A 56239-nucleotide genomic window follows, 5' to 3' on the forward strand; every position below is an offset into this window, starting at 1 on the left:
GCCTGCAGTTGCTGGTGCTGCTGCGCTGCCTCCTCGGCCACCGTGCCAGCGCGCTGCAGTGCCAACTGCAAGCCATCACGCTGCTGGCTGAGCCGCTCCAGCGCGTCCGCTGGCAACAGCGCATGCGCAAAGGCCTGCGCATCGGCAAAGGGGCTGGCCTGCAAGCCCTGCTCCCACGCAGACTGGGCCTGCTCCTGGGCCCACTGCCGCTCGGCCAATTGCTGGCCCGCTTGCTGGGCCTGGCCTTGCAGGCTGGCGAGTTCTTGGCGGGTGTCCTCCAGCAGCGCGGCGCAATCGGCCAAGGTGGCGGGCAGCGCCATGGTCGCAGCACTGGTTTGTGCGGGTGCCGGTGCCGGCAGTTGCGCCAGGCGCTGCTGCCATTGCAGCGCCTCTTGCGCGCACTGCTGGGCCTGCTGCTGCTGCAGTGCCAGTTGCTGGGAGGTGGTTTGCAGCTGCGCGCTGTGCTGCTGCCACTGCTGCCATTCCTGCTGGCGGGTCTGCAGCCAGGCATCGTGGCCATCGGCGGGCGGCATCGCCAGGCCCAGTGGAGCCAGGCTGGCTTGCAAGGCGGCCTCGGCCGCGTCTGCCTGGGCCTGCAGCGCTTGCACGGTCTGCGCCAGGCGTTGCTGCAGGCTGCTGTTGTCTTGCTGGGCCTGTTGCAGGCGCGCTTGCGCATGCTGGGCGTCCTGCAGGGTCTGGGCTGCTGCATGCGCGGCATCTTTGGCAGCTTGCAGCGCTTGCTCAGCGGCCTCGGCTGCCGCCAGGGCCTGTTGCAACTGCGCCGCTTGCGCGGCGCTGGCTTGCTGGGCCTCGGCCAATGTGTGCGGCTGCTGCCAGGCAGATGCGGCGACGGGTTGGGCCATGGCTGCGCAGAGTGTCTGCCAGCGCTGTTGCCAGGCGTCCAGCCGCTGCTCGGCGGCTGTTAACTGGGCCTGCAGGCTGGTCTGCTGGCTCAGGGCCGCCGCATGCGCGGCGCCCAGCTGTTCGCCCTGCTGCTGCAGCGCCTCCAGCTCGGCCTGGGCCGCTTGCAGCGCGGCGGCGGTGGCGGTCACATCCAGCGCGGCATAGGCGGCAATGGCAGGGTGCTCCTGCGAACCACAAAGGGGGCAGGCCTCGCCGGGCTGCAGCGCGTGGCGGTGCGCTTCCAGGCTTTGGATGCGCTCTTCCTGGGCCAGCAGTTTTTGCTTGTCGCCCACCCGTTCTTTCTGGGCCTTGTACTGGCTGCGCAGTGCGGCCAGCGTGGCCTGCTGCTGGGCCAGCGGTGCCGAGCAGGCCTGCAAGGCATCGCCCAGTTGCTGCGCATCGCGCGCCAGCGGTTGGCGTTGCTCGGCATGCTGCAGCAATTGCTGCCAGGCTTGCTCGTGCTGCTGCGCCGTCTGCCAGTGGGCGCGCAACTGGCCCAGACTGCCGCCGTGCGGGGCCAGGCGGGTGTGCTGCGCATGCTGCAGCTCGCGCGCCGCAGCATTGGCCTGCTGCTGCGCGGCTTGGGCCTGCTGCAGTGCGGTGGCCTGTAATGCCATGTGCTGCTGCAGCGACTGGCCTTGTTCGCTGGCTTGCTGCAGTGCTGCTTGTTCTTGCGCCCACTGGCGCCGCTGCTGCTGGCGCTGCGCCAGTTGCTCGCGCCAGCCGCTCAGCTGGTCGCCCAGCGCGGCATGGGCCGGGTGCTGCTGCAGCCAGTGCTGCAGATCGCTGTGCTGGGTCTGCAACTGCTGCAGCGCCTGCTCGGCTTGCTGCTGGGCCTGCTGCGCCAGCGCGCTGGCATGCTGCTGCAGCTGCCATTGCTGGCGCTGGGCATCTGCCAGGCGGCCCTGCAACTGGGTCTGCTGGGCCTGGCTTGCTGCAGCGGCCGCTTGCGCCTGCTGCCAGCCCGCATGCAGCGGGGCAATCGCCTGTGCGGGTGCATGGGCCTGCAGGCGCTGCAGATCGGGGGCGGCAGCCTGCAGCGCTTGCTGGGCCTGCTGCAGGCGCTCTTGCGCCAGCTGCTGCGCCTGCGCGGCTTGCGCAGTTTGCTGCTGCCAGTGCTGGAGGGTTTGCAGCGCGGCATGGCGCGTCTGCAAGGCAGCCAGTGTGGTTTGCAGTTGCTGGGCCTCGGTCTGCAGATGATCACGCTCGGCCTCGGGCAGCAGCTGCATGCCGCCCGCCTGCGCCTGGTCTCGCTCCAGCGCCTGGCGGGCATCGCGAGCGCGCTCAAACACGGCTTGCGATATCTGGCTGTAGATGTCGGTGCCGGTCAGCTCTTCGAGCAGCTCGGCGCGTTCATTGGCACTGGCTTGCAAAAACGCCGCAAACCCGCCCTGGGCCAGCAGCATCGATTTGGTGAAGCGCTGAAAATCCAGTCCGGTGATCTCGGCCATCTGGCGCAGCTTGTCGCTGCTGTGGGTGCTGAGGATTTCTCCATCGGCCACGCGCGCCAGTTCCACTTTGGGGCCTTGCAGCGCGCCGCTGGCCTTGTCGCGGGCGCGGCGCTGGCTCCAGAAGGCACGGTAGACGGTGCCCTTGACCTCGAACTCCACCTCGGCCATGCAATCTGCCGTGTGGCGCGTCATCAGGTCGTTGCTGCTGGCGCTGAGGGTGGCCAGCCGGGGTGTCTGGTGGTAGAGCGCCAGGCAAATCGCATCGAGCAAGGTCGATTTGCCAGCGCCCGTGGGGCCGGTGATCGCAAACAGGCTGTTGTCGGCAAAGGGCGCGGCTGTGAAATCGATGCGCCACTCGCCTTTGAGCGAGTTCAGGTTCTTGAGCCGCAGGCTGCGTATCTTCATGGCGCCTCCCCGCTGGGGTTGGAGAGTGACTGCAGCACGGCCTGGTAGCGCGCGGTCAGCGCCTGCTGCAGCTCGGCGTCCATGGTCTCCAGCGCCAGGCGGCGCTCAAACACCTGGGCCGGTGTCAGTGCATCCAGCGCCTCGACGGCCGGGCCGCTCCACTGCGCAGCCGCCCGCCCGCGCAGCCGTTTGACCCGCAGCAGCTGCAGCGGCAAGCCTTCGGCAAGTGCCTGCACGCGCAACGGCAGGTCGGCCAGGTAGTCGTCTTCTTCGATGGTGATATCCAGCCAGACCTTTTTGTCGGCCTGAGCCAGCGCACTGGCCTGCTGCAGCGCGGCCGGCAATGCGGCCAGGCTGCTGCGCAGCGCCGCCATGGGCTGGAAGACCGGCACCGGCAAGGCAGTGACCGCCTGCAAGCCCGGCGCTCCCAGGTCAACCAGCAACATCTGTTTGGTCTGGCGCGCCTCGTCAAAGCCCAGCGCGATCGGCGAGCCGCTGTAGCGGATGTGCTCAAGTCCGCCCACCTTTTGCGGCTGGTGGATATGGCCCAGCGCGATGTAGTCCACAGGGGGAAAAGCCTGGGTCGGAAAGGCCTCCAGCGCGCCGACATAGATCTCGCGCACCGATTCGCTGCTGCTGGCACCCACGGTGGTGAGGTGGCCAGTGGCGATGATGGGCAACTGCCGCCCCAGGCTGGCCTGCAGCGCAGCCTGCTGCTGCAGTGCCGCGTCGTACACCTGCTGGTAGGTCGCCTGGATGGCCTGCTGCAAGGCCAGCTGCTTGTCTTGTGCGCTTTGCTCGGCCTGGCTTTGCAGCACATCGCGGGGACGGATAAAGGGCAGCGCGCAGACGATGCAGCCAGGCGAGCCATCGCGCAGCGGCAGGATGCGCACATGCTGCGCAGGCGCGCCGGTCGCGGCAATCACCTGGGTGCCCAGGTGCTGCAGCAGGCCCTGGCTCTCTTCCAGCACCGCAACCGAATCATGGTTGCCACCCAGCACCAGCAGCGCCACACCGGCCTGGTGCAGGCGGGCGATGAGGCGGTTGTAGAGCTCGCGCGCGTAGCTGGGGGGCGCGCCGGTGTCAAAAATATCGCCGGCGATCAGCACCGCATCGGCGGCTTGCGCCGTCACCTGCTCCAGCAGCCAGTCGATCAGCGCGCTGTGCTCTGCCTGGCGGCTTTGGCCCATGAAATGCTGGCCCAGGTGCCAGTCCGAGGTGTGAATGATGCGCATGGTCGGGGGAGGGGGATGGAGAGATCGCGGGAACCCTGTCGATGGTAGTCGCTGGGCGCAGCGGCGGTCAAAGAAAAAGACCTCGACCAGGCTTGGCACCCGGGCGAGGTCTGGCAGCCGATGAGGCGGTGCTTACTGCGGGGCGCCCAGTGCCTTGCGCGCCGCAGCGCGGTTGTAGGCAAAGCCAAACACCACCAGCGCCAGCACCAGGGCCTGGGCCAGCAGGGTCTCCATCGTGGGGAACATGCCCAGCAGCTCAATGCGCGGCGCAGCCAGCGGTGTGGCGCTGACCCAGCCAGCCTCTTGCAGCGAGGACACGCCCTTGCCCACCAGCACGACAGCCAGCACGGCCACCAGGATCGACGTCGCCGAGAAGAAACGGCCCACCGGCATGCGGGCGCTGGTGCGCAGCAGCACAAAGGCAATCACTGCCAGGATCGCCACCGCAGCCAGGCCGCCGCCCAGCAGCGCGCCATGGTGGCCGTCCGAGGCCAGGGCCGAGAAGAACAGCACGGTTTCGAACACCTCGCGGTAGACGGAGACAAAGGCCAGCGCAAACAGGCCCCACATGGAGCCCTGGCCCATGCTGGCCGAGAGCTTCTCGCTCAAATAACTTTGCCAGCGGCCGGCGCTGCTCTTGCTGTGCATCCACAGGCCCACACTCAGCAGCACCAGTGCGGCGACCACCGAGCCCAGGCCCTCGGTCACCTCGCGGCTGGCGCCGCTGATCTCGACCAGATAGGTCGCAGCCGCCCAGGTCAGGCCACCCGCGACCAGCGCCGAGCTCCAGCCCGCATGCACATAGCGCAGTGCATCCTGGCGGCCGGCCTTGCGCAGCAGCGCGACCATGCCGATGACGATCAGCAAGGCCTCCAGCCCTTCGCGCAGCAAGATGGTGAGTGCGCCGACAAAGGTGGCGGTGGCGTCCGAGGCGCCCGCATTCAGCTCGGCCTCGACCTGACCGAACATGGTCTGCAGCTGCTGGGCGGCGGCCTCGGCCTCTGGCAGCGTGCCGCTGGCCACCGTGGCGCGGTACTGCACCATGGCCGATTCGACCTGGGTCATCAAGGCCTTGTTGCGCGCAGCAATCGTCGGCTCCAGCGGCTCAAAGCCATCGAGGTAGGCAGACAGGGCCAGCTTCATCGCCTGGTTGCGGTCGCCCGCCTGGAGCGCGGCCAGGCTTTGCGCCAGGCGCTGGCGTGACAGGGCCACGCCACTGGCCTTGCCTTCGCTGATGGCCTCGGGGTGGGCGCGCAGATAGGCCAGCACGGCGCGGGCCTGCTCGATCGGCATAGCCGGGGTCAGGCTTTGCGCGGTGGTGGTGCTGAGCGCGGCCAGGTCGCCAAAGCGTGCACGCAAGCCGGCATCGCTCTGCCACAGCGCCTTGCCGGTAGCGCGCAGCTCGTCGTTGTACGACAGGCCGCCGACAAAATAGGCCAGCGCCCAGCGGTCGTCTTCGGGCAGCGCGCCGAAGGACACCATCGAGGTGCCCTCCACCCCTTGCGAGGTCACTTGGTACAAGGCCATCAGGCTGCGCGCATTGGCGCGCTGCGCATCGCTAAAGGCAATGGGCTGCGGATCCAGCCCTTGCGCGGCTGGGCCATCGCCACCGCCGGTAGCGCCATGGCAGCTGGCACAGATTTGTTGAAAGAGTTGAGAGCCTTTTGTTATATCGGGGGCCTTGGCAGGCGCGACCGGCATCGGGTAGGCCGCCACCAGCAACTGGGCTGCCTGGTGAGCCAGCTGGGCGACTTCATCGGCTGTGGCCTTGGCCTGCACCGCTGCGCGCAGTTGGGTCACCAAGCTCACCACCTTGGCCTTGTCGGCATGGGCGGGCAGGGCCTGGGCCTGCTGCAAGGCGTTGGCGCTGAAGTCCAGCATTTCGGCGTACTCGCCTTCGCTGGCGATCTGGCCATTTTCGACGGCGCCGCCGTAGTCTACGGCGACATAGTCCAGCAGCTGCCAGAGCTGGCGCGCGTCTGTGGCTTGCGTGGCTGCAGCAGTGTTGGAAGCGGTGGTGGAGGGTGCCGCAGCGGGCGTTTGGGCCAGGGCAGGGCCGCTGAGCAAACCGGCCAAACCGGCCACGAGGGCCAGTGTCCAGCTGAATGTGGAGCGCATGGAGTGTTATGAATAAGAATTATTCGCGCCATTTTAAGCTTGTTTACATTCTGTACTGGCCCAGTCGACCAGCGTGAGAGAAGCGCCAACTCACATCATTGAGCCCATTTTTCGACCCTGATGGGGCGGCGTAGAAAACGCAATTGGTAACCATTTCTGCATGCCAGATCGCTACACTGCGGCCACGCGCTTGTGCTCATAGGGAGGGCAAGGCGTTGCACGCCGCAAGCCCTGTGCCGTGCCGCAACGAGGAGAAAAAATGGAAAAACTAACAGGATTCGCCGTAGCCGCCGTGGTCGCATGTGCCGGTTTGATGGGTTGCAGCAAGAAGGAAGAGACGCCCAGCAGCCCACCGGCCGCCGCCGCGCCGGCCCCTGCGCCCGCAGCAGCACCGGCCCCCGCGCCAGCGCCCGCCGCTGCCGCACAAAAAGTGCAGCCCGGCAAGTGGCAGGCGGTCACCGAGATGAGCGGCCCCATGGGCCAGCAGGCACTGGCCGGCATGGAGCAGGCCTTCAAGACCATGACACCCGAGCAGAAGAAGGCCGCCAACCTGGATAACGCCAAGGTCGAAGGCGGCAAGCTCATCCAAGAGATGTGCATCACCCCCGAGATGGCCGGCAAGACCTTGCAGTCGCTGGCCGATTCGCAGCTCAAGAACATGCCTGGCTGCAGCCCGGCTGACGTCAAGACCGATGGCAACAAGGAATCGATGCGCTTCAGCTGCGGCGAAGGCAAGATGAGCATGGTCCTCGAAGCGGTCTACGTCTCGCCCACCGAGAACACCGTCACCAGCACCATGGACATGGCCGGCCAGGGCATGACCACCACGGTGAGCAGCAAGCGCGTGGGCGACTGCTGATAGAGAGGCTCGCGCGCCGCTGCTTGGGTGGTGGCCTGGGGCTTTTAAATGTGAGAACGCAGCCTGGGTGGCTGCGTTTTTTATGGGCGCCTATGGATGGGCCCCCGAGCGTCGGGCTTCAAACCTCGGGTTGGGGCTGGTTGGACCTTGCTGTTTTCTCTGGTTGCAACACATCCCCATCCATGTACGCAAGGCTATTGCTCCACCGGTATCACCTGGGCCAAATCGACTCCCAAAGACTGTGCTTTCTCCAACAGCGCTTGCCGCTGAGTCTCCGGAATGGTCTTGCTGCGAGACAGAATCCACATGTAGTCCAGGCTGCTGCCAATGACCAAGGCGGTGTGGTACTGCTCATCGAGGCTGACCACGTTGTAGCCGCCGTAGAAGGGGCCGAAGAACGAGACCTTCAACGCAGCCTTATCGGCTTGTCCGAGGAAGCGTGCCTTGCCTTGCGCTTCACGCCACTGTTGCTTGGCGGGGTCATAGCCGCGGTTCACGACGGTCACGCTGCCATCGGCATTCAAGTTGTAGCTGGCCGTCACCTGGGTCAGGCCTTTTTCAAAACGGTGGTCAATGCGCGCCAGCTCATACCAGGTGCCCATGTACTTGCTGGCGTCAAAGCCGCTGACCGGTTGCACCCCTTGGGGGACAGAGACGGCGCAACCGGGCAGGGCGACTGCAGCACCGGTGATCGCGAGCGCCATGGCGGTGGCGCGCAAGAGAGCGCTGGTGGAGATAGGCATCGGAGGTTTCCTTTTGATTTTGGGCAGGGCCTCAAGTGGAAAAGGCGGATGAACAGGCTTGGGTGCAGACTGGCGCATCATTGGGCTACTGGCGATAAGCACACATGCCGTGCCGCTGTCGTCCCAACCCCCGCATCAGCCCTTGGTAATCCGCCGCACGCTGGCAAAGTACCAACGGTCGGGCAGGCAGCGCAGCAGGCGCATCCAGCGGGTAAAGCGGGGGGGGAAGTTCATCTCGAACTGTCCGCGCGCCCAGCCCTGCAAGATATGCTGCGCTGCTTCTGCGGGGCTGATCAGTGCCGGCATGCGGAAGCTGTTCTGGGCGGTCAGGGGCGTCTCGACAAAGCCGGGGTTGATGATGGATACGCCCAGTCCTTGGGGGTGCAGGTCCAGGTAGAGGTTTTCTGCCAGGTTGTTGAGCGCGGCCTTGGTGGGGCCGTAGGCGAGCGACATGGGCAGCCCCCGGTAGCCGGCGACGCTGCCGACCAGCGCGATATGGCCCTGGCCCGCTTGCAGCAGCATCGGCAGGATGGCGTCCAGCACATGCAGCACGCCGACATAGTTGACCGCCAGGTGTTTCTGCATCTCGGGCAGGTTGAATTCGGTCGCGCGCAGCGGCCGGTAGTGGCCGGCGCAGTACAGCACCAGGTCGGGCGCAGCACCCAGGGCGCTATGCACCGCTTGTGCGGCAGCCGCCACGGTGCCGGGCTCGCTCACATCCAGTGCCAGCGCCAGGCAGCCGGGGCGGCTGCCTGCAAAGTCCTGCAGCGCAGCAAGGTCCCGGGCCGATACGATGACGCGCGCGCCCTGGGCCTGTAGCGCTTCAGCCGTGGCCCGGCCAATGCCCGACGATGCGCCAATGATCCAGACGGACCGGCCCTGCCAGTCGCGCATCGGCGGATTGAGCTTGGCTTGCAGCAGCGGCATCACTGCGACCCCTTGCTGAAGGAGATGGTCAGATCGCCCAGGTGGATGCCGAACTTGCTCATCGCCGTGCGGTTGAGCATGGTGCGCCCGTCCATCAGGTACATCCAGTCGTCCATCCGCACATTCCAGACCCGGCCGTTCACCGGCAAGGCCAGCACATAGTTCCAGTGCAGGGCGTTGCCGGCGGCCTGGCCTGTGGCGGGGCCGACGACATCCCCCGCCTGGCCGCTATAGCGGCCCTCACCCAGGTACTGGATGTGCCAGGTGCGCTCCTGCGTGGTGCCGTCGCTGTAGACAAAATGCTCTTCCAGCACGCCGTCATTGCCCGTCCACTTGCCGGTCATGTGCACGGTAAAGCGCTTGACCACCTTGCCCTGGCGGTCGGTGAACATGCCGTGCGCCGTGAGCGGGCCGTTGAAGTACTCGCGCAGGTCCAAGGCCGGGCGCTCCTGGGCATAGTCCTCGACCGAGGGGCTGGCGCAGGCGCTCAGCAGTGCCAGCGTGCCGAACAGGGCCAGGCCGATTCCGGCGCGGCGCAGCGTGATGAGGCGGTGGGTTCTTGGCGTGGATGTCATCGTTACCTCCAGGAGGGTTGCAGGCGCTCGGCGCGCCAGAGAGCGGCCAGGGCCAACAGCTTGAGCAGGCAGGGCAGGCCGCCATAGGCCCAGGCCAGCGCCTTCAGACCGGCAGGGGCGGTGCTGCCGCTGTGGTAGCCGGCAACGGCGAGCAGCGGCAGGCAGAGCCCGGCGGCGAGGGCCAGGTTGAGTTTGGTGGCACAGGCCCACCAGCCCAGGTAACGCCCGTCGCCCGATCCGCCATGGCCCGATTCGTGGATCACCCCCGTGAGCAGCGCGCCGGGCACTGCCAGGTCGGCGCCCAGCGCCAGGCCGCTGGCGATGCAGATGGCCACAAAAGCCCAGGCATCCCCCGGGCCCAGCAAGGAGGCTGAGAAAAAGGCAATGACGCTGGCCAGCATGCCGGCGCGCCAGCTGGGCGCCAGGCCCCAGCGGGCCACCGCTTTGACCCACAGCGGCAGGCCAAGGGCCGCAGCGGCAAAGTAGCACAGCAAAAACAGCGGCAGCAGCGCGGGCGCCTGGAGCCGGTCCACGACAAAGAAGGGCAAGAGCGTGGCGGGTATGGCCGCCGCAATGCCGTTGAGCATGAACACGGACAGCAGCCTGCGAAAGGCGGCATCGCCCCAGGGAGACGCCTGGGACAGGCCATCGCGCCGTGCGGCCCCTGCGCTGGCATGTGCAGCGTCAGCGCGCGGATCGCGCAGCCAGTACAAGCCGAGCAAGCCCAAGCCGAGCGCTGCCACCAGTACTACGCTGGTCGCATCCATGCCCAGCAGGCTGGGCAAGACGCTGGCCGTGAGCACGCCCAGCAAGGTGGCGCCCTCGCGCCAGGCCGTTACCTGCGTGCGCCAGGCCGCCTGGCCGCCCCAGCGGGTGCCCCAGGTCTGGTGCAGGATGGTGACCGCGCTATAGGCCAAGGTGCTCAGCAGCAGGCAGCCGGCGAGCCAGCCCAGCATCTGGAACGGGTTGCTGCTGGGCGGGTGCCAGAGCGCATAAAACCCCAAGGCCATGGCGAGGCCGCCCAGTGCCGCCGCCAGCCAGGCGGCGTGCCGCCCGCGCTGCAGCAGGCGGTCCGCCAGGCGGCCAAGCGCCGGGTCCAGCAGCGCATCAAAGGCCCGGGTGGCGAGCAGCACAGCCCCCAAACCGGCCAGCGGCGCGCCGGCCACGGCCGCATAGTAGTGGGGCAGGGTCACATACAAGGGCAGCGATACAAAGGCCAGCGGTGCCGCGAGCGCGCCATAGGCCAGCCCCGTGCGCCAGGAAAGCGCTTGCTGCACCGGGGTGGCGTTCATGGCGGACAGCCCTCAGCCCTGGCCCAGCAGCGCAGCGCGCAGCGCCGGTGCGCTGCTTTGCTCCGACAGCCAGATGCCAAAGAACAGGCGCGCGTACAGCGCGTCATCAATGGTGGCAGTCTCGCGCCCGTTGTACAGAAAAACGACCTTGCCTGTTCCGTCGTTCAAACCCAGCAATCGGTCCTGCGCCACCACATCGGGAAAGGCCTGCTTCATCATGCGCAGCCACTGGCGGCCCTGCTCTTCGGAGAAGGGCGCCACCCGGCGCATCTCGGCGATGGAGCGCTCCGCAATGGCCTCGCCCTCGAGCTTGCGGTCATAGACCAGCTCCAGCGCAAAGGACTGGCGCGCATAGTCCAGCGGGTTGAAGCCGGCAGCGGCCCACAGGCGCGCCTCATACACCCGCAGCCCAAAAAACCGCAGCACACCGGTGCCGACCAGGCGCGCGCCTGGCAAGGCCGTGCCCAGTTCAGCAGGAGGGGCAGGGGAGGCAGGCGTGGCTGCGAGGAGGTCGTGGGTCATGGCAGTCATGGAGAGAGCAAGAAGGCGGGCGCCCCAGCCCAGGGCTTGGCGTCGGCGGAGTTCAGGCATGGTCGGGCCTGCGCAATGTGAACTGGACCACATCGGTGTTGCCCATGTCGAACGAGGCCTCGCAGTAGGCGAGGTAGAAGCGCCAGATGCGCACAAAACGTTCATCAAAGCCCTGCGCGCGGATGGTATCGAGCTGCTGCTCAAAGGCCTGGCGCCAGCGCCGCAGCGTCTCGGCATAGTCGCTGCCAAAGTGCAGCTTCTTCTCCACGGTCAAGCCGGCCCGGCGCGCTTCGCGCTCAAAGGCCTGGACGCTGGGCAGCAGGCCGCCGGGGAAGATGTACTGCTGGATGAAATCGGTCGAGCGCAGGTAGCGCGCAAACAGGTCATCGCGCAAGGTGATGGATTGCACGCAGGCATAGCCACCGGGCTTGAGGCACTGGCGCAGCGACTGGAAATAGCTGCGCCAGTACTCCTGGCCGACCGCTTCAAACATCTCGATGGACACGATGGCATCAAAGGGCTGCGACTGGTGCTGGGCAGCCAGATCGCGGTAGTCCTGGTAGCGCAGATCGACCTGGGCTTGCAGGCCCGCTTGCGCAATGCGCTCCAGACCCCATTGGCGCTGTTCGCGCGACAAGGTCACCCCGGTCACCTGGGCACCAAACTCGGTGGCCGCCGTCTGGGCCAGTGCACCCCAGCCGCAACCAATCTCCAGCAGGCGCTGGCCGGGTTGCAGCCCGGTTTCTTGCAAGGCCCGGCGCATCTTGGCCTGCTGGGCCTGCAGCAGATCGGCCTGGGCCAGCGCAGCGCCGCTGCGCCCCTCGAACCAGGCGGCGCTGTAGTTCATGCTTGGGTCGAGAAAGAGGCGGTAAAAGTCATTGCCCAGGTCGTAGTGCGCATGGATATTGCGGGCGCTTCCCGAGCGGGTGTTGCGGTTGAGCAGGTGGCGCAGGCGAAAACCCAGCCGGCCCCACCAGTGGCCGTACACCAGCTGCTCCATGTGGTCGCGATTGGCGATGCAAAGACGCAGCAGCGCGCTCAGGTCGGGGCTGTCCCACTGGCCGTTGATATAGCCTTCGGCCAGGCCGATGTCGCCCGAGCGCTGCACGCGCTCCAGCGCCTCCCAATCCTGGATGGCACAGCGCGCATCGGCCTGCGCTGCGGGCTGTTGGCTGAAGTGCCGCAGTTGCCCATCGGGCAGCTGCAGGTCCAGCTGGCCGCGGGGCAGGTGTTCCAGCAGCTGCAGTACCTGGCGCGCGCTGCGGGGGATGGAGCGTCCGGCTTGGGCGGACGGGCTCGGCAGGGAGGCGGTAGTGGAGTTCATCGTGTGACGAAGCGCTTGGGCTCGGAGGGTTTGCGGTGGAAAGGCAGGCGTTTGAGCCAGAGGCGCAGCGCCTGCCAGTGGATGCGGAATACGACGCCCCAGGTCATCAAGGGCATGCCCCAGAATGCGCGCCGCACAGTGGCACGGGTTAAAGGCTGCAGCCTGCCTGCGACGCCGGTGCGCAGCAGCGCGCCGGCCTCGTCATGCAGGTCGACCTGCACCAGGTTGCGGCTGTCGCTGCGCACAAAGCGGAAGCGGTATGCGCCCTGCACCGTGCAAAACGGCGACACATGGAAGCATTTGGCCGCGAGCTGCTCCGTGCCCCAGGCCAGATCGGGCCCGGCCAGCAAGTAGGCATGGCGCTCGCCAAAGGTGTTGTTGACCTCGGCCAGCACCGCCGCCAGCGAGCCATCTGCCCGGTGCGCATACCAGAAGCTGACGGGCTTGAAGGCATAGCCCAGCACACGCGGGAAGGTGTGCAGCCAGACCTCACCGGCCGCGTCCTCGATACCTTCTTGCTGCAGCAGCTGGTCAAACCAGGCCAGGCAGTCGGCGCTGCCGTCGCCATGGTCGCGGTCATAAAAGCTGATCAGGCCGCGCCGGTTGCGGTGCAGTACGGCATCGGGCTGGTCGCGCAAGCTGCGCAGGGGCAGCAGCAAGAAATACCCGGGGTAGCGGAAGGCATGCACCACCGGGCGCAGGCGCTGGTGCCAGATGTGGCCAAAGCCGATCAGCGAACGGTTGCTCATGCGGCCTCCTCCAGCGCCGGCGCCTGCGCGGGTGGCGCTGCGCCGGCCAGCGACTGGCACAGGCTTTGGGCCGCCGCCAGGCCGGACCGCAGCCCGTCTTCGTGGAAGCCATAGCCGCACCAGGCGCCGCAAAACCAGGTGCGCAGCTGGCCCTGCAGCTGGGGCAGCTGGCGCTGGGCGTCGATGGCTGCCTGGTCAAACACCGGGTGGCTGTACTGGATGCGGGCATGTACCTGGTCTGCCGCAATCGGACGCGCTGGGTTGAGCGACACCACTACCGGCTGCTGCCAGGGCAAGGGCTGGAGCCGGTTGATCAGGTAGTGCAGGCAGACGCCCGCTTGCTCGGCGCTGGACGCGGCGGCACGCTCGTAGTTCCAGGCCGCCCAGGCCGCCTGGCGCCGGGGCAGCACGGCGCTGTCAGTGTGCAGGACCGCCTCGTTGGGCTGGTAACGGATGCTGCCGAGCACCGCGCGTTCAGCGGCCGTGGCGCCGTCGCCCAGCAGCCGCAAGGCCTGGTCGCTGTGGCAAGCCAGAACCACGGCATCAAACCATTCGGAGCCCTGCGCCATCTGCAGCATGACGCCCTGCGGGTGGCGCTGCAGGCCTAGCACTGGCGTGTTCAGGCGCGCCTCGTGGCGGCCATCCTGTGTCAAACGGGCCAGCAGGCGGCGCACGTACTGGCGTGAGCCTCCGCGCACGCTGTACCACTGCGGCCGGTCGCGCACCTGGATCAGGCCGTGGTTGTGGCAGAAGCGAATCATCGTGGCGATGGGGAAGTGCAGCATCTGGTCCGTGGGGCAGGACCAGATGCAGCCCAGCATCGGCAGCAGATAGTCGCTGCGGAACGCGGCGGAGAAGCGGTGCTGGTCCAGGAATGCAGCGATCGAGGCTGTCATCTCGGCCTCGGCCTGGCGCTCTGCGATCTCGGTGGTCAGGCGGTTGAAGCGGGCAATGTCTCGCAGCATGCCCCAAAAGCGCGGGCGCAGCAGGTTGCGTTTTTGGGCAAACACGCTGGCGAGGGAGCGGCCGCTCCATTCCAGCGCAGATGCTCCGTTGGCACCGGGCACCTGAACCGAGAACGACATCTCGGAGGCCACCGTATCGACCGCCAGGTCTTGGAAGAGCTGGGTCAGCAAGGGGTAGGTGCGGTGGTTGAACACCAGAAAGCCGGTATCGACGCCGTGCGTGATGCCATCCAGGCTCAGGTCCACCGTGTTGGCATGGCCGCCGAAATGGCTGCCCCCTTCCAGCAGGCAGACCCGGTGCGATGTCTGCGAACGGGCCAGGTGGGCCGCAGCGGCCAGCCCAGAAATCCCCGATCCGATGACAGCGATGCGTTGCATGAAAGGACCCCTTGTAGATGCGACAGCCAAACGTTTGAACCTTCTAGATCAATTGTTGAACTGATGAGTTCACACTATAAACCACAAATGTCAAAAATGCACCATTTAGTCTTCTTCATGACCTGCGACGTCATAAAATGGCGGCATGAATGCTCGGTCTGCCATCAAGGAACAAATACAGCGTGTGCGTGAAGAGGCCATCGTGACGGCGGTAAACCGCCTGCTCGCGACCAAGGGCTACGACGCGATGACCGTCGATGAGGTGGCGGCGGAGGCGGGCATGGCCAAGGCCAGCCTCTACAAGCTGTTCACGTCGAAGGAAGAATTGGCCGGTGCTGCGATGGTGGGGGTGCTGGACCGCGCCTTGGGTTTTGTCGATGGCTTGCGCAGCGCGGCCGATGCGGCGGCCGAAGCAGGCCAGCCGATCGCGGCGCTGGAGCAGTTGAAGGCGGTGGTGCGCTGGGCCATGCGCACCCAGCTGGAAGGGCAGATGCCGTCGCTGCCCGCGCAAAACTCCAACCTCAGCGCCTCGCTGCAGTCCAACGATGCCTATATGGACCGGCTGATTGCGCTGAGCAACCGGCTGAGCATCTGGATCACCGAGGCCCAGACCCGCGGCCAGCTGCCAGCGGCCTTGCCCGCCGAGCTGGTGCTCTACACCTTGTTTGCCCGGGCCTGCGATCCGGTGCTGGGTCTGCTCAAGGACTCGGGCCAGTACAGCGATGACCAGATCATCGACTGGGTGACGGGCACCACCTTTTACGGTCTGGCCGGGCCGGCGGTGGCGCCTGGTGCGGCCCCTAGCGCTTGACCGAGGCGTTGCGCCGCAGCCAGCGCATCAACAGGCCAATTGCCGGTAATTTCTCGTACAGCTCTTCTGCCGCGTCCCAGTAGTCGCGGTGCTGGGCCACGCGCCCGTGGGCATCGATGCGCAGCAACGAGGCGCCGTAGATGCACTGGGGCGCTTGCGCGTTCCAGCTGCGAAAGCGAAAGCGAAACTCCCACTCCAGGGCTGCCCGATCGCCCTGCACCAGCTGCTGGGTGACGATGAAGCGCGGCTCCTGCAGCGTCTCAAACATATGCGCAAAAATGGCGCGGATATCCGCGACGCCGCGCACCTCGTTGAACGGGTCCTTGAAAAAGGCATCTGCAGCGTAGTAGTCGCCCAGCTGCGCGAGGTTCTCGGGCGCGAGCGACTCGTAGAAGCCCACCAGCCGCTGCACCGCAGCGGCGCTGACATCGGAATCGGAAATCGCAGACATCGTGGCGCTCCTAGGAGGGACTAGCCCCGTGATTCTCGCTTGCCGCTGGCCTTGTTCCAGTAGCCAAACTCGTCCTCATGCACCTCATAGTCGAGCTCCTGCAGGCGCTCGTGCAGGCGGGCCTGGGCGTCGGCCACACCCTGGTTGTAGAGGCTGGGGCCGATTTCCTTCAGGAAGAAGCCGAGCAGCGCGGCGGCAGTCATATTGCCGATGCGCTCGCCCTGGGTTTGCTCGAAGTAGCGTTCGATGGATTGGACGGCACGGTCGTGCACGTCCTTTTTGAGTTCAATGGCCATATGCAGATTTACAGAGGTCCATCGACCGGCTCGGCCAGGAAGCCGCCGCTCTGGTGGGCCCAGAGCTTGGCATAGATGCCGCCTTGGGCGAGCAGTTGCTGGTGGCTGCCTTGCTCGATGATCTGGCCCTTGTCCATGACGATCAGGCGGTCCATCGCGGCGATGGTGGACAGGCGGTGCGCAATGGCGATGACGGTCTTGCCATGCATGAGGCTGTCCAGGCTCTCCTGGATGGCGGCTTCGACCTCGCTGTCGAGCGCGCTGGTGGCTTCGTCCAGCAGCAGGATGGGCGCGTCTTTGAGCATCACGCGGGCAATGGCCACGCGCTGGCGCTGACCGCCCGAGAGCTTGACGCCGCGCTCGCCCACCTGGGCGTCGTAGCCGGTGCGGCCAAAGCGGTCGCTCAGCGTGGCGATAAAGTCGGACGCCTCGGCACGCTCGGTGGCGCGGCGCATGTCTTCTTCGCTGGCGTCGGGGCGGCCATACAGAATGTTGTCGCGCATCGAGCGGTGCAGCAGCGAGGTGTCTTGCGTCACCATACCGATATTGCTGCGCAGGCTGTCTTGCGTGACCTTGGCAATGTCCTGGCCATCGATGCGGATCTGGCCGCCGGCCAGGTCGTGGAAGCGCAGCAGCAGGTTGACCAGGGTCGACTTGCCGGCGCCCGAGCGGCCAATGAGGCCAATGCGCTCGCCCGGGTTGATGGTCAGGTTGAGCTGGTCGATGACCGGGCGGCCGGCATCCTTGTAGGCAAAGCTGACGTTGTCGAACTCGATGCGGCCTTGCTGCACCACCAGCGGCTTGGCACCGCTGGCATCGACGATGCTGCGCGGCTTGGTCAAGGTGTTGATGCCGTCCTGGATGGTGCCCACGTTCTCAAACAGGCCCGTCATCTGCCACATCACCCAGTGCGAATAGCCCATCAGGCGCAGGGCCATGGCGATCACGGCGGCCACCACACCGGCGCTGGCCTGGCCGTTCAACCACAGGTAGAGCGCGGTGCCCGAGGCGCCCAGCAGCAGCAGCGTGATCATCAGGTGGTTGGTGATCTCGAACAGGCTGACCAGGCGCATCTGTGCATGGCCGGTCTGCTTGAAGGCTTCCATCGCGCTGCGGGCGTAGTCGGCCTCGCGCTTGGTGTGGGCGAACAGCTTGACGGTGGCGATATTGGTATAGGCGTCGGTCACGCGGCCGGTCATCATTGAGCGCGCATCGGCCTGGGCCTTGCCGATCTTGCCCAGGCGCGGCACAAAGTAGAAGCAGGCGCCGATATAGGCGAGCAGCCACAGCAGGAAGGGCAGCATCAGCCGCCACTCAAAGCTGGCCGCCAGGATCAGGATGCCGATCATGTAGACGCTCACGCCCACCAGCACATCGACGATCATGAACACCACTTCGCGCACGGACAGCGCCGTCTGCATGATCTTGGTCGTAATGCGGCCGGCAAACTCGTCGGCGTAGAAGGACATGCTCTGGCCCAGCATCAGGCGGTGGAAGACCCAGCGCAGCCGCATCGGGAAGTTGATGGCCAGCACCTGGTGCATCACCTGCGTGTGCAGTGCCAGCAGCAGCACGCTGCCCAGCAAGATGCCGGCAATGCCCAGTGCCGTGCGGCCTTGCTCGGCCCAGAAGTTGTTGGGCGACATGGTCGCCAGCCAATCGACCACATGGCCCATCACCGCAAACAGCATGGCCTCGTACATGGCCAGCAGCGCCGAGGTGGCCGTGAGCAGGCCGATCCAGCCCCGCATGCCCTGCGTACAGGCCCACATGAAAGCAAAAAACCCCTTGGGCGGAACCTGGGGCTCGGCGCTGGGATAGGGCGGCACCCGCCGCTCGAAAAACGAAAACATGCACTGATCTCCTGCAATGGGGCTGGGCCTTGGGTCTTTGAAAAGTTGCTTGGCCTGCCCCGGTGCTGCATGGTAAGCAGCTTAGAAACTGTTGATATTGACAGTGGTAACAACCCCGATCCGGCAAGTCTAGCGGCGGCTGCGACCCCCTTGGCGGGTGGCCAACATAGCCCTAGAGGGGCGGGTGTCTTTGTGTCGGCGAATCGTCACCTGGGCGTCAATCTTGCAGCCTATGGGCTTGCAAAAAACCATAGGTGTGTTCACCAATGCGCAGCCCGCACACAGTTTCTAAGATAGCGGCTTTTGACACGAGGTGCTACTGATGCCACACAAATCGACAACAATGCTGCAGGTGTCCCAAGCGTCCCGCTGGCGGCTTCCCGCACTGAGTGCTGTGACCCTGGCGGTCACGCTGAGCCTGGGCGCTTGCGCCAGCGGCCCCCAAAACACCCAAGCCGCAGCAGCGGCCCCTGCCGTTGCCGCCGCACCTGCTGCAGCGCCAGCGGCTGCGCCTCAGGTGGCACAACAAGGCCAGCGCAATGTGGTCGTGCTGGCCACCGGCGGCACGATTGCCGGCGCCGGTGCATCGGCAATGAACAGCGCCACCTACAGCGCCGCCAAGGTGCCGGTGGACAAGCTGCTCGCCGGCCTGCCTGAGCTGTCCAAGGTGGCCCAGGTGCGCGGTGAGCAGGTCTTCCAGATTGCCTCCGAGAGCTTTACCAACGACAACCTGCTGGTGCTGGCCAAGCGCGTCTCCGCGCTGGTCAAGCAGCCCGATGTGGATGGCGTGGTCATCACCCACGGCACCGACACGCTGGCCGAGACGGCCTATTTCCTGAGCCTGACGGTGCACACCAACAAGCCCATCGTGGTCGTGGGCTCGATGCGCCCCGGCACCGCGCTGTCGGCCGATGGCGCGCTGAACCTGGTCAACGCCGTGAGCGTGGCAGCGTCCAAGGATGCCGAGGGCAAGGGCGTGGTCGTGACGATGAACGACGAAATCCAGACCGCGCGTGATGTGAACAAGGATGTGAACATCAAGACCAGCGCGTTCCAAAGCCAGTGGGGCCCGCTGGGCATGGTGGTGGAAGGCAAGAACTACTGGTTCCGTGCGCCGATCAAGCGCCACACGATGCAGTCCGAGTTCAACATCGACACCATCTCCAGCCTGCCTGCTGTCGAAGTGGTCTACAGCTACGGCAATGTGCCGCGCACCGCGATTGATGCCTTTGTCGGCACCGGCGCCAAGGCGATCGTGCATGCCGGCACCGGCAATGGCTCGGTGGCCGACCGCATCGTCCCCGCACTGCAGGAAGCGCGCAGCAAGGGCGTGCAGGTGATCCGCTCGGCGCGCGTGCCTTATGGCTTTGTGCTGCGCAATGCAGAGCAGCCCGATGACAAGTATGACTGGGTGGTTGCGCATGACCTGCGCCCTGAGAAAGCCCGCTTGCTGGCAGCGCTGGCGCTGACCAAGACCAACGACCCCAAGGAAATCCAGCGCATTTTCTGGGAATATTGATCGCCAGCATGCCCGGCTGAGGTGGGGCAGTGGCTTCAATAGGTATCTACCAAGGACAGCTGCGGCTGTCCTTTTTGCTGTCCGCTGTATGGCTCGCCAGCGGCAGTGGGGCCCGCTGCCAATGTCACAATCGCTGCATTTAGAGGAGCAAAAAAGATGGCGCATACGTGGACCCGAATCAGCTACGAAGGCTTTGCCGCCTGGTGTGCCCAGTGGGCCGATGGTTCGTCGGCCGTGGTGGCCGAGCAGGGCGCGCAGCTGCTGTCCTGGAAGACGGCCGGTGGCCGCGAGCACTTCTACCTGAGCCCGGCCAGCCAGCGCGATGGCCAGGCGGCGATTCGCGGCGGCGTGCCGGTCTGCTTTCCGCAGTTCAACACGCGCGGGCCGCTGCCCAAGCATGGCTTTGCACGCAACCTGCCCTGGCAGATGCGGGAGGCCGATGAAGCCGGCATCGTCATGCAGCTGACGGACAGCGAGGCCACGCGGGCCTTTTGGCCCCATGCCTTTGATGCGCGCTTGCGCATTGGCGTGCAGGCGGGGAGCCTGTCGATTCGCCTCGATGTGCAGAACACCGACCAGGTCGCCTGGTCCATGACCTGCGCGCTGCACAGCTACCTGCAGGTGGACGATGTGGCGCAAACGCGGTTGTCCGGCCTGCAGGGCCTGGCCTGCTGGGATGCGCTGGCGGACACCCGCTTTGTGCAGCCGCCGGGCGATGTGGGATTTGCCGCGACCACCGAGCAGGGCTTTGACCGGGTGTTCTCCGCGCCGGGCGCAGCGTTGCAGCTGCAGCAGCCCGATGTGCCCGCCGGCCGCAGGCTGGAAATTCGCCACAGCAGCACGGCCAGCGAAATCGTCGTCTGGAACCCGGGCGTGTTGCTGAGCCACAGCCTGGCCGATATGCCCGATGACGGCTGGCGCCAGATGCTGTGTGTGGAGGCGGCCAGCATCGACACGCCGGTGCTGCTGGCGCCGGGCCAGCAATGGTCGATCAGCCAGACCCTGACCCTGGCCTGAGACTTGGCCAGCTAGCTGGAAACACAAGCGCTGTGGCGGAATTGTGGGCGGCCACTACCGCAGACCAGGGGAAAACCCGATAATGGCGGCCTTGTCATTGTCGGCATGGCGCTTGTGGCCATGCTTTTTTGTTTATGCCGGGTTCTGGGTCTTCCTCTTCTTCCGCGCCAGTCAATGAACTGCGCCGTGATCTCAAGGCGCGCCATTTGTCGATGATCGCCATCGGTGGCTCCATCGGCACGGGGCTGTTTGTGGCCTCGGGCGCCACCATTGCGCAGGCGGGGCCCGGCGGTGCGCTGCTGGCCTATGGCGTCATCGGCCTGATGGTCTACTTTTTGATGACCAGCCTGGGCGAGCTGGCGGCCTTCATGCCGGTGTCGGGCTCGTTTGCCACCTATGGCGCGCGCTATGTGGACGAGGGCTTTGGCTTCGCGCTGGGCTGGAACTACTGGTACAACTGGGCGATCACGATTGCGGTCGATCTGGTGGCCTCGCAGCTGGTGATGGCCTACTGGTTCCCCGATGTGCCGGGCTACTGGTGGAGCGCACTGTTCCTGCTGCTGATGGTGGCCCTCAATGCCATCTCGGTGCGCGGCTTTGGCGAGGCCGAGTACTGGTTTGCCGCGATCAAGGTGACGACGGTGCTGGTCTTCATCGCGCTGGGCGTGGCGATGATTTTTGGCATTTTGCGCGGCGGCCCGACGGACGGTGTCTGGGGCGCCATCGCCAACTGGCAGGTGGCCGATGCGCCGTTTGCCGGTGGCTTTGCGGCCTTGATCGGTGTGGCGATGATCGTGGGCTTCTCCTTTCAGGGCACCGAGCTCATCGGCATTGCGGCGGCCGAGTCCGAGAACCCCGCCAAGAACATTCCGCGCGCGGTGCGCCAGGTGTTCTGGCGCATTCTGCTGTTCTATGTGCTGGCGATTGCGGTGATCGGCTCGCTGGTGAGCTACACCGACCCGCATCTGCTGCGCAATGACATCGGCGATATCAGCGTCAGCCCCTTCACGCTGGTGTTCCAGAAGGCGGGCCTGCTGTCGGCGGCCGTCATCATGAATGCCGTGGTGCTGACTTCGGTGCTGTCGGCCGGCAACTCGGGCATGTATGCCTCCACCCGCATGCTCTACACGCTGGCTTGCCAGGGCATGGCGCCGCGCATTTTTGGCCGCCTCTCGCGCCATGGCGTGCCGGTGATGGCCTTGCTGGCGACCACGGTGATGGCCGGGCTGTGCTTTTTCAGCTTTTTGTTCAGCCCGCAGACCGTCTACCTGTGGCTGCTCAACCTCTCGGGCATGACCGGCTTTATCGCCTGGCTGGGCATTGCCATCAGCCACTACCGCTTCCGTAAGGGCTTTCTGGCGCAGGGCCATGATGTGTCGCAGCTGCCCTATGTCTCGCCCTGGTTCCCGTTTGGTCCCATCTTTGCGTTTGTGCTCTGCCTGGTCATCACCCTGGGCCAGAACTACGAGGCCTTCCTGAAGGACCATATCGACTGGGGCGGCGTGGTCGCCACCTATATCGGTCTGCCGGTGTTCCTGCTGATCTGGTGGGGCTACCGCTGGGCCAAAGGCAGCCGCACCGTGGCCTATGCCGATATGCGTTTTGATGGCCAGGTGGAGAGCGTGAAGTAAATCGGCTGTCTACTCTGGGTGGCCCGTAGATAGCAAAAAGCGAGTCCGAGGACTCGCTTTTTTTGTGGTTGATCGCCAGCGGCCTTATTCGCTGCGTGGCACCGGTTGGCGGCCAATCGACACATAGCCCAGGCCATAACCGGCCACCAGGGCCGGGTCATAGAGGTTGCGGCCGTCAAAAATCATGCGGTCGCGCAGGCTCTGGGCCAGCTGGCCAAAATCGGGCGCGCGGAAGATCTGCCACTCGGTGACGATGGCCAGGCAGTCGGCGCCCTGCAGGGTGGCCTCGGGGTCGGCAACCAGCACCAGGTCGCTGCGCTCACCATAGATGCGCTGGGCTTCCTGCATGGCGACGGGGTCATAGGCCTGCACGCGGGCGCCTGCAGCCCACAGCGCTTCGAGCAGGTTGCGGCTGGGCGCCTCGCGCATGTCGTCGGTATTGGGCTTGAAGGCCAGGCCCCACAGCGCAATCGTCTTGCCCTGCAACTGGCCGCCGTAGAAGGCGCTGATGCGCTCGAACAGCACGTTGCGCTGGGCTTCGTTGCGGGCTTCGACAGCGTTGAGCAGCAGGGGATCAAAGCCGATCTCCTCGGCGGTGCGCACCAGGGCCTTCACATCCTTGGGGAAGCAGCTGCCGCCATAACCCACACCGGGGTAGATAAAGTGGTAGCCAATGCGCGGATCGCTGCCAATGCCGCGGCGCACCGCTTCCACATTGGCGCCCAGGCGCTCGGCCAGGTTGGCGATCTCGTTCATGAAGCTGATCTTGGTGGCCAGCATCGCATTGGCGGCGTACTTGGTCAGCTCGGCACTCCGCACATCCATCACCACGATCTTGTCGTGGTTGCGGTTGAAGGGCGCATACAGCTCGCGCAGCCGCGCCTCTGACGCCGGGTTGCTGGTGCCGATGATGATGCGGTCGGGCCGCTGGCAGTCGGCCACGGCCGCGCCTTCCTTGAGGAATTCCGGGTTGGAGACCACGTCGTAACCGTGGCTGGCGCCGCGAGCTGCCAGGCCCTCGGCAATGACGGCGCGTACCTTGTCGGCCGTGCCCACCGGCACGGTGGATTTGTTGATGACGATGCGCGGGCCATCCATGTGCCGGGCAATGGTGCGGGCCACGGCCAGCACATACTGCAGGTCGGCGCTGCCGTCTTCGTCAGGGGGCGTGCCCACTGCTAAAAAGATGACCTCGCTGTGCGCCACGCCCAGCGCTGCATCGGTGGTAAAGCGCAAGCGGCCGTTGGCATGGTTGCTGGTGACCAGCTTGTCCAGGCCCGGCTCATGGATGGGGATCTGGCCGGCCTGCAGCGCGGCGACCTTGGCGGCATCGACATCGACACAGAGCACCTGGTGGCCGACATCGGCCAGCACAGCGCCTTGAACAAGACCGACATAGCCGGTTCCAAAAACAGTGACTTTCATACGCGGTAGAACGAGCGGTACCAGTCGACAAAGCGCTGGATTCCGTCTGTGACAGTGAAAGAAGGGGCGAACTGCACCCAGGCCTGCAAGGCCCGGGTGTCGGCCGAGGTGCTGTGCATGTCGCCCGGCTGGATGGGCAGCATGCGCTTGTTCGCCTGCATGCCCAGGGCAGACTCCAGCGCGGCGATGTAGTCCATCAGCACGGTGGGCTGACTGTTGCCGATATTGAAGATGCGGTAGGGCGCGGTGCTGGTGCCCGGGTTGGGCTGCAGAGGATCATAGCTGGCATCGGGCGTGGCGGGTTTGTCCAGCACGCGCAGAATGCCTTCGACGATGTCGTCGATAAAGGTGAAATCGCGCACCAGCTGGCCATTGCCGTAAACATCGATGGTCTCGCCCGCCAGGATCGCCTTGGTGAACTTGAACAAGGCCATGTCCGGCCGGCCCCAGGGCCCATAGACCGTGAAAAAGCGCAGACCGGTGGTGGGCATCTGGTAGAGGTGCGAGTAGGTGTGGGCCATCAGCTCGTTGGCCTTCTTGGTGGCCGCGTAGTAGCTGATCGGGTGGTCCACCGCATCGCTCTCGGCATAAGGCATCTTGGCATTGCCACCGTAGACGCTGGAGCTGCTGGCATAGACCAGGTGCGCCACCTGGTGCTTGCGGCAGCCCTGCAGCACATGGCCAAAGCCCAGCAGGTTGGCATCCGTGTAGTCGTCGGGCTGGTCGATGGAGTAGCGCACCCCTGCCTGGGCGGCCAGGTGCAGCACGCGCTGGGGTTGCACCTCATCAAACAGCGCGGCCATGCCGGCGCGGTCGGCCAGATCGAGCTGGATAAAGCGGAAGTGGGGATGGCTTTGCAGCTGCGCGAGCCGGGCCTCTTTGAGCGCAACATCGTAGTAGCTGTTGAGGTTGTCGATGCCAACAACGGGCAGGCCGCGCTCCAGCAGGCGCAAGGCGCAATGCATGCCGATAAAACCGGCAGCGCCGGTGACGAGAACAGGTTTCATGGTGTGATGGGTGCGGGCAGCCACACAAATTGGTAGTGCATGGGTGGCGTGCTGGCACGCATATGGGAAAACGGAAGGGTCAGATCTTGCACGGACGCGCCGGGCGCCGCAGCCAGCACCGGCTCCCACCAGGCGGGTGTGGCCTTGTCCATGCGGGCAATGTACAGCAGGCCGCGGCCGGTGTGCGCGGCCTTGGCGCGGGCTTGAGCCAGGCAGTCGGCCATGCGGCCAAACTCGGCCGTGCAGGCCGTGGCATAGGCCCCGGGATTGCGCGAGCGCAGCATGGCAGCGACCATATTGTCCGAGCCGACGATGACGCCTTGGCCGTCATAGCCCGCAGCCGCCAGCGCGGCGCTCAGCTGCGCGACGGGGTGGTTGAGCTCGTCGGGGTCCTTGCGCAGGTTGGACTGCCAGGGGCGCACCGTTGCCAAGGTCAGAAAGACCAGCGCAAACACCAGCACCGTGGTGGTGTAGCCCCGGCCCACGCCATCGGCCAGCAGGCGCGGACGCCAAACATACAGGGCCAGAGGTGCCACGGCCGTCAGCGGCAGCACCCAGCGCTGCTTGAAGCTGCTGACATCGCCTACCAGCACCATGCCCACCAGGATCGCAAACACCAGCGCCAGGTAGCGCCACAGCAGCGGCCAGGCCCAGATGCGCCATTCAGGTGTAGCGAGATCTGCGGCGGGCAATGGGGTGGGGTCAGCCTTCCACAAACGGCTGCGGTAGCTGGCCAGGCTGACCAGCAGCCACAGCCCCAGGGTCGAGAACACGGCGGTCGCCAGTGCGCCCAGGCCCTTGAGGTGGGAGACCTGGGTGGAGATGTCCATCTTGTGGATGGTCTCGGTCGTGGCCTCACGCCAGTGCTGCAGCAGCCAAAAGCCGTGCGGCGCAAAGATCAGCAGGCCAATCAGCGGCGCGAGCCACCAGCCCCGGCCCAGCAGCGCGCGGCGCACCTGGGGCACGCTGAAGGCGGCCACGGCAAACACGCCGATCAGCATCGCAAAGCTGTACTTGGCCAGCATGCCCACGCCGCAGAAAATGCCCAGGCCGACAAAATTGACCAAAGCTGGCGCGCGCACCTGGCGCAGGGCCATCCACCAGGCGCCAAAGGCCATTGCGGTGACCAAGATGGTGTGGGTCTGGTCGCGCACGCTGTCCCAGCCAAAGGGCAGCATCAGCAGCAGGCCGCCGGCGACCCAGAAGGCGCCCTTGGCCGGCAGCAGCGCGCGGCCGGTTTGCCAGGCCAGCACATAGGTGAGCACGATCAGGCTGTGCTTGACCAGCGACAGCGACAGCACCGTGGGCCCCAGCAACTGGCCCACCAGCCATTGCAGCCAGCTGTAGGCGGGCGGCTGGGCGCCATAGCCCAGCAGGAACTGCTGGGACCAGAGGATTTGTTCGGATTCGTCCCATTTCATGCCGTCCGAGATGGCCACCCGCGAGATGACATGCGCACAGGCCAGCACCAGCACCCAGGCCAGCGGGTGGCGGTAGAGCTGGGACTGCCAATCTTTGGCGGGGGAGGGGGACGCAGAGGTCATGGCAGAAACACGAAATGCTGGTGCATACAGGGCCCGCAGCCCCAAGGCGCGGCACCAGCCTGTCGCATCAGCAGCAGAGGAAAGAGCGGATCAGGTAGTATAGGCGACCACTGTTTTACCAATGCCACAAGAGTCGCCAACCCCGGTTGGGCTGCGCCGCATGCCGGTTCCGGTCTCGGTCCAGCCGCCTGTTTGAGCGGCTTTTTGCAATGTGCCCTCTATGTCTCCTGCTGTTTCCATCGTCGTCCCCATCTACAACGAGTTCGACAATCTGATCGCCCTGGTCGACCGGATTGACGCGGCCATGCGCTCGCAGCCGCTGAGCTATGAGCTGATTGCCGTCGACGATGGCTCCAAGGACGATAGCGCCAAGCGCCTGCTGGAGCTGGCTGCCACGCGGCCCTGGCTGCGCCCGGTGATCCTGGCGCGCAACTACGGCCAATCGAGCGCGCTGCAGGCCGGTTTTGACCGGGTGCAGGGCCGCTATGTGGTGACCCTGGATGCCGACCTGCAAAACGAGCCCGACGACATCCCCCTGCTGCTCAACCGCCTGGAGACCGACCCGAGTGTGGACATGGTCTCGGGCTGGCGCAAGGACCGCCAGGATGCGGCGATCTCGCGCAAGCTGCCCTCCAAGATTGCCAACCGTTTGATCTCCAATGCCACCGGCGTGCAGCTGCACGACTATGGCTGCGCGCTCAAGGCCTACCGCCGCCACATCATCGACCGCGTGCACCTCTACGGCGAGCTGCACCGCTTTATCCCGTCGCTGGCGCGCGATGCCGGTGCCCGCATCACCGAAGTGCCGGTGCGCCACCATGCCCGCACGGCCGGGGTCTCCAAGTACGGCATTGACCGCACCTTCCGCGTGATTCTGGACTTGATCCTGATGGTCTTCCTGATGCGCTACCGCCAGCGCCCGCTGCACGCCTTTGGCGGCCTGGGCCTGTGGCTGGCCACCCCCGGCTTTCTGATCCTGGCCTATCTGTTCATCGTCAAGCTGATGGGTGAGAGCATTGGCGGCCGGCCTTTGCTGATCATTGGCGTGATGCTGGTGCTGATGGGCATGACCTTTGTCGCCGCCGGCCTGATCGGCGAGCTGCTGACCCGCATCTACTACGAGTCCGGCGGTGGCCGCCAGTACTATGCGGACGACTATGTGATCGACGAGACCGGTGAGACCCCCCGCATGGTGCGCCTGGATGCCCATGCTGCACGCGCGCAAGCTGTGCAGCCCGCTGCCGCTTCCCACATTTAAGCGCCCCTTGGTGTGAACCGTACACAAAAAGCCTGCATCAAGGCCTTGTGTGGCGCCGCTTTGCTGGGCGCCGTCGCGTATTTTGCCGACCCTGCGGCCCTCTGGGCCCGGCTGCGTGCGGCCGATGGGCGCTGGCTGCTGGCGGGGCTGGCGGCGGCCATCGCATCGAACGTGGTGTCTGCCTGGCGCTGGCGTGCGCTGGCGCAGTGGCTGGGCGCGCCGATGCGCTGGCCCGATGCGCTGCGCTGGTATTTCCAGGCGATTGGCCTCAATGCCCTGCTGCCCGGCGCCGTGGTGGGCGGTGATGTTTACCGCGCCGTGGTGCTGCAGCGCAGTGGCCAGGGCAAGGCCGCTGCTTCGCTGTCGGTGCTGCTGGACCGCTTCAGCGGTCTGTGGATGCTCTGCGCCATTGGCGCCATCGGCGCGGCGCTGTCCGCCAACGCCTTGGCGCCCGTGCTGCGTATTTCTCCGGCGGCGCTGCAGGTTTTGATGCTGCTGGGCACCGCCCTCTGGATTGCTTTGCCCTGGCTGCTGCTGTGGTGGCTGGGCCGGCGCCAGGCGGCCAGCCTGCCGGGCTGGTTGCAGCCCCTGCTGCAGGCCGCTGCGCGCCCGGACTTTAACCGCCAGATGCTCGTGCAGGCGGGTTCATCGGCGCTGGTGCAGTTGCTGTCCGCCGCAGCCCTGGCGCTGGGCGGGCTGGCGCTGGGCATCCATCTGGACTTGGCCGCCTGGGCCTTTGCGATGGCGCCCATTTTTCTGATGGCGGCCTTGCCGGTCAGCGTGGGCGGCTGGGGCACGCGTGAGGCGGCCAGTGCGGCGGCGCTGGCGCCCTTTGGTGTGCCAGCGGCCTTGGCCGTCGGCGTGGGGCTGATCTATGGCGTGTATGCGCTGGTCCAGGGCGCGCTGGGCGCCGTAGCCTTTGGCCTGCCCAGCCGGCGCGAGCGCGAGGCGGATGCAGCATCCTGAATCCTGCGCGGCCTGAGGGTGGCGCCCAAGAAAAAAGCAAGTCCGCAGACTTGCTTTTTTTGTGCCCAAGGCCTGCGCACAGGCCCTGGGACGGTCTTTACACGGCGGTGATCGACACGGCCTTGGAGTTCAGGTAAGCCTCCATGGCTTCGGGGCCGCCTTCGCTGCCGTAGCCCGAATCCTTCACGCCGCCGAAGGGGAACTCGGCTGTTGGCGTCGCGGCTTGGTTGATCCAGACCATGCCCGCTTCGATCTGGTTCGACAGCAGCTGCACGTTCTTGTACGAACGGGTGTAGGCGTAAGCAGCCAGGCCAAATGGCAGGCGGTTGGCTTCGGTGATCGCGTCTTCGAGCTTTTCAAAGGTGCGGATCGCGGCGATCGGGCCAAAGGGCTCGTCATTGAATACCGAGGCGTTCATCGGCACATCGGCCAGGATGGTGGGCGCGAAGAAGTTGCCTTCGCTGCCCACGCGTGCGCCACCGGTGGCGACCTTGGCGCCCTTGGCAGCGGCGTCTTCGACGACCTGGGCCATGGCAGTCAGGCGGCGGGCATTGGCCAGCGGGCCCAGGGTGGTGCCATCGGTCAGGCCATCACCCAGCTTCAGGCTCTCGGCATGCTTGACGAAGGCGCTGACAAAGGCGTCCTTCACATCGCGGTGCACCAGGAAGCGGGTGGGCGAGATGCAGACCTGGCCGGCATTGCGGAACTTGGCAGCTGCCGTGGCCTTGACGGCCAGTTCCACATCGGCGTCGTCGGCGACGATCACCGGGGCGTGGCCGCCCAGCTCCATGGTCACGCGCTTCATGTGGGCGCCGGCCAATGCGGCCAGCTGCTTGCCCACGATGGTCGAGCCGGTGAAGGTCACCTTGCGGATGATCGGGTGGGGGATCAGGTACTCGGAGATCTCGGAAGGCGAGCCAAACAGCAGACCCAGCACGCCCTTGGGCAGGCCGGCGTCCACAAAGCACTGCAGCAGCGCGGCAGGCGAGGCGGGGGTTTCTTCAGGGGCCTTCACCAGGAAGGAGCAACCGGTGCCCAGTGCAGCGCCGAGTTTGCGCACCACCTGGTTGACCGGGAAGTTCCAGGGCGTGAACGCGGCGATGGGGCCGACCGGCTCTTTGATCACCAGCTGCTGCACATTGGGCACGCGGGCGGGCACGATGCGGCCGTAGACGCGCAGGCCTTCATCGGCAAACCATTCGATGATGCCGGCACCGGCCAGCACTTCGCCCTTGGCTTCGGCAAAAGGCTTGCCTTGTTCCTGGGTCAGCAGGCGGCCGATCTGCTCGGCACGCTCACGCAGCAGGCCAGCGGCACGGCGCATGATGTTGGCGCGCTCGATCGCGGGGGTGGCACGCCAGACCAGGAAACCCGCCTGCGCGGCTTCCAATGCACGGTCCATGTCTTTCTTGGTAGCGTGGGCCACCTTGCCAATGGGCTTGCCCGTGGCAGGGTTCACCACGTCGATGGTCTTGCCGTCGGAGGCATCGCACCATTCGTTGTTGATCAGCAGTCGGGTATCCGGATATGCAGCGGTCATTGCCATTTTTCCTTGCGTGTCTTGGAGGTATCCAGTGGTCGGGCCGTCGCGGGCAGCCAATGGATGGCTGCGGGCGAACAACTGCAAATCCTAACCGTTCGTGCCGGTGTGCGTAGTCGCGCAAGGCAATTTCGACATGCTGGGGCGGGCATGTACCGGATTTCTCCACAATAGAGCTGCAGGCCCGTGGTAAAACATGGGGTTTGCCGCGCGGGCAGCGTTGTTGCGCCGCGCCCTGTGCACGCCAGGGTGGCCTGGGCCGCACCACCATGAGACTTTTGGAAGCTTCAGACCATGCCATTGATCCGTACCAGTTCTGCCGTTGTCACCGTTCTTGCCGCATTGCTGGCAGGCTGCGCCACCAATGCGCCGGCTCCCACGCCTGATGCTGGCGCTGCTGCGACCACGGCCCCCGCCGCCAATGCGGCCCCTGCCGCAGCTGGCTGCGCCGGCAATGCCTGCGACACGGCGCCCCAGCTGCTGACCGGTGCATCGCCCCGCTTCCCCTACCCCGCAGGTGCCCAGCCCCAGCCGGCCAGCGTGAGAGTGCAGTTCGTCGTCAACACCGATGGCGCCGTCAGCGATGTGAAGACCTTGACCACCACCTCCCGCGACATGGCCACCGAGGTGGAGCGCGCGGTGCGCCAGTGGAAATACCGTCCCGCGATGAAGAACAACCAGCCGATGAAGGTCATCCTGCAGCAGCAGTTCGACTTCAAGCCCTGAGACAGACCACGCTTTCGCGCGTTCCACATGGCAAAACGCCCGCTGCACCTCAGGTGTCGCGGGCGTTGTTGCAGTAGAGGAGCGATCAGTTTGTAGGCGAGGCGCTTACTTCAGCGCGCAGATGCGCTCGGCCAACTCGATAAAGCCAGCGCCACGCTCGCCGCGCGTCACATAGCGCGGCAGGTGCTGTAGCTGGGGCACAAAGCGCGCGATATTGGCCACGCCAAAGCTGTTGTCGAAGTGCTGGAACATCAGCTGGTCATTGGTGGAGTCGCCGATATAGCACCACTGGCCGATTTCCGCATCGAGATCGCGCCCGAACAAGGTCTTGACGATCCAGCGCGCGCCTTCGAGCTTGTTGTGCCCGCCAAACCAGCCATTGATGTGGATGGAGCTGACGGTGGCATTCATGCCGGCTGCCTGCATCAGCGCCACGCAGCGGTCGATATCGGCCTGCGGCATTTGCGTGAACTCGCTGTGGTCCACGGCAATATCGCATTCGCGTCCGGCCGAATCGGTAGCGCGCTGCGCCCCCGGCACCGTCTGCTCTATCTGCGTGAGCACCGCCTGCATCTTGGCAAAGTTGGCGATGCGCGTGGCCTCGTCCTGCTGGTAGAGCTTGTCCAGCCCGCCGCTGGCATTGTGGCGCAGCGCGACGGCGCCGTTCTCGGCGACGATGGCATCCACCGGCCAGGCGGCGGCAAAAGGCTTGCTCCAGCCCACCGGCCGGCCGGTGATGGGGATAACGGCCAGACCTTTGGCCTTGAGGGCAGCGATGGCCTGCACCACGTTGTCAGGGACGGCGCCCTCTGTTGTCAGGGTGTCGTCGATATCGGTCAGCAGGCCGAGGATGGGGGCAGTCGGCTGCCATTGGGTCAAAGCTAGCATAGAGAGGGGAACGGCGAGAGGTCAGCGTAAATAATTAGGTGCATTTGCCTACGGTCAGAACAGTCAGCTGGTTTTCTGGGACTTATCCACAGGAAGCTGTTGGTATTAAATTACCCAAAAATCAATGAAGGGAAGGTTTGCAGTAAGGCAAAGAGCTGGGGTTTTCCATCAAGATTCGAGAGCCGGTCTTTTGGTCGACGGTGATTAATGAAAGACAGTCGGGCAACTTCCCATCATTTCTTGGTAGGGTCAATCTGAATCCATTCAGCGCCGATATCTTATTGTCCGTGTTAATGGGTAGATCAAGGCGAACCATCGTTATCCATTCGATATCTTGTGGTGAAGCGGGCTCCACCATTACTTCTATACGACGTGAATTCATTTCACCTTGCCACCCGCCCCAGCCATTGAAAACGATTGCATCGGGATATGTTTTTTCGGTGTTGAACGATCCTTGCTTGGGGAGCTCAAGAGAGTAATTGTCGATCACAATTGCCTTATTTGTTTTTGCAAATTGATTGACAGGTACTTCAACAGAATCGGCTTGTCGCAATGAAGGTTGCAAGGCAGGATAGGGGTTGATATGCGAATAGCGATTGAAAATATAGTTGATCTGATCTGATGGTGTGCTCGGCAGTGATCGATGCCAAAAATCCATATGGGGAACAGGTGTGACGTGACTCAGCGATCTAAAACCCAGGCCATTAGCCGTTGCTCCAGGGAGATCCATTGCAACTAGTAGGTTGTTGTTGGCTTTCTCTTGGTCCCGCCAATATTTAACAATTTCATTATCTTTGATGTTAAATATAGGCCGCGCGGATTGCAATGGGTTAAATCTTCCAAAGAAAAGTGCACCAAAAATAACGGAGGTTATTAAAATGGCATTGTGTGCTTGGTGTGGTTTATTCTTGATGATCAGGAATGTCACGACGATCATCGGTATAAAGGCTAAATCTTCCCATCGGTTTGGTGCGATGGTGTATTTGAGGGAAAACCAACCAAACGCAGCAAGTGCTATAAGTAGTAATAAGCGTTGCCATGAAAAAATAATGCCGATAGTATTGGCTGTATAGAATATTATAAGTGTAAGAATAACACCGCTCGCAAATTGCATTCTAAGTGGTTGAACATTGTCCCAGAGTAAAAGCATTCCAATGCCGGCCGGTATGGGGAGGAACATCCATGCACATTGAATGAAAAACGCAAGCGTCAGACCAATGAAAATTTTTCGTTTAGATTTGTCGCTCCATAGGGTGTTGAAATTTTTATAATTCAATAAGCACAAGACAGAAATGTAGTAATACATGCCCACTGTTCCAATTTCGGACATGTTCATGCCTACGAGATCTTTGTAGCTCCAGGAGAAATTAATGGCTGGGAAAAACCAAGACAGCCAAAACCTAGTAGGGACATCTCCCCCTACGATATGTCGGCCACCAGGGTACAGTGTGACGCTGGTCTCTTTGAGATAGTCATACTGGTATAGTGCCGCGGTGCAGGCAGCCAGTCCAGCAAAAATCACCAAATATACCAATGTGGGAATTTTAAAAAGCCTAGGTTGCAGCAGTAGTAATGTAATAAATCCTACAAATGCAAGAGAAATTTGGATGGGAGGGTAAAGATTTGTTAATAGCCAAGAGACGGATGCGTAATAGAAAAGACTCAGCTGCCAGAGGGGGTTGATCTTGAGGAAGAATGGGATGATTACCCATGGGAAAAAAGCGAATAGAGGGCCTTTTTCATTCCACCAAAACTGGCTGAATCCCGTGAAATAGAGCCCAAAAGAGAGTAGGATTGCGGTTTTATTGTCGGCTCCAAACTTGGTGAAAAGAAGGGCGTAGCCGGCGATAAATAAGGAGAAAATAGCAAACCAATGAAATGAGTAGGCATAAGCTGGATTGACAAAGCTATAAAGCCACATCGTTGGCTTGAAAATGAGGCCCCAGTCCGCAATGGGAAGTCCATAATTGATGCGCAGATCTTCCTGGTACAGTGAAGTTTTATTGTAGCGCTCGAAATTGTTGCGTATCGTTGCCTGAGTGAGTGGTGTTACAACCGCCCATTCATCGCTGCGTATAGGCCTTGCACTTCCAAAATCTGGTTTAATTTCGCTATAGCCCAGATGATTTTTTAAAAAATATGCGTAGGAAGAAGGTGACCATGTATTGCTGATATATACAATGCCAATCACCAAGAAGATGAAAAAAAATAATTTTCTGAACTGTGTATTTATCATGTAATACTTTCAATCTTCTGCCATTTTTAAGTATTCACAGCATGCCGCTGTTGGAACGGTCACTGTTCTCAACTAAATTTATTTGGAAAGGCAGGGATGTATGCGCTGCTTATTCTTTTTGATGCTTGCTGTATACGAATGTTATATAGTCGTCATGGATACAGCGAGGCCATATCTAGCTGTTTGCACGTTGGCGGTACAGAAGCCGGGTCATGCTGAGGTAGTTCACCGTCATCGCGACCAAGGTACCCGCAGCCACATACAGCATCAGCCATAGCGGGCCTTGGGGAAAGGTCCAGGCCAGCAACGAATAGACGGCAACGTTGACGGCACCGCCGCCCAGCATTAGACCCAGATAGCGCAGGTACTCGGCCAGCAAGCTGCCGTTGGCGCTGCGTCCCGCAAAGGAGATATTGCGGTTGATCAGCCAGGTCGTGGTGGCCGCCAGCCAGAACGACACGGCCCGCGCGGCATACACGCCCAGGGCATCCCGCAGCAAGGTCAACACCACGACATCAACGACAAAGGCAAGTGAGCCGGCAATCAGGAACCAGAGCACCGAGCGCTTGATCTTGAACTGCATCACTTGCTCGGCGTGTTGGCCACAGAAGCGAGATAAGCAATCTGCTTGATCTCGCGCCGCGTCAAGGTAATGGCTTGCAGGATCAGACCGGTGACAAAGGACACCCCGCCGCAGACGACCATGGCGGACACCAGGCCCAAGGTCGGAAAGCGCCGCACCATGCCCGTGTGGCTGTACTCCATCACGATGGGGATGGCCAGTGCAATGGCGACCAGCGCCAGTGCAGCACCCAGCCAGCCAAAGAACTGCAAAGGCTTTTCGCTGACCACCAGGCGGCCGATGGTCTTGAGGATGCGCCAACCGTCGCGGTAGGTGGACAGCTTGCTGGCCGAGCCCTCGGGCCGGGCGCCGTAAGGCGTATCGACCTCGGTGCAAGGCATGCGCAGCTCCAGCGCATGGACATTCAGCTCGGTCTCGATCTCGAAGCCCTGCGAATGTGCAGGGAAGGATTTGACATAGCGGCGCGAAAACACCCGGTAGCCCGAGAGCATGTCGCGAAAGCTGCCGCCAAAGATTTGCTGCACCGTGCCGGTCAACAGCTTGTTGCCCCAGCGATGGCCTGGCCGGTAGGTGACGCCGGTATCGCCGGGCTCAGGCTCCGCTTCGACGCGTGCACCAACCACCATGTCCAACTGCTCGTCAATCAGCATGTCGATGAGCTTGCGTGCCGACGGTGCATGGTAGGTGGCATCCCCATCGGCCATCACATAGATATCGGCATCCACATCGGCAAACATGCGGCGCACGACATTGCCTTTGCCCTTGAGATGGACATTGCACAGGTGCGCGCCCACTTCAACAGCGATCTCGGCGGTGCGGTCCGTCGAGAGATTGTTGAAGATGTAGATCTCAGCTTCTGGCAAGGCCTGGCGAAAGCCTTCCACCACCGGACGCACGGTCAACTCTTCGTTGTGGCAGGGGAGGATGACGGCGATACGCTGGTTGCGGTAGAGGCGGGACGGAAATTCGGTCATGTCAGAAATTATTTTTAATCATTCACACGGCTGCCGCATTGTGCCTGAGCCAGAAAGTTAACTTGCAAAGCATGCCCCAGAAAATGGCAGGGAGTACGGAGAGAAAAAGATAATGGGACGAAGGGGTCATGCATGTTATTGCTGAATTAATACATGCAATCGATATCATCTTTCGATATCTCAATGCGTTTGTGGCTGAATACCTCAGAAAAGCACGGTGCTTGCTGCGCTGCGCTCTTCCAGCCAAGGCTTCAATCGATACAGGCTGACCTCGCCATCGACCAGCATTAATTCAAAATATTGCAAAAATTCAGGCTGTTGTGCCACAGTCGCCGCCCGACCTGTGTGTATCACCAAGGCGGTGAAGCCTTCGGACTTGAGTTTATGGTACAGCTGCTGGGCACCGAGGTGTTGGTAGTCGCGGTAGCGCCACGGTCCAAACACATCGCCCCATGTGGCGCGCGGTGCATAGTAGAGGCTGTCTTCCAGGTTCATCTGGTACAGCTTGGCCTCAGGGTGTTCTTGCAAGTACCGCCAGACCTGGTAGCCAGCAACTTGCTGCTGCAGGATGGTATCGCGTGCGGCCTGAGTGGGGGCGATCAAAGGCCAGGATTTGGCGATACTGCGTGCTCCGATGATCCCCAGGGCCAGTACAAGCAATCCGACCAACACGTGTGCCAGTGCCCGGTACAGCTTGGCAGGCAGTTGCAGTAGCGACTGCGTGCATACCGCAGCCGACAGCAAACTGAGCAAGGGATAGGCGGGCAATAGGTAGCGCGGGTAGCGCGAGCTCAGCAGCCAGACCAACGCCATATAGGCCGCCCCTAACCAGGCAGCGCGCAGCGCAGGTACCCGTCGCACAGACGCCAGCAGCGGTGCAGCCAAGGAAGGCCATAGCACCCAATGCGGCCAACCCGCATGGTTGCGCAGGTCCTGCAACTGCCAGAGGTAGTCGCCGAGATTCCAGTCCGTAAAGCCCAGCAGTCGCCCGCCCAGCGGGTTGAAGGGATCGCCCGTGAGCAGGGCGTTGCGGGCATACCAGTAAACGCATGGCAGCGCAAAGCACAGGGCAGTACCCAGCCAGGTTGGCCATTCGCTGCGCATGCGCCAGCCTGGGCCTTGCAGGCGGTGGCGCCACAGCAGCGCAGCCCCAAACAGCGGCAGCAGGCCCAGCACCTGGTACTTGCTGCCAGCGGCGACTCCTAACAGGAATGCAGCCAGCCATACCACTCGCCGGTCTGCGGGCCGGATGCTGGCCAGCATGGCAGCAAAGGCGGTGGTCAGAAACATGGCCACGGCCATGTCGACATATGCAGCGCTGTAGTGGCTGCGGCTGGTGACCAGCCAGATCACTGTGGCCAGAGCAGCTGCCGTGCCAGCAGGCGCGGGCAGGTATTGCATCGCCAGCCGATAGATGAGCCAAGCGGTGACCCAGCCCGTGCTCGCATGGATCAGCTGGGGCAGCACATCGTTGCCCAACACCAGGGCGGCAGCAAACAGCAGGTCAAAGTTGTAGGGGAACCAGGGGTAGCGCAGCCATTCGTGCACACCCAGATGGCCGGTCAATGCCCACTCCCGCGCATGGGGCAGGTGGTACATCAGCGCATCCCAGGCCAGGGGCGGGCGCAGCGGGGCGAACAAGGTTGGCAACGTGGCCAGCAGCAGGAGCAGCAGCGGCCATCCCAGCGCAAACCGGGGCCAGGTCAACTGACGGGGTTGCAGCGCCGCAGCCACCAGCCCGCAGCCGATGACCAGCAAGACCGATGCGGTGTTGAGCAAGCCTGCAATGGCTAGCACTTGCAACGCACAAATGACCAAACCCATGCCCAGCGCGATGCGCACAGGCTGGCACGTGGGCAGATCGGATGCGGGCCAGAGCAGGCTGCCCAGCCCCCAGCAGGCGGCTATGAAAACCAGCAGCTGTGCGTACTGGCTGAGGACAAAGCCGATCAGCGCCATCGCAAGCGGGGAAGGCTTCTCGCACCCCGTTGGCCACCCTCCACGGCCCGCAAGCCGCTATGCCGGGCGGCATAGGATTGCAAAGGCAGCTGGGGGCGGGACTTGCGATGGGCCATCGGTATCTGGTACCGGCGCGATCAGGAGGTCTGCAATTCCAACCCCGCATGCTCGCGCAGCGGATGGAAGTGGATCTTCGGAAAACGCTCCTGCGCCAGGCGCACGTCATACGGGCTGGTGCACAGATACGCCAGGGTGTTGGCCGCGTCATGGGCCAGGCGCAGCGGGTAGGCGTGTTCAAACTCGCGCAGCTCGGCGGGGGTGTCGGCGGTGATCCAGCGGGCGCCGGTGTACTGGCAGCCTTCCAGGCGCACTTCGCAGTCATATTCGGTCTTCAGGCGGTGCTGCACCACTTCAAACTGCAGCTGGCCCACGGCGCCCAGCAGCATATTGCCGCCGGCATCGGGCTTGAAGACCTGGATGGCGCCTTCTTCGCCCAGCTGCATCAGGCCTTGCTGCAGCTGCTTGGTGCGCAGCGGGTTCTTCAGCACCACGGTCATAAACATTTCTGGCGCGAAGAAGGGCAGGCCGGTGAACTGCAGGTTGGGTCCATCGGTGATGGTGTCACCCAGCTGCACGCCGCCGTGCGTGGTAAAGCCGATGATGTCGCCGGCATAGGCCTCGTCCACCGCTTCGCGGCGCTGGCTCATGAAGGTCACCACGCTGGTGGGACGCAGCTCCTTGGCGGTGCGCTGCACCTTCATCTTCATGCCGGGGGTGTACTTGCCCGAGGCCACACGCACAAAGGCGATGCGGTCGCGGTGGTTGCTGTCCATATTGGCCTGCACCTTGAACACCACGCCCGAGAAGCTGCTGTCTTCCGGATGGATGGTTTTCTCTTCGCGGTTGCGGTTGACCTCGGTATAGGCGATGCGGGGACCGGGCGGCGGCGACATGTCCACCACCGCGTCGAGCACTTCCATCACACCGAAGTTGTTCACACCGGAGCCGAAGAACACCGGGGTCAGCTTGCCGGCCAGGAAGTCGGCATGGTTCCATTCGGCAGAGGCGCCCTGGGCCAGTTCCATCGAATCGAGCGCATCGTCAAAGGCCTGGCCAAAGCGGCTGCGCAGCTTGTCGGCCTCGCTCAGCGGGATGACTTCAAAATCCTTGGGGCCGCGGTCGCTGCCTGGCGCGAACACGGTCATGCTTTGGGTCAGCAGGTTGATGATGCCGCCAAAGCTCTTGCCCTGGCCCACGGGCCAGGTGATGGGGCAGCAGGGCATGCCCAGCTCGCGCTCGACCTCATCCATGATGTCCAGCGGATCGCGCACTTCGCGGTCCATCTTGTTGACGAAGGTGATGATGGGCGTATCGCGCTGGCGGCAGACCTCGATCAGGCGGCGGGTCTGCGATTCCACACCGTTGGCCGCATCAATCACCATCAGCGCCGAGTCCACGGCGGTCAGCACCCGGTAGGTGTCCTCCGAGAAGTCTTTGTGGCCGGGGGTGTCGAGCAGGTTGATGACATGGTCGCGGTAGCTCATCTGCATCACCGACGAGGCCACCGAAATACCGCGCTGCTTTTCAATCTCCATCCAGTCCGAGGTGGCGTGGCGCGAGGCCTTGCGGCCCTTCACCGCGCCCGCGATCTGGATCGCACCGGAGAACAGCAGCAGCTTTTCGGTCAGGGTGGTCTTACCCGCGTCCGGGTGGGAGATGATCGCAAAGGTGCGGCGGCGTTGGGTTTCGGGAGCGTAGGACACAGTACGGAAGAGCAAAGGGCGCAGACCCGGGACTGGGCTGCCAAAAAACAAAGCCAGCAGGTGCTGGCTGGGACTGCGGGCATTTTAACGGAAAGCGTTTTACCCGGGCTTGGGCAGGCAGGGCGCCAGCGCCTTTGCCCAGGTCGCCGCAGCGGCACAGCCGCGTCACCCGGGCTTAGCCACCCCTTCTCTCGGCCATCTTGATGCCATCTTGATATCCCGCCGCGCATTCTCAGCGCCTGCTTGATGCGCGCAAACCTACATTGGCTCCACTGCAGGCGTTTTGCCTGTGCAACACCACGCTGCGCGGGGCCGCATTGGGCGGCCTGGCTGCGGTGTATGAGGAGAAAACCATGTGGATCCATGGAGTGGAGGTGCTGGCCGCGCTGGTCAGTGCTGCGCTGTTTGTCTATCTGGGGTACGCGCTGCTGCGGCCCGAAAAATTCTGAAAAAAGGGGAGAGGGCCATGTACATGCTGCAAGACCTCGTATTTGTCGGGCTCACGCTGGCCTGCTTTGTCGGCCTGCTGGGCTTTGTTTGCGCCTTGGTGCGCATCTGAGCGGGGGCTGACATGGGTTTAGTCTGGATCGAATATGCCGCCTTTGTGGCGGTGCTGGTGCTGCTCACCATCCCCATGGGATGGTGGCTGGCACGCTGCTTTACCAGCGCGCACGACAGCCGGCTGGAGCGCTGGACCTACGCCGCCATCGGTGTGGACCCGCAAGAGCGCATGGGCTGGCAGCGCTATGGCGCAGTGCTGGTGATGAGCAACGGCCTGCTGATGCTGCTGGGCTACCTGCTCTTGCGGCTGCAGGGCAGCATGCCGCTCAACCCGCTGCAGAATGCTGCGCAGACGCCGGATCTGGCGTTCAACACGGCAGCCTCCTTCATCACCAACACCAACTGGCAGGCCTATGCGGGTGAGAGCAGCCTGAGCAATGCCACGCAAATGGTGGTGATCACCGGCCTGATGTTTGCGGGCTCCGCCGCCGGCCTGGCCGCTGCTGCCGGCTTTGTGCGCGGGCTGGCCCGTGCGGGCAGCCAGGATATTGGCAACTACTGGGTGGATTTTGTGCGCATGCTCTGGCGCGTGCTGCTGCCGCTGTCGCTGCTGCTGGCGCTGGTCTATGTCTGGCAGGGCGTGCCCCAAACCCTGGGCACCGAGGTGCTGGCCCATACCATCGATGGCGGCCGCACGCAGCAGCTGCTGATGGGCCCGGTCGCGAGCCTCGAGAGCATCAAGCACCTGGGCACGAACGGGGGCGGCTTCTTCAGCATGAATGCGGCCCATCCTTTTGAGAACCCCACGCCGCTCACCAATATGCTGCACATCCTGGCGATGCTGCTGATCCCGGCGGGCATGACCTATGCGCTGGGCTCGATGCTGCTCAAGCGCCGCCAGGGCTGGGTGTTCTTTGGCGCCAGCCTGATCATCTTCCTGGGCTTTCTGGCCCTGGTCTGGACAGGCGAACAAAACGGCAGCAGCCTGCTGGCCCGCGCCGGCGCCGACCAGCAGTGGAGCACCACGCAAGCGGGCGGCAATATGGAGGGCAAGGAGCTGCGCTTTGGCATTACCGATACCGCCCTGTTTGTGACGGCCACCACGGCGGCCACCACCGGTTCGGTCAATGCCATGCATGACTCGCTCACGCCGCTGGGCAGCATCACACCGCTGGCGCTGATGATGCTCAACTGCGTGTTTGGCGGCGATGGGGTGGGCCTCATCAACCTGCTGCAGTACGCCATCCTGACGGTGTTCCTGGCCGGCATGATGATCGGGCGCACGCCCGAGTTCCTGGGCAAGAAGATCGAGGTGCGCGAGATGAAGCTGGTGATGCTGTCGGTGCTGGCCCACCCGGCCTGCATTCTGGGCTGGACGGCGCTGGCCATGCTCTGGCCGGGCGCTGCCGACAGCCTGAACAACCGGGGCCCGCATGGCTTCTCGGAAATTCTCTACGCCTATGCCTCGGCCACTGCCAACAACGGCTCGGCCTTTGCGGGCCTCAATGCCAACACGCCCTTCTTCAACACCACCTTGGGCCTGGCGATGCTGATGGGGCGCTACCTGACGCTGCTGCCGCTGCTGGCTGTCGCCGGCAGCATGGCCAGCAAGGCCAGTGTGCCCGCCGGGGCCGGCACCTTCCCCACCGCCACGCCGCTGTTCACCGGATTGCTGGTGTTTGTGGTGCTGGTCGTCGGCGGGCTCACCTTTTTGCCAGCGCTGGCGCTGGGGCCGGTCGTAGAGCAGCTGCAGATGCTGGCTGGGCAGCTCTACCCCTGAGTCCCCTCTCTTTGACCTGGTATCCCAACTGATTTGACGCGAACCGGGGCACGGCCAGGCCGTGCCCGCAGGAGAAAAACATGACAAGCCTTGATTCCGATAAACGCCTGCCTACGCCCAGTGCGCAGCAGGCCGCCGCCCCCGCCGACGCAGGCTGGGGCCGCACTTTTGGCCGCACTTTGGGCAGCAGTGCCCGCGCCGCCGTGCTGGTACTGCTGCTGTGCGGCGTGGCCTACCCGCTGACCACGACCGGCGTGGCCCAGGCGCTGCTGCCCCATGCCGCCAATGGCTCGCTGGTGCTGCACAATGGCCAGATCGTGGGCTCGGCCCTGATCGGCCAGTACTTTGACAGCGCCCGCTACTTCCATGGCCGGCCCAGCGCCACGACGGCACCTGACCCCAAGCAGGACGGGGCCAGCATCGCTGCGCCTTACAACGCCGGCCTGTCCGGCGCCAGCAACCAGGGCGTCAGCAGCCAGGGGCTGGCCGATAGCGTGGCTGAGCGTGTGGCGCAGTACCGCAGCACCAATGGCCTGGCGGCCGATGCGGCCGTGCCGGTCGATGCGGTCACCGCCTCGGCTTCGGGCCTGGATCCCCATATCTCGGTCGCCAATGCCAACTTGCAACTGGCCCGCGTGGCGCGCGAGCGGCAGTTGCCGCCCGCCCAGGTGCAGCAGTTGCTGGACCAGGCCACGCAGCGGCGCACTGGCTACCTGCTCGGTGAGCCCCGCGTGAATGTGCTGGCGCTCAATATGGCGCTCGATGCCCTGCCAACCCGGAGCCAACCATGAACACGAAAAAACGGACGGCATCTGCCGGCCTGGGCGATCTGGCGCTGCTGCAGGCCGCCGCCTGGGATGCGCTGCGCAAACTCTCGCCCCGCCTGCAATGGACCAACCCGGTGATGTTTGTGGTCTACCTGGGCGCCTGGCTCACCAGCCTGCTGTGGCTGCAAGCGCTGTTCATGGCGCAGGAGGGCAGCGGTTTTACGTTGGCCATTGCCGGCTGGCTGTGGTTCACCGTGCTGTTTGCCAACTTTGCCGAGGCGCTGGCCGAAGGGCGCAGCCGCGCCCAGGCCGCCAGCCTGCGTGGTATGAAGCGTGACACGGTGGCCAAGGTACTGCAGCAAGCGCAGCATGGCGCCGCCTGGACGGCCCAGCCCGCCAGCAGCCTGAGCAAGGGCACATTCCTGCTGGTGGAAGCTGGCGATGTGATCGCGCTCGACGGCACCGTGGTCGAAGGCGTGGCCTCGGTCGATGAAAGCGCCATCACCGGCGAATCGGCCCCCGTGGTGCGCGAGGCCGGTGGCGATTTCTCGTCGGTGACCGGCGGCACGCGCGTGCTGTCCGACTGGCTGGTGGTCGAGGTCACGGTGAACCCGGGTGAGTCGTTTCTGGACCGCATGATCTCGATGGTCGAATCGGCCAAGCGCCAGAAGACGCCCAACGAGCTGGCGCTGGGCATCTTGCTGGTGGGGCTCACCTTGGTGTTTCTGATGGTCATCGTCACGCTCTGGCCGTTCTCGGTCTTTGCGGTGGCGCAATCGGGCAGCGGCAGCGCTGTCGGCGTGGCCGTGCTGGTGGCGCTGCTGGTCTGCCTCATCCCGACCACCATCGGCGGTCTGCTGTCTGCGATTGGGGTGGCCGGCATGGGGCGCATGATGCAGGCCAATGTGATTGCCACCTCGGGCCGCGCGGTGGAGGCTGCGGGCGACGTGGATGTGCTGCTGCTGGACAAGACCGGCACCATCACCTTGGGCAACCGCCAGGCGAGCGAATTCTTGCCAGCGCCTGGCGTGAGCGCCGCGCAGCTTGCCGAAGCCGCCCAGCTCTCGTCGCTGGCCGATGACACCCCCGAAGGCCGCAGCGTGGTGGCGCTGGCCCAGGAGCGCCATGGGCTGAGCCCCGCTGTGCTCGACCCCGCCCAGGCCCAGCCGGTGCCGTTTACCGCCCAGACCCGCATGAGCGGCCTGGACCTGGCTGGCGCCACAGGCCCGCGCAGCCTGCGCAAAGGCGCGGCCGATGCGCTGCGCCGCCATGTCGAGGCGCTGGGCGGGCAGTTTCCGCAGGCGGTGCAACTGGCGGTGGAGAGCGTCTCGCGCAAGGGCAGCACGCCGCTGGTCGTCGCCGATGGCGCGCGGGTGCTGGGCGTGATCGAGCTCAAGGACGTTGTCAAACCCGGCATGCGCGAGCGCTTTGCACAGCTGCGCCGCATGGGCATCCAGACCGTGATGGTGACCGGCGATAACCCGCTGACCGCCGCTGCGATTGCCGCCGAGGCGGGCGTGGACGACTACCTGGCCGAGGCCCGGCCCGAGGACAAGCTGCAGCTGATCCGCAGCCACCAGGCTGCAGGCCGTTTGGTGGCGATGACGGGCGACGGCACCAACGATGCACCCGCACTGGCCCAGGCCGATGTAGCGGTCGCGATGAACAGCGGCACGCAGGCCGCCAAGGAAGCCGCCAACATGGTCGACCTGGACAGCAACCCCACCAAGCTCATCGAGGTGGTGGAGACCGGCAAGCAGATGCTGATGACGCGCGGCGCGCTCACCACCTTCAGCATTGCCAACGATGTGGCCAAGTACTTTGCGATCATTCCGGCCGCCTTTGTCGCTACCTACCCGCAGCTGGCATCGCTCAACATCATGGGCTTGCACAGCGCCGATTCCGCGATTCTGAGCGCCGTCATCTTCAACGCGCTGATCATCATCGCGCTGGTGCCGCTGGCCTTGCGCGGCGTGCGCTACCGGGCCGTGGGTGCGGCGGCCTTGCTGCGCCGCAATCTGCTGGTCTACGGTCTGGGTGGTTTGCTGGTGCCGTTTGCCGGCATCAAGCTGATCGACATGCTGCTGACGGCAACAGGCTTGTTCTAAGCGCTTGCCCCACAATAGCGCCACGATGCCCCACCCCAGCATTACCCCCAGCGCACCTGCCGCACGGCCTGACCCGGACGCGCTGGTCGCCCAGCTCAAGGCCGACCAGCAACAAGCGGCCCGGGGCAAGCTGCGCATCTACTTTGGCTCCAATGCCGGGGTGGGCAAGACCTATGCAATGCTGGCAGCGGCGCAGCGCGAGCGCCAGGCCGGCCGCCAGGTGCTGGTGGGACTGGTGGAGACCCATGACCGGGCCGAGACCGTGCAGCAGCTCCATGGCCTGGAGCTGCTGCCGCGCCGCCTGTTGCCCCACCAGGGCCGCCAGCGCGAGGCCTTTGACCTGGATGCGGCGCTGGCAAGCCACCCGCAGGTGCTGCTGCTGGACGAGCTGGCCCACAGCAATGCGCCCGGCTCGCGCCACCCCAAGCGCTGGCAGGATGTGCAGGAGCTGCTCGATGCCGGCATCGATGTCTGGACGACGCTCAATGTGCAGCATCTGGAGAGCCTCAACGATGTGGTGGGCGGCATTGTCGGCATCCAGGTGCATGAGACCGTGCCCGACCACATCTTTGACGATGCCAGCGAGGTCATCGTTGTCGACCTGCCGCCCGAGGAACTGCTCAAGCGCCTCAAGGCCGGCAAGATCTACCCGCTGGAGCAGGCCGAGCGGGCCTCGCACCATTTCTTTCGCCTGGGCAATTTGCTGGCCCTGCGCGAGCTGGCGCTGCGCCGCACGGCCGACCGCGTCGATGAGGACATGCGCGACTACCGGCGCGAGCGCGCCATCGGCGATGTCTGGCCCACGCGCGAGCGTCTGCTGGTCGCCGTAGGCGGCCAGGCGGGGGATGATGCCCTGGTGCGCCAGGTAGCGCGCCTGGCCCGGCGGCTGGAGGCCGACTGGATGGTGGTCTATGTGGATGCGCCCGCGCGCCAGCACCGCTCGGCGCAGTCGCAGCAGGCCGTGCTCAAAACCTTGGCGCTGGCCGCGCGCCTGGGGGCTGATACCGCGACGATCCCCGGAGCCCAGGTCGCCGCTGCGCTGGTCGATTTTGCACGCGAGCGCAATGCCAGCCACCTGGTGCTCGCCCGCGTGCCGCCAACGGCGATGCGCTGGTGGCCCTGGGCGCCGTCCGGCCTGCCCGAGCAGATTGCTCGGCTGGACCCGGGCCTGGATGTGCTGCTGCTGTCCGTGCCCCGGCCGCGCAACCGGCCCGAACCCGCGCCGGCGCGGGAGGCGCCCTGGCCCTGGCGCGGCTACCTGGGCGCCAGCCTGGCCTGCGGTGCGGCCGCGCTGCTGGCGCAGGCGCTGCTGCAGGTGTTTGACCCTGCCAATGTGGTGATGCTGTTTTTGCTGGTGGTCGTGCTGTCGGCCTTGCGCTGGGGCCGGGGGCCGGGCGCCTGGGCGGCGCTCTTATCGGTGCTGCTGTTTGATTTTTGCTTTGTACCGCCGCGCAACTCCTTTGGCGTTAATGACACCCAGTACATCTTCACCTTCTGCCTGATGCTGGGCGTGGCCCTGGTCTGCGGCCAGCTGATGGCGCGGCTGCGGCATGAGGCCCGGGTGGCGGCAGAGCGCGAACGCCGCGCTGGGGCGCTGGCGCGCCTGGCCCGTGATCTGTCGGGCGCACTGACGCAGGCGCAGGTGGTGCAGACGGCGCTGACGACGGTCTCGGGCGTGTTCGATGCGCGCACCGGCCTGCTACTGCCCGATGCACAAGAGCAGCTGCATGTGGCGCCCGGTAGCGAGGCGGCGATTGATGCCAGCGTGGGCCGCTGGAGCATGGAGCACAGCCAGATGGCGGGCCGGGGTACGGACACCCTGGCCGCGTCGGACGCGCTGTATGTGCCGCTGATGGCGCCGGTGCGGGCGCGCGGCGTGCTGGTGCTGCAGCTGCGCACACCCGAGCGCTTGCGCGTGCCCGAGGAGCGGCGCCTGCTGGATGCCTGCGCCAGCCAGATTGCGCTGGCGCTCGAGCGCGTGCATTTTGTCGAGGTGGCCCAGCAGACCCAGGTGGCGATGGAGGGCGAGCGCATGCGCAACACCTTGCTGTCGTCGGTATCGCATGACTTGCGCACGCCGCTCACCAGCATCCTGGGCGCTGCCCAGGCGGGCCTGCCGCATGCGCCGCCCGGCCCGGCGCAAGACATGCTGCTGCAGATTCGCAACCAGGCCCAGGCCTTGCAGCAATTGGTGGACAACCTGCTGGCCATGGCCCGGCTGCAGCAGGATGGCGTGCACCTGCAGCGCGCCTGGATCCCCGTCGATGAGCTGGTGGGCAGTGCCTTGCGCCAGCTCGGCGGGCGCCTGGCCGATCACCCGGTGCAGCTGCAGCTGCCGGCCGATTTGCCGCTGCTGTGGATTGATGCGGCGATGATGGAGCGGGTGCTCGTCAACCTGCTGGACAACGCCAGCAAATACACCCCCGTGGGCACCGCCGTGCGGGTGAAGGCGCAAGTGGAGCGCGACCAGCTGCTCCTGCGCGTACAGGACAGCGGGCCGGGCCTGCCCGCGCACCTGGCGCCCGAGCAGCTGTTTGCGCCCTTCAGCCGGGGCCATGCCGAGTCCAGTATCTCCGGCATTGGCCTGGGCCTGGCGCTGGCCCAGCGCATTGTGCAGGCCCATGGCGGCCATCTGGATGCCGCTGCGGCCGAGCCCGGACCGGGGGCCGTTTTCAGCCTGGCGCTGCCGGTGCTGCCTCAGCCTGCGCTGGATTGATGGGCATGCGGCGCAGCAGATAGATATCCATGATCCAGCCATACTGGGCGCGTGCAGCGGCGCGCGTGGCCACAATGCGCTCGGCTGCCTCGGTTAGCGGGCCATGCGCCAGGCACTGCTGGGCCATGCCCAGGTAGGCGCCCCACCAGATGTAGACACCGCGGGCCTGCGCCGCCGGCAGGCTGCGAAAGCTGCACTGGCCGTCGAGCATCACCACCAGCGTGTCCACCCCGGCCGGCCAGCCTTGCTCGCGCAACTGGCGGCCGGTGGTGACGGTAAAGGGCTGGCCAATGTCATTGACGGCGATCGCATGCGCGGCGGTGAGTGCCTGCATCGAGGTGATGCCTGCTATGACCGTGACCTGCAGTGGCGCGGGCTGCATGCGCGCAGCAATGCGCAGGGTGCTGTCGTACAGCGATGGATCGCCCCAGACCAGCAGCGCCACCTGCAGCACGCCGTTGCTGCTACGCGGCACCAGGCCATGGGCCAGCGCCTGCGCAATCGCCGCCTGCCAGCGCAGGGTGATGGCCGCATGCCATTCATCGACCTGGTTCAGGTAGTCCTCGCCCTGGCTGCGGCGCTCGGGCATGTCAAAACCAGCAGTCTGCGGCGCGGGCTGCTGCAGCACGGCATCGCAGAGCGCCTGGCGCAGGGCCGCCAGCTCGGCCTTGTCCTCGCCCTTGTGGGGCAGCAGCAGCAGGTCGGCCGCATTCATCGCCGCAATGGCCTGGCGCGTCAGGTGGTCGGGGTTGCCGGTGCCAATGCCGATGAGGCTCAGGGCCACCGGCGGCAAGCTTCTGCTCATGCCTGGCCTTCGCGATTCGCGGGCGGGGCTGCCAGCGGCCGGTCGGTGGCGGTATCCACCGCCGCCTGCGGCGCCGGAAAGCGCGGCTCGGTGCCCTGGGGCCGGTAGCGGCGGTCGTAGTCGGTGGCGTAGAGGCGGCTTTCGCCAAAGTCCTCGGCGCTGATGCTGCGGCCCACCAGGATGATGGCGGTGCGCTCCATGCTGGCAGCCACGGCCTGGGCCAATTGGCCCACGCTGGTGCGTACAACGGTTTCATCGGGCCAGCTGGCGCGCCAGACGATGGCGGCCGGGCAGTCGGCGCCATAGTGCGGCAGCAGCTCGCTTTGCACCTTTTCGGCCACATGGATGGACAAATGGATCGCCAGCACCGCGCCAGTCGCGGCAAAGGCGGCCAGCTGCTCGCCCTCGGGCATCGCAGTGGCGCGGCCCGAGGTGCGCGTCAGCACCACCGACTGGCACAGGCCGGGCAAGGTCAATTCGGCGCCCAGGGTGGCGGCAGCCGCGGCAAACGAGGGCACGCCTGGCGTCACGCTGTAGGCAATGCCCAGCGCGCGCAGGCGGCGCAGCTGCTCGCCCATGGCCGACCAGACCGACAGATCGCCCGAATGCAGGCGCGCCACATCCTGGCCCTGCGCATCGGCGGCGCGGATCTCTTCGATGATCTCGTCCAGGCTCATCGACGCGGTGTTGACAATGCGCGCGCCGGGCGGGCAATGGGCCAGCAGCTCGCGCGGGATCAGCGAGCCCGCATAGAGGCAAACGGGGCAACTTGCCATCCGATCGCGGCCGCGCACGGTGATCAGGTCGGCAGCGCCGGGGCCGGCGCCGATGAAATGCACGGTCATGCCGTAACTCCTTGGGTTTGTGGATCAGCCGGGCGCAGGCCCGCTGCCAGACAACAATAGGGGGGGGCGCCGCGCTCGCGCAGCGCGGCGGCCAGGGTGGCGCTGCCGTCGCCCGCCACCAGGCGGGCCAGCAGCAAGCGCGGCGCAGGTGCAGCCGCAGACAGGGCCACGGCCTCGGCCACGCTGCCGGTGCCATAACGCGCCAAGAGGCGCGGCGACTGCGTCACCACCGGCTGCGCGGGCAGGGCCTCTTGCGCCACCGCCACCATCGCCACCGCAAAAGGCAGCTGCGCGGCCCACTGCTGCAGCGCGGGCCGCTGCTCCTTGCCTTGCAGCACGGCCACCGCGCAAAATTCTTCCAGCGCAGGCTGCTGCTGCCGGGCCTGCAGCCACAGCGCCTGCAGGTCTGCCGCCTGGGCCTGCGCGCGCAAGCCCAGCCCCAGCACCACACAGCGGTGGGGCGCTGCTTGCGTCATACCTGCCAGCTCCATTGCACCAGCGGGCGCGCCGCCTTCCAGCTGCGCATGCGGCCCAGCGCTGCCGCGCTGGACAGCTCCAGCTGCAGCAGCTGGCCGCCCAGCTCGCCATGCAGCTGCACCAACAGCGCCTGGGTCTCCAAAGTCACCGCATTTACCACCAGGCGGCAGCCGGGCGGCATGTGGGCGCGCAATGCCGCAAACAGCGCCGCATCAAAACCGCCGCCAACAAAGATGGCCTGGGGTGCGGGCAGGTCCTGCAAAGCTTCCGGCGCCAGGCCGTGCACCACCTGCATGCGGGCCTGCAGACCAAAGCGCGCGGCATTGCTGCGGATATTGGCCACGCGCGCAGCATGCTGCTCAATGCTGGTGGCCAGGCCGCCGGCCAGGCACCATTCGACGGCGACCGAGCCCGAGCCGCCGCCGATGTCCCACAGCCGCTCGCCCGGCCGGGGGGCCAGCGTGGCCAGGGTCAGCGCACGCGCAGGCGCCTTGGTGATCTGGCCATCGTGGGCATACCAGTTGTCGGGCCTGCCGGGCACCGCTGGAAGGGCGGGGCCACCTTGGGCGATAAAGGCCACGGTCACTGGCGCCTGCGCCGGCTCGGCCTGCAGCGCAGCGGCTGCCGTATCGGCGCGCAGCATGCGGCAGCGTTCGCGCGGGCCGCCCACCGCTTCCATCACCCACAAGGGGCTCTGGCCCCAGCCTTCGTGGCTGAGCCAATCGGCCAGCTGCACGACGGCCGCGCCATCGCGCAGCAGGGTGATCAGCTGGCGGCCAGGCGCCAGGCGGGGCAGCAACTGCGCAATCGGGCTGGCATGCAGACCCAGGCAGTCGCAGCCTTCGAGCCGCCAGCCCAGCCGGGCGGCGACCAGCGAAAAAGTCGAGGGCTGGGCATGGCAACGCCATTCCTCAGGCGACAAGTGCGCCGCCAGGCTGCCGCCCACGCCATGCCAGAAGGGGTCGCCCGAGGCGAGCACCACCACCCGCCGGCCGCGCGCGGCCAGCACCGGGGCCACATCAAAAGGCTGGGGCCAGGGGCGGCCACGCGCATCGATGGCGGCCAGCTGCAGATGGCGGGGGCCGCCAAATACCAGCTCGGCCTGGTCCAATGCGTCTTTGGCTGCAGCGCTCAGGCCTGACAATCCATCCTCGTTCAACCCTATCAATGTCAACCACGGATCAGCCATGACGCATGTTCTCCTGCTGGGCGGCACCAGCGGCGCCAGCGAGTTGGCCCAGGCCCTGCACCAGGCAGGTGTGCGGGCTTGCTTCTCTTACGCCGGCGTCACCCAGCAACCACTGGCCCAGCCGCTGCCCACGCGCAGCGGCGGCTTTGGCGGGCCCGAAGGCCTGGCCGCCTTTATCCGCGCCCAGGGCATCAGCCATGTGCTGGATGCCACCCATCCCTTTGCCGCGCAGATGAGCCGCCATGCCTGCGCGGCCTGCGAAGCTACCGGCACGCCCTTGCTGGCGCTGGAGCGTGCGCCCTGGCAGGCGCAGCCCGGCGACCGCTGGACCGAGGTCGCCAGCATGGCCGATGCCGCCAGCGCGCTGCCCCAGGCGCCCTGCCGGGTCTTTCTGGCCGTGGGGCGCAAACAGCTGGATGCCTTTGCCGCCAACCCGCAGCACCATTACCTGCTGCGCCTGGTCGATGCCCCCGTGCCCGGCAGCTTGCCGCTGCCTCGCCACACCGTGGTGCTGGGCCGGGGCCCTTTTGGCATGGCGGACGACCTGGCCCTGCTGCAGCAGCACCACATCGCCTGGCTGGTGGCCAAGAATGCCGGTGGCGCTGCCACGCGCGGCAAGATCGATGCCGCCCGTGCACTGGGCTTGCCGGTCGTGATGGTGCAGCGCCCGGCACTGCCCTTGCGGCCGCGCACTGAAAGCGTGGCGGATGTGCTGCATTGGCTCCGTCATGGCGCCTTGCCATCCACTGTGCCGTAGTAGCGCGGCGTATAGGTGTAGCGCCCCACGCGGCGGGTGAGGCGGTTGCCCACCAGCACGACGGTGCGCATATCGGCCATATCGGGCTGGGCCTCGGCCAGGCTGCAAACCTGCAGCGATTCCTCGGGCGTGGAGACGGCGCGGGCAAATACCAGCAGGCGCTCGGGCTCGCAATGCCTGCGCAGCAGCTCCAGCAGGCGGATAAATCCTTGCGGCCTGCTGTGCGAGCGCGGGTTGTAAAAGGCCATCGCAAAATCGGCTTCGGCCGCCAGTTCCACGCGGCGGGCAATCACCGGCCAGGGCTTGAGGTTGTCCGACAGATTGATGCAGCAAAAATCATGGCCCAGCGGCGCGCCTGCGCGGGCGGCTGCCGCCAGCATGGCGGTAACGCCAGGCAGCACCTGCACATCCAGCGCCAGCCAGCGTTCGGCCTGCGCGCCTTGTGCGCGTTCCAGTGCTTCAAACACCGCCGATGCCATGGCGAACACGCCCGGATCACCGGAGGAGACCACGACGACCTGGCGGCCCTGGGCGGCTAGATCCAGCGCCTGCTGGGCGCGGTCGAGCTCGACCCGGTTGTCCGAGGCGAGCCACTGCGGCTGGCGGCTGCCAGCCGGCGCGCTCTGCGCCACCAAGGCCTGTGCACGCGCCACATAGGGGAAGTAGCCCACAACCGCGTCGGCCGCCAGCAAGGCCTGCAGCACCGCAGGCGTGATTTGGTCCAGGTCGCCGGGGCCCAGGCCGGCAATGGTCAGCTGGCCGTTGCTCACCATGCGGCCTCCGGGCGGCGGCCCTGGCCGTGCACCAGCACGATGGCAAAGTAGGGGCAGACTTCGTCGCCCACGTCGCTGAGGCGGGCGACTTGCTGCTGGTCGGTGGTGCCGTTTTGCACCAGCCAGGCGGCATCGGCCCGGCCGGCGCGCGCGCGCGCGCGGCGGATGCGCGGCAGGTTGCGCCCCACCTTCATCACCACCAGCGCATCGGCCGTGTCCATGCGGCGCACTAGCTCGTCTTCAGACAGGGTGCCGGTCATCACGCTCAGCACATCGTCGCCCCAGGTGATGGGCTCACCGGTGGCATGCCAGCAGCCCACCATGCCGGGGATGCCAGGCACCACCTGCAGGTCTACATCGCCACGCGCACGCAGCCGCGTGTAGAGGTGCATGAAGGAGCCGTAGAGAAAGGGGTCGCCCTCGCAGAGCACGACCACTTGCTCCTGCTTGGCCAGCGCGGCCAGGCGCAGGCACCAGTCGTCGTAGAACTGGGCCAGCTGCTGCACATAGGCGGGGCTGTCCACCGGGATTTCGGTGGTCACCGGGTACTCCATCGGGTACTCGGCGGCCTGGCCGCTGAGCATGCCTTCGACCAGCTGGCGCGCCTTGCCGGGCCGGCCTTTTTTGCGGAAAAAGGCCACATGGCGGGCGCCGCGCACCAGCCGGTCGGCCTTGATGCTCATCAGTTCGGGATCGCCCGGGCCCAGGCCCACGCAGATGATGCCCGGGGCGGTGACGCTGGTCTTATTCAACATGGCTGGCCATGGCATTGACGGCGGCCACGGTCATCGCCGAGCCGCCCAGGCGCCCGCGCACGATCATCGCCGGCACCGGCAGATCCTGCATCAGCGCCTCTTTGGACTCGGCCGCGCCGATAAAACCGACCGGAAAGCCAATGATGGCCGCAGGGCGGGGGCAGCTTGGGTCCTGCAGCATGTTGAGCAGGTGGAAGAGGGCGGTCGGCGCATTGCCGATGGCCACTACGGCGCCGGCCAGGTGCGGGCGCCACAGCTCCAGCGCCGCAGCGCTGCGGGTATTGTTCATTTGCTGCGCCAGCTCGGCCACAGCGGGCTCGTGCAAGGTGCAGATCACCGGGTTGCCAGCGGGCAGGCGCGAGCGGGTAATGCCTTCGCTGACCATGCGCACATCGCAGAGCACGGGCGCGCCGGCCTCCAGCGCGCGCTGGCCTGCTGCGACCGCGCCAGCGGAGAACTGCACATGCGCGGCCAGCTCCACCATGCCGGCGGCATGGATCATGCGCACCGCCACGCGCTCCTCACCGGGGGTGAAGCGCTGCAGATCGGCCTCGCGGCGAATGGTGGCGAAGGACTGCCGGTAGATCTCGGCGCCATTGGTTTCGTAGGTATGAACCATTACATTTCTTCAAACAACAGCCCGGGATTGTCGCGCAGACTGCGCGCGCTCCAGCGGGAATCGGGGACGGCCTGGGCCGTGGCATGGCGGCCGCGCCCATAGACGGGACCATCGCCGCCCGCTTGGGCCACCAAGGTGACAGTGGCGGGCAGCTGGCGTGCGCAGCCTTTGCTGCAGCCCGAGACATGCAGGTGCGCGCCCTCGGGCACATGGGGGGCGAGGGCCAGCGCCAGATCCTGCGTGGGGGCCAAGGCTTGGCGGCAACCGGGCGCGCCGCTGCAGGCCGAGACGCGCAGCCGCGCATCTTGCGCGTCGCAGATCCAGTGGTCGTGCTCGGTCAAGCCCGCCCCTGGCATGCCCTGGGGCGCAAGGCCTTCGACCAGCAGCATGCGCCAGGGTGTCAGCCGCAGGCCCGTGATGCCGCTGCGTGCCAGGCGCGCCAGCGCACTGGCAGCAACCCGGCCCAGTGGTGCGGCCACCAACAGGCCAAGACCGCACTGCCAGCCCGGTTTTGGCTGGCTCGCTGCGGGCAGGTATGGGGGCGCTTCATGCAGGCCAGCGGGCAGCGCCAGCGGTGGCAGTGCGCCTGGATGGGCTTGCGCCTGGCGCAGCAGCTGGGGCAGGCGGCCGGGGTGTTCGCCGGCCGCACGCCGCGCGCGCGCCTGCTCCGCGCACCAGCGGGCCAGTGCCAGGGCGGCTTGCACGCTGAGTAGGGGGGTGTCTGCCCGCCAGGCGATGGGGTAGCCGGGCACCTGCAGCAGCCAGCCTTGGGCACCATCGCGAACCAATTGCACATCGGCCGCGACCTCGGCCAGGCCGCCATGGCGGCCGCTGGCTAGTGAGACACCAAATTTGGCAGGCAGGCCCTCCAGCGCGGTATCGGCCAGCAGTGCCTGCTGCAAGGCCTCGGCCAGCGCGAGTACGCCGTCAGCGGGCTGGCACAGCGGGTCGATGACTAGGTTGCGCAGCCGCTCCTGGCGCGCATCGCCATCGAGCAGGCCCTGGGCGGCCAGGGCCGCCAGCAGCGCGCCGTGCTGATTGGGGGCGACACCGCGCAGCTGGATATTGGCGCGGCTGGTGAGCTCCAGCAGGCCGGCGCCATGCTCGCTGGCCAGCTCGGCCAAGCGCAGCGCCTGCGCGGCCGACAACCTGCCCAGCGGTGGGCGCACCCGCACCACCAGCCCATCGCCAGAAGCCATGGGCTGCCAGGCGCCAGGGCACCAGCCTTGGGTCTGTGGAAGGGGAGAGGGTGGGGTGGCAAACATGGAGCAGGCGGCAGCGCAGTCGCAATGCCGGGGTGCTGAAGTGTAGCGAAGTGCCCGCTTGCCGCCGGGCAGCAGGCGCAAACCACCCCGGTTTTTTGTCACAATCGGGCGCATGACGCTTGCTGCCCCCCGCATCCTCTTGGTGGACGATGATCCGCATATCCGCCGCTTTGTGCGTCTGGCCATGGAGGACGAAGGCTGGCAGGTCTTCGAGGCCGACAGCGCAAGGCGTGGCCTGATCGAGGCGGCCAGCCGCCAGCCCGATGCGCTGGTGCTGGACCTGGGCCTGCCCGATGCCGATGGCAAGACGTTGATCGCCGAGCTGCGCGGCTGGAGCGGCCTGCCGGTGCTGGTGCTCTCGGCCCGCGACCAGGAGGACGAGAAAGTGGCGGCGCTCGATGCGGGCGCGGATGACTACCTGAGCAAACCCTTTGGCGTGCCCGAGCTGCTGGCGCGCCTGCGCGTGATGCTGCGCCGCAGCCAGCGCAGTGGCGGCGAGCAGCCCGGCAGCACGGTGCACTTTGGCGATGTGGAGGTGGACCTGGCCACGCACGAAGTGCGCCAGGCGGGCGCTGCCGTGCACCTGACGCCGATCGAATTCCGGCTGCTGGCGGCGCTGATCGCCGGCCAGGGCCGGGTGCTGACGCACCGCCAGCTGCTGCTGCAGGTCTGGGGGCCGGAGTACCTGGACCGGCCGCACTACCTGCGCGTGCACATGGCCAACCTGCGCCAGAAGATCGAGGCCGAGCCGGCCCAGCCCCGCCATCTGCTTACCGAGCTTCAAGTGGGCTACCGCCTGGTGGGGTTACAGGGCTGATGCCCTTATAATCGCACTCCATCCGAGGAGCGTTGCAGCGTTTCCCAGTCTGGCCAGGCGCCAGACCACCATGGGGCGTGAGGCTCGGATTTCATCTCGCAACGACGCTCACCCACGCTTTCTGTGCGGTGAGATGGTCCTTCCCTTCTTCCGCGGAACGTGGTTTTTCATTCAATTTTTGGAGAAAACCATGAACGCTGCTGTTCGCTTCAATCCCGCTGACTCCGCGATTACCGATATTTCCCTGGCCGCTTGGGGCCGCAAGGAAATCAAGATCGCCGAAACCGAAATGCCTGGCCTGATGGCCGTGCGTGAAGAGTTCGCCGCTGCCCAGCCCTTGAAGGGCGCGCGCATCACCGGCTCGCTGCACATGACCATCCAGACCGCTGTGCTGATCGAGACGCTGACTGCGCTGGGCGCCCAAGTGCGCTGGGCCTCGTGCAACATCTTCTCGACCCAGGACCACGCCGCTGCCGCCATCGCCGAGACCGGCGTGCCCGTGTACGCGATCAAGGGCGAGTCGCTCAAGGACTACTGGGACTACACCCACGCGATCTTTGAATTCGGCGCCAAGGGCACCGAAGGCGAAGGCCCGAACATGATCCTGGACGACGGCGGCGATGCCACCATGCTGATGCACCTGGGCAAGAAGGCCGAGAAGGACATCTCCGTGCTGGCCAACCCCGGCAGCGAAGAAGAAAAGATCGTGTTTGCTGCGATCAAGGCCAAGCTGGCGGTGGATGCGACCTGGTACAGCCGCAAGTCGGCCCAGATCATGGGCGTGACCGAAGAGACCACCACTGGCGTGCACCGCCTGAACGAAATGTCGGCCAACGGCTCGCTGCTGTTCCGCGCGATCAACGTCAACGACTCGGTGACCAAGTCCAAGTTCGACAACCTCTACGGCTGCCGCGAATCGCTGGTGGACGGCATCAAGCGAGCCACCGATGTGATGATCGCCGGCAAGGTGGCTGTGGTGGCTGGCTACGGTGACGTGGGCAAGGGCTGCGCCCAGGCGCTGACTGCGCTGCGCGCGCAAGTCTGGGTGACCGAGATCGACCCGATCAACGCCCTGCAAGCGGCGATGGAAGGCTACAAGGTCGTGACCATGGAGTACGCCGCTGACAAGTGCGATATCTTCGTGACCACCACCGGCAACAAGG

At 65.3% G+C, this 56239-nt stretch carries 48 protein-coding genes and 1 riboswitch (2 of these 49 running past the window's edge); of the genes, 16 read left to right on the plus strand and 32 right to left on the minus strand.

Annotation, left to right across the window (positions count from 1 at the left end; translation table 11 throughout):
• The 3 genes from WH367_RS06300 to WH367_RS06310 all read right to left on the minus strand — a co-directional run.
• Nucleotides 1–2759 carry the 5' portion of an SbcC/MukB-like Walker B domain-containing protein gene (locus WH367_RS06300; protein WP_339534895.1) on the minus strand. Its footprint begins 688 nt before the window's first position, so 2759 of the gene's 3447 nt are visible here — the first part of the coding sequence; the start codon lies at nucleotides 2757–2759; its stop codon lies off the left edge, out of view.
• Nucleotides 2756–3994 (minus strand): exonuclease subunit SbcD, encoded by a 1239-nt coding sequence (gene sbcD, locus WH367_RS06305; RefSeq protein WP_339534897.1) that lies wholly within the window; start codon nucleotides 3992–3994, stop codon nucleotides 2756–2758. Before sbcD ends, WH367_RS06300 begins: the two co-directional genes overlap by 4 nt.
• Before the next feature lie 132 nt (nucleotides 3995–4126).
• Complete coding sequence (locus WH367_RS06310; RefSeq protein ID WP_339534898.1) at nucleotides 4127–6112, minus strand: cytochrome c/FTR1 family iron permease; 1986 nt, start codon at nucleotides 6110–6112, stop codon at nucleotides 4127–4129.
• 259 nt (nucleotides 6113–6371) lie between these two features.
• On the opposite strand from WH367_RS06310, the gene WH367_RS06315 reads away from it, so the two are divergent.
• A complete protein-coding gene (locus tag WH367_RS06315) occupies nucleotides 6372–6971 on the plus strand; it encodes a DUF3617 domain-containing protein (protein ID WP_339534900.1) in 600 nt (199 codons plus the stop codon).
• Nucleotides 6972–7165: 194 nt separating this feature from the next.
• On the opposite strand, the gene WH367_RS06320 is transcribed toward WH367_RS06315, so the two are convergent.
• The 8 genes from WH367_RS06320 to WH367_RS06355 form a co-directional block, all read right to left on the minus strand.
• On the minus strand, nucleotides 7166–7714 hold the full coding sequence (locus WH367_RS06320) for a lipocalin family protein (protein WP_339534901.1): 549 nt from the start codon (nucleotides 7712–7714) through the stop codon (nucleotides 7166–7168).
• Between the two features lie 135 nt (nucleotides 7715–7849).
• A complete protein-coding gene (locus WH367_RS06325; RefSeq protein ID WP_339534902.1) occupies nucleotides 7850–8641 on the minus strand; it encodes an SDR family NAD(P)-dependent oxidoreductase in 792 nt (263 codons plus the stop codon).
• Nucleotides 8641–9216: a DUF3833 domain-containing protein gene (locus tag WH367_RS06330; RefSeq protein ID WP_339534904.1), complete on the minus strand. Its 576-nt coding sequence runs from the start codon at nucleotides 9214–9216 to the stop codon at nucleotides 8641–8643. The genes WH367_RS06325 and WH367_RS06330 overlap by 1 nt, the downstream gene beginning before the upstream one ends.
• 2 nt (nucleotides 9217–9218) lie before the next feature.
• Complete coding sequence (locus WH367_RS06335) at nucleotides 9219–10508, minus strand: MFS transporter (protein WP_339534905.1); 1290 nt, start codon at nucleotides 10506–10508, stop codon at nucleotides 9219–9221.
• Nucleotides 10509–10520: 12 nt separating this feature from the next.
• Nucleotides 10521–11099 carry a chalcone isomerase family protein gene (locus WH367_RS06340; protein ID WP_339534907.1) on the minus strand — a complete coding sequence of 193 codons (579 nt, stop codon included), beginning with the start codon at nucleotides 11097–11099 and terminating at the stop codon, nucleotides 10521–10523.
• Nucleotides 11092–12363 carry a class I SAM-dependent methyltransferase gene (locus tag WH367_RS06345; protein WP_339534909.1) on the minus strand — a complete coding sequence of 424 codons (1272 nt, stop codon included), beginning with the start codon at nucleotides 12361–12363 and terminating at the stop codon, nucleotides 11092–11094. Before WH367_RS06345 ends, WH367_RS06340 begins: the two co-directional genes overlap by 8 nt.
• Nucleotides 12360–13112: a DUF1365 domain-containing protein gene (locus tag WH367_RS06350; protein WP_339534911.1), complete on the minus strand. Its 753-nt coding sequence runs from the start codon at nucleotides 13110–13112 to the stop codon at nucleotides 12360–12362. Before WH367_RS06350 ends, WH367_RS06345 begins: the two co-directional genes overlap by 4 nt.
• A complete protein-coding gene (locus WH367_RS06355; protein ID WP_339534913.1) occupies nucleotides 13109–14455 on the minus strand; it encodes an NAD(P)/FAD-dependent oxidoreductase in 1347 nt (448 codons plus the stop codon). The genes WH367_RS06350 and WH367_RS06355 overlap by 4 nt, the downstream gene beginning before the upstream one ends.
• 145 nt (nucleotides 14456–14600) lie before the next feature.
• On the opposite strand from WH367_RS06355, the gene WH367_RS06360 reads away from it, so the two are divergent.
• Entirely contained in the window at nucleotides 14601–15266 is a 666-nt protein-coding gene (locus WH367_RS06360; protein ID WP_339534914.1) for a TetR/AcrR family transcriptional regulator, read from the plus strand.
• Here WH367_RS06360 and WH367_RS06365 read toward each other — a convergent pair.
• Genes WH367_RS06365 through WH367_RS06375 form a run of 3 tightly spaced genes read right to left on the minus strand, consistent with a single transcriptional unit; the run spans nucleotide 15256 to nucleotide 17866 of the window.
• Nucleotides 15256–15717: a nuclear transport factor 2 family protein gene (locus WH367_RS06365; protein ID WP_339534916.1), complete on the minus strand. Its 462-nt coding sequence runs from the start codon at nucleotides 15715–15717 to the stop codon at nucleotides 15256–15258. The two genes, WH367_RS06360 and WH367_RS06365, sit on opposite strands and share 11 nt — an antisense overlap.
• A 20-nt stretch (nucleotides 15718–15737) precedes the next feature.
• Nucleotides 15738–16013, minus strand: a complete 276-nt coding sequence (locus tag WH367_RS06370) for a DUF2164 domain-containing protein (protein WP_021027113.1) — start codon at nucleotides 16011–16013, stop codon at nucleotides 15738–15740.
• 8 nt (nucleotides 16014–16021) lie between these two features.
• A complete protein-coding gene (locus WH367_RS06375) occupies nucleotides 16022–17866 on the minus strand; it encodes an ABC transporter ATP-binding protein (protein WP_339534919.1) in 1845 nt (614 codons plus the stop codon).
• A gap of 418 nt (nucleotides 17867–18284) precedes the next feature.
• On the opposite strand from WH367_RS06375, the gene WH367_RS06380 reads away from it, so the two are divergent.
• The 3 genes from WH367_RS06380 (at nucleotide 18285) to WH367_RS06390 (ending at nucleotide 22033) form a co-directional block, all read left to right on the plus strand.
• A complete protein-coding gene (locus WH367_RS06380; protein ID WP_052329993.1) occupies nucleotides 18285–19385 on the plus strand; it encodes a type II asparaginase in 1101 nt (366 codons plus the stop codon).
• A gap of 156 nt (nucleotides 19386–19541) precedes the next feature.
• The gene (locus tag WH367_RS06385) at nucleotides 19542–20402 is read left to right on the plus strand and encodes a D-hexose-6-phosphate mutarotase (RefSeq protein ID WP_339534920.1); all 861 of its coding nucleotides are present in this window, start codon (nucleotides 19542–19544) and stop codon (nucleotides 20400–20402) included.
• Nucleotides 20403–20536: 134 nt separating this feature from the next.
• Nucleotides 20537–22033: an amino acid permease gene (locus WH367_RS06390; RefSeq protein ID WP_021027109.1), complete on the plus strand. Its 1497-nt coding sequence runs from the start codon at nucleotides 20537–20539 to the stop codon at nucleotides 22031–22033.
• Nucleotides 22034–22117: 84 nt separating this feature from the next.
• Here the strand turns inward: WH367_RS06390 and WH367_RS06395 are convergent, their stop codons facing one another.
• From WH367_RS06395 to WH367_RS06405, 3 genes are read right to left on the minus strand one after another with little or no spacing between them, the layout of a single operon-like run.
• Nucleotides 22118–23458 (minus strand): UDP-glucose dehydrogenase family protein, encoded by a 1341-nt coding sequence (locus WH367_RS06395; RefSeq protein WP_339534922.1) that lies wholly within the window; start codon nucleotides 23456–23458, stop codon nucleotides 22118–22120.
• Nucleotides 23455–24465, minus strand: coding sequence for an NAD-dependent epimerase (locus WH367_RS06400; protein ID WP_339534923.1), 1011 nt, complete (start codon nucleotides 24463–24465; stop codon nucleotides 23455–23457). Before WH367_RS06400 ends, WH367_RS06395 begins: the two co-directional genes overlap by 4 nt.
• Entirely contained in the window at nucleotides 24462–26009 is a 1548-nt protein-coding gene (locus WH367_RS06405) for an ArnT family glycosyltransferase (protein WP_339534925.1), read from the minus strand. The genes WH367_RS06400 and WH367_RS06405 overlap by 4 nt, the downstream gene beginning before the upstream one ends.
• A 220-nt stretch (nucleotides 26010–26229) precedes the next feature.
• Here WH367_RS06405 and WH367_RS06410 point away from each other — a divergent pair, with 220 nt between their 5' ends.
• Both WH367_RS06410 and WH367_RS06415 read left to right on the plus strand, forming a co-directional pair.
• Nucleotides 26230–27267 (plus strand): glycosyltransferase family 2 protein, encoded by a 1038-nt coding sequence (locus tag WH367_RS06410; protein WP_339516589.1) that lies wholly within the window; start codon nucleotides 26230–26232, stop codon nucleotides 27265–27267.
• Between the two features lie 12 nt (nucleotides 27268–27279).
• Nucleotides 27280–28233, plus strand: coding sequence for a lysylphosphatidylglycerol synthase transmembrane domain-containing protein (locus WH367_RS06415; protein ID WP_339534926.1), 954 nt, complete (start codon nucleotides 27280–27282; stop codon nucleotides 28231–28233).
• A 97-nt stretch (nucleotides 28234–28330) separates the two neighbouring features.
• Here the strand turns inward: WH367_RS06415 and WH367_RS06420 are convergent, their stop codons facing one another.
• Entirely contained in the window at nucleotides 28331–29773 is a 1443-nt protein-coding gene (locus WH367_RS06420) for an NAD-dependent succinate-semialdehyde dehydrogenase (RefSeq protein ID WP_445228080.1), read from the minus strand.
• Nucleotides 29774–30067: 294 nt separating this feature from the next.
• Here WH367_RS06420 and WH367_RS06425 point away from each other — a divergent pair, with 294 nt between their 5' ends.
• On the plus strand, nucleotides 30068–30499 hold the full coding sequence (locus WH367_RS06425) for a TonB family protein (RefSeq protein ID WP_339516595.1): 432 nt from the start codon (nucleotides 30068–30070) through the stop codon (nucleotides 30497–30499).
• Between the two features lie 105 nt (nucleotides 30500–30604).
• Here the strand turns inward: WH367_RS06425 and WH367_RS06430 are convergent, their stop codons facing one another.
• From WH367_RS06430 to WH367_RS06455, 6 genes are all read right to left on the minus strand, one after another.
• Complete coding sequence (locus WH367_RS06430) at nucleotides 30605–31387, minus strand: HAD-IIB family hydrolase (RefSeq protein WP_339534930.1); 783 nt, start codon at nucleotides 31385–31387, stop codon at nucleotides 30605–30607.
• Nucleotides 31388–31508: 121 nt separating this feature from the next.
• Nucleotides 31509–33623 carry a DUF7657 domain-containing protein gene (locus WH367_RS06435; RefSeq protein ID WP_339534932.1) on the minus strand — a complete coding sequence of 705 codons (2115 nt, stop codon included), beginning with the start codon at nucleotides 33621–33623 and terminating at the stop codon, nucleotides 31509–31511.
• Between the two features lie 175 nt (nucleotides 33624–33798).
• The gene (locus tag WH367_RS06440; protein WP_339534934.1) at nucleotides 33799–34206 is read right to left on the minus strand and encodes a GtrA family protein; all 408 of its coding nucleotides are present in this window, start codon (nucleotides 34204–34206) and stop codon (nucleotides 33799–33801) included.
• Nucleotides 34206–35180, minus strand: coding sequence for a glycosyltransferase family 2 protein (locus tag WH367_RS06445; protein ID WP_339534935.1), 975 nt, complete (start codon nucleotides 35178–35180; stop codon nucleotides 34206–34208). The genes WH367_RS06440 and WH367_RS06445 overlap by 1 nt, the downstream gene beginning before the upstream one ends.
• 204 nt (nucleotides 35181–35384) lie before the next feature.
• Entirely contained in the window at nucleotides 35385–36977 is a 1593-nt protein-coding gene (locus WH367_RS06450) for a hypothetical protein (protein ID WP_339534937.1), read from the minus strand.
• A gap of 299 nt (nucleotides 36978–37276) precedes the next feature.
• A complete protein-coding gene (locus WH367_RS06455; RefSeq protein ID WP_116926707.1) occupies nucleotides 37277–38902 on the minus strand; it encodes a peptide chain release factor 3 in 1626 nt (541 codons plus the stop codon).
• A gap of 353 nt (nucleotides 38903–39255) precedes the next feature.
• Between WH367_RS06455 and kdpF the strand changes: the two genes are divergently transcribed.
• The 5 genes from kdpF to WH367_RS06480 all read left to right on the plus strand — a co-directional run bounded on the left by kdpF (nucleotide 39256) and on the right by WH367_RS06480 (nucleotide 46774).
• On the plus strand, nucleotides 39256–39351 hold the full coding sequence (gene kdpF, locus WH367_RS06460) for a K(+)-transporting ATPase subunit F (protein WP_027010947.1): 96 nt from the start codon (nucleotides 39256–39258) through the stop codon (nucleotides 39349–39351).
• Between the two features lie 122 nt (nucleotides 39352–39473).
• Entirely contained in the window at nucleotides 39474–41183 is a 1710-nt protein-coding gene (gene kdpA, locus WH367_RS06465) for a potassium-transporting ATPase subunit KdpA (RefSeq protein ID WP_339534939.1), read from the plus strand.
• Nucleotides 41184–41263: 80 nt separating this feature from the next.
• Entirely contained in the window at nucleotides 41264–41974 is a 711-nt protein-coding gene (gene kdpC / locus WH367_RS06470; protein ID WP_339534941.1) for a potassium-transporting ATPase subunit KdpC, read from the plus strand.
• The gene (gene kdpB, locus WH367_RS06475) at nucleotides 41971–44058 is read left to right on the plus strand and encodes a potassium-transporting ATPase subunit KdpB (RefSeq protein ID WP_339534943.1); all 2088 of its coding nucleotides are present in this window, start codon (nucleotides 41971–41973) and stop codon (nucleotides 44056–44058) included. The genes kdpC and kdpB overlap by 4 nt, the downstream gene beginning before the upstream one ends.
• Nucleotides 44059–44083: 25 nt before the next feature.
• Entirely contained in the window at nucleotides 44084–46774 is a 2691-nt protein-coding gene (locus WH367_RS06480) for a sensor histidine kinase KdpD (protein WP_339534945.1), read from the plus strand.
• Here WH367_RS06480 and cobF read toward each other — a convergent pair.
• Genes cobF through cbiE form a run of 4 tightly spaced genes read right to left on the minus strand, consistent with a single transcriptional unit; the run spans nucleotide 46731 to nucleotide 50090 of the window.
• Nucleotides 46731–47579 carry a precorrin-6A synthase (deacetylating) gene (cobF, locus tag WH367_RS06485; protein ID WP_339534947.1) on the minus strand — a complete coding sequence of 283 codons (849 nt, stop codon included), beginning with the start codon at nucleotides 47577–47579 and terminating at the stop codon, nucleotides 46731–46733. The two genes, WH367_RS06480 and cobF, sit on opposite strands and share 44 nt — an antisense overlap.
• Complete coding sequence (gene cobM, locus WH367_RS06490) at nucleotides 47576–48424, minus strand: precorrin-4 C(11)-methyltransferase (protein WP_339534949.1); 849 nt, start codon at nucleotides 48422–48424, stop codon at nucleotides 47576–47578. The genes cobF and cobM overlap by 4 nt, the downstream gene beginning before the upstream one ends.
• Complete coding sequence (locus tag WH367_RS06495; protein WP_339534951.1) at nucleotides 48421–48900, minus strand: cobalamin biosynthesis protein; 480 nt, start codon at nucleotides 48898–48900, stop codon at nucleotides 48421–48423. Before WH367_RS06495 ends, cobM begins: the two co-directional genes overlap by 4 nt.
• Entirely contained in the window at nucleotides 48897–50090 is a 1194-nt protein-coding gene (gene cbiE / locus WH367_RS06500; protein WP_339534952.1) for a precorrin-6y C5,15-methyltransferase (decarboxylating) subunit CbiE, read from the minus strand. The genes WH367_RS06495 and cbiE overlap by 4 nt, the downstream gene beginning before the upstream one ends.
• On the opposite strand from cbiE, the gene WH367_RS06505 reads away from it, so the two are divergent.
• Nucleotides 50089–50847 carry a cobalt-precorrin-6A reductase gene (locus WH367_RS06505; RefSeq protein WP_339534954.1) on the plus strand — a complete coding sequence of 253 codons (759 nt, stop codon included), beginning with the start codon at nucleotides 50089–50091 and terminating at the stop codon, nucleotides 50845–50847. The genes cbiE and WH367_RS06505 overlap by 2 nt on opposite strands.
• Here WH367_RS06505 and cobJ read toward each other — a convergent pair.
• The 4 genes from cobJ to cobG are packed head-to-tail and all read right to left on the minus strand — an operon-like array spanning nucleotide 50817 to nucleotide 54259.
• Nucleotides 50817–51620 (minus strand): precorrin-3B C(17)-methyltransferase, encoded by an 804-nt coding sequence (cobJ, locus tag WH367_RS06510; RefSeq protein ID WP_339534956.1) that lies wholly within the window; start codon nucleotides 51618–51620, stop codon nucleotides 50817–50819. The two genes, WH367_RS06505 and cobJ, sit on opposite strands and share 31 nt — an antisense overlap.
• Nucleotides 51614–52375, minus strand: a complete 762-nt coding sequence (gene cobI, locus WH367_RS06515; protein WP_339534958.1) for a precorrin-2 C(20)-methyltransferase — start codon at nucleotides 52373–52375, stop codon at nucleotides 51614–51616. Before cobI ends, cobJ begins: the two co-directional genes overlap by 7 nt.
• Entirely contained in the window at nucleotides 52365–52994 is a 630-nt protein-coding gene (locus tag WH367_RS06520) for a precorrin-8X methylmutase (protein ID WP_116927860.1), read from the minus strand. The genes cobI and WH367_RS06520 overlap by 11 nt, the downstream gene beginning before the upstream one ends.
• Entirely contained in the window at nucleotides 52994–54259 is a 1266-nt protein-coding gene (gene cobG, locus WH367_RS06525) for a precorrin-3B synthase (protein ID WP_339534959.1), read from the minus strand. Before cobG ends, WH367_RS06520 begins: the two co-directional genes overlap by 1 nt.
• A 112-nt stretch (nucleotides 54260–54371) precedes the next feature.
• On the opposite strand from cobG, the gene WH367_RS06530 reads away from it, so the two are divergent.
• Together WH367_RS06530 and ahcY are read left to right on the plus strand one after the other, a co-directional pair.
• Complete coding sequence (locus tag WH367_RS06530; protein WP_021026907.1) at nucleotides 54372–55076, plus strand: response regulator; 705 nt, start codon at nucleotides 54372–54374, stop codon at nucleotides 55074–55076.
• An 18-nt stretch (nucleotides 55077–55094) separates the two neighbouring features.
• Nucleotides 55095–55193: riboswitch (S-adenosyl-L-homocysteine riboswitch) on the plus strand.
• Nucleotides 55194–55266: 73 nt separating this feature from the next.
• On the plus strand, nucleotides 55267–56239 hold the 5' portion of the coding sequence (gene ahcY, locus WH367_RS06535; protein ID WP_339534961.1) for an adenosylhomocysteinase. Its footprint extends 458 nt past the window's final position; only the first 973 of its 1431 coding nucleotides appear in the window; it begins with the start codon at nucleotides 55267–55269; its stop codon lies beyond the right edge, outside the window.

The organism is Comamonas sp. MYb21 (assembly GCF_037479395.1).
Taxonomy (GTDB): Bacteria; Pseudomonadota; Gammaproteobacteria; order Burkholderiales; family Burkholderiaceae_C; genus Comamonas.

Bases quoted from the DNA above. Each gene is read 5' to 3' on its own strand.
- WH367_RS06400 (WP_339534923.1), bottom strand. From the start codon at position 24,465: ATGAAACCTGTTCTCGTCACCGGCGCTGCCGGTTTTATCGGCATGCAT.
- sbcD (WP_339534897.1), bottom strand. From the start codon at position 3,994: ATGCGCATCATTCACACCTCGGACTGGCACCTGGGCCAGCATTTCATG.
- WH367_RS06480 (WP_339534945.1), top strand. From the start codon at position 44,084: ATGCCCCACCCCAGCATTACCCCCAGCGCACCTGCCGCACGGCCTGAC.
- WH367_RS06530 (WP_021026907.1), top strand. From the start codon at position 54,372: ATGACGCTTGCTGCCCCCCGCATCCTCTTGGTGGACGATGATCCGCAT.
- kdpB (WP_339534943.1), top strand. From the start codon at position 41,971: ATGAACACGAAAAAACGGACGGCATCTGCCGGCCTGGGCGATCTGGCG.
- WH367_RS06395 (WP_339534922.1), bottom strand. From the start codon at position 23,458: ATGAAAGTCACTGTTTTTGGAACCGGCTATGTCGGTCTTGTTCAAGGC.
- kdpC (WP_339534941.1), top strand. From the start codon at position 41,264: ATGACAAGCCTTGATTCCGATAAACGCCTGCCTACGCCCAGTGCGCAG.
- WH367_RS06335 (WP_339534905.1), bottom strand. From the start codon at position 10,508: ATGAACGCCACCCCGGTGCAGCAAGCGCTTTCCTGGCGCACGGGGCTG.
- cbiE (WP_339534952.1), bottom strand. From the start codon at position 50,090: ATGGCTGATCCGTGGTTGACATTGATAGGGTTGAACGAGGATGGATTG.
- WH367_RS06375 (WP_339534919.1), bottom strand. From the start codon at position 17,866: ATGTTTTCGTTTTTCGAGCGGCGGGTGCCGCCCTATCCCAGCGCCGAG.
- kdpF (WP_027010947.1), top strand. From the start codon at position 39,256: ATGTGGATCCATGGAGTGGAGGTGCTGGCCGCGCTGGTCAGTGCTGCG.
- WH367_RS06410 (WP_339516589.1), top strand. From the start codon at position 26,230: ATGTCTCCTGCTGTTTCCATCGTCGTCCCCATCTACAACGAGTTCGAC.
- WH367_RS06330 (WP_339534904.1), bottom strand. From the start codon at position 9,216: ATGACATCCACGCCAAGAACCCACCGCCTCATCACGCTGCGCCGCGCC.
- WH367_RS06345 (WP_339534909.1), bottom strand. From the start codon at position 12,363: ATGAACTCCACTACCGCCTCCCTGCCGAGCCCGTCCGCCCAAGCCGGA.
- WH367_RS06435 (WP_339534932.1), bottom strand. From the start codon at position 33,623: ATGATAAATACACAGTTCAGAAAATTATTTTTTTTCATCTTCTTGGTG.
- WH367_RS06310 (WP_339534898.1), bottom strand. From the start codon at position 6,112: ATGCGCTCCACATTCAGCTGGACACTGGCCCTCGTGGCCGGTTTGGCC.
- WH367_RS06495 (WP_339534951.1), bottom strand. From the start codon at position 48,900: ATGACGCAAGCAGCGCCCCACCGCTGTGTGGTGCTGGGGCTGGGCTTG.
- WH367_RS06390 (WP_021027109.1), top strand. From the start codon at position 20,537: ATGCCGGGTTCTGGGTCTTCCTCTTCTTCCGCGCCAGTCAATGAACTG.
- cobJ (WP_339534956.1), bottom strand. From the start codon at position 51,620: ATGGTGAGCAACGGCCAGCTGACCATTGCCGGCCTGGGCCCCGGCGAC.
- cobG (WP_339534959.1), bottom strand. From the start codon at position 54,259: ATGTTTGCCACCCCACCCTCTCCCCTTCCACAGACCCAAGGCTGGTGC.
- WH367_RS06360 (WP_339534914.1), top strand. From the start codon at position 14,601: ATGAATGCTCGGTCTGCCATCAAGGAACAAATACAGCGTGTGCGTGAA.
- WH367_RS06350 (WP_339534911.1), bottom strand. From the start codon at position 13,112: ATGAGCAACCGTTCGCTGATCGGCTTTGGCCACATCTGGCACCAGCGC.
- WH367_RS06370 (WP_021027113.1), bottom strand. From the start codon at position 16,013: ATGGCCATTGAACTCAAAAAGGACGTGCACGACCGTGCCGTCCAATCC.
- WH367_RS06340 (WP_339534907.1), bottom strand. From the start codon at position 11,099: ATGCCTGAACTCCGCCGACGCCAAGCCCTGGGCTGGGGCGCCCGCCTT.
- cobI (WP_339534958.1), bottom strand. From the start codon at position 52,375: ATGTTGAATAAGACCAGCGTCACCGCCCCGGGCATCATCTGCGTGGGC.
- WH367_RS06420 (WP_445228080.1), bottom strand. From the start codon at position 29,773: ATGACCGCTGCATATCCGGATACCCGACTGCTGATCAACAACGAATGG.
- kdpA (WP_339534939.1), top strand. From the start codon at position 39,474: ATGGGTTTAGTCTGGATCGAATATGCCGCCTTTGTGGCGGTGCTGGTG.
- WH367_RS06445 (WP_339534935.1), bottom strand. From the start codon at position 35,180: ATGACCGAATTTCCGTCCCGCCTCTACCGCAACCAGCGTATCGCCGTC.
- WH367_RS06430 (WP_339534930.1), bottom strand. From the start codon at position 31,387: ATGCTAGCTTTGACCCAATGGCAGCCGACTGCCCCCATCCTCGGCCTG.
- WH367_RS06385 (WP_339534920.1), top strand. From the start codon at position 19,542: ATGGCGCATACGTGGACCCGAATCAGCTACGAAGGCTTTGCCGCCTGG.
- WH367_RS06355 (WP_339534913.1), bottom strand. From the start codon at position 14,455: ATGCAACGCATCGCTGTCATCGGATCGGGGATTTCTGGGCTGGCCGCT.
- WH367_RS06320 (WP_339534901.1), bottom strand. From the start codon at position 7,714: ATGCCTATCTCCACCAGCGCTCTCTTGCGCGCCACCGCCATGGCGCTC.
- WH367_RS06325 (WP_339534902.1), bottom strand. From the start codon at position 8,641: ATGCCGCTGCTGCAAGCCAAGCTCAATCCGCCGATGCGCGACTGGCAG.
- WH367_RS06425 (WP_339516595.1), top strand. From the start codon at position 30,068: ATGCCATTGATCCGTACCAGTTCTGCCGTTGTCACCGTTCTTGCCGCA.
- cobF (WP_339534947.1), bottom strand. From the start codon at position 47,579: ATGAGCAGAAGCTTGCCGCCGGTGGCCCTGAGCCTCATCGGCATTGGC.
- WH367_RS06315 (WP_339534900.1), top strand. From the start codon at position 6,372: ATGGAAAAACTAACAGGATTCGCCGTAGCCGCCGTGGTCGCATGTGCC.
- WH367_RS06505 (WP_339534954.1), top strand. From the start codon at position 50,089: ATGACGCATGTTCTCCTGCTGGGCGGCACCAGCGGCGCCAGCGAGTTG.
- WH367_RS06365 (WP_339534916.1), bottom strand. From the start codon at position 15,717: ATGTCTGCGATTTCCGATTCCGATGTCAGCGCCGCTGCGGTGCAGCGG.
- WH367_RS06520 (WP_116927860.1), bottom strand. From the start codon at position 52,994: ATGGTTCATACCTACGAAACCAATGGCGCCGAGATCTACCGGCAGTCC.
- cobM (WP_339534949.1), bottom strand. From the start codon at position 48,424: ATGACCGTGCATTTCATCGGCGCCGGCCCCGGCGCTGCCGACCTGATC.
- WH367_RS06405 (WP_339534925.1), bottom strand. From the start codon at position 26,009: ATGACCTCTGCGTCCCCCTCCCCCGCCAAAGATTGGCAGTCCCAGCTC.
- WH367_RS06440 (WP_339534934.1), bottom strand. From the start codon at position 34,206: ATGCAGTTCAAGATCAAGCGCTCGGTGCTCTGGTTCCTGATTGCCGGC.